Annotated in this window: 49 protein-coding genes (1 of these 49 only partly in view); 20 read left to right on the top strand and 29 right to left on the bottom strand. The window is 38.7% G+C overall.

Features of this window, described 5'->3' with window-relative positions; all coding sequences use genetic code 11:
- Both AC4PG5_RS13665 and AC4PG5_RS13660 read left to right on the top strand, forming a co-directional pair.
- Positions 1–2,492 carry the 3' portion of an nSTAND3 domain-containing NTPase gene (locus tag AC4PG5_RS13665; RefSeq protein ID WP_492029410.1) on the top strand. It extends 1,234 nt beyond the left edge of the window, so 2,492 of the gene's 3,726 nt are visible here — the last part of the coding sequence; its start codon lies off the left edge, out of view; its stop codon occupies positions 2,490–2,492.
- Between the two features lie 946 nt (positions 2,493–3,438).
- Complete coding sequence (locus tag AC4PG5_RS13660; protein WP_492029409.1) at positions 3,439–3,771, top strand: PAS domain-containing protein; 333 nt, start codon at positions 3,439–3,441, stop codon at positions 3,769–3,771.
- Between the two features lie 116 nt (positions 3,772–3,887).
- Here the strand turns inward: AC4PG5_RS13660 and AC4PG5_RS13655 are convergent, their stop codons facing one another.
- Positions 3,888–4,262: a hypothetical protein gene (locus tag AC4PG5_RS13655; protein WP_492029408.1), complete on the bottom strand. Its 375-nt coding sequence runs from the start codon at positions 4,260–4,262 to the stop codon at positions 3,888–3,890.
- A 71-nt stretch (positions 4,263–4,333) separates the two neighbouring features.
- Entirely contained in the window at positions 4,334–5,338 is a 1,005-nt protein-coding gene (locus AC4PG5_RS13650; RefSeq protein ID WP_492029407.1) for an aldo/keto reductase, read from the bottom strand.
- A 148-nt stretch (positions 5,339–5,486) separates the two neighbouring features.
- On the opposite strand from AC4PG5_RS13650, the gene AC4PG5_RS13645 reads away from it, so the two are divergent.
- Entirely contained in the window at positions 5,487–7,301 is a 1,815-nt protein-coding gene (locus AC4PG5_RS13645) for an AMP-dependent synthetase/ligase (RefSeq protein ID WP_492030771.1), read from the top strand.
- A 105-nt stretch (positions 7,302–7,406) separates the two neighbouring features.
- Here AC4PG5_RS13645 and AC4PG5_RS13640 read toward each other — a convergent pair whose 3' ends face one another.
- From AC4PG5_RS13640 to AC4PG5_RS13595, 10 genes are all read right to left on the bottom strand, one after another.
- Positions 7,407–9,608: a tetratricopeptide repeat protein gene (locus AC4PG5_RS13640; RefSeq protein WP_492029406.1), complete on the bottom strand. Its 2,202-nt coding sequence runs from the start codon at positions 9,606–9,608 to the stop codon at positions 7,407–7,409.
- Between the two features lie 157 nt (positions 9,609–9,765).
- Positions 9,766–11,025, bottom strand: coding sequence for a phosphoglycerate kinase (locus tag AC4PG5_RS13635; protein ID WP_492029405.1), 1,260 nt, complete (start codon positions 11,023–11,025; stop codon positions 9,766–9,768).
- 88 nt (positions 11,026–11,113) lie between these two features.
- Positions 11,114–11,788, bottom strand: coding sequence for an endonuclease III (gene nth, locus AC4PG5_RS13630; protein WP_492029404.1), 675 nt, complete (start codon positions 11,786–11,788; stop codon positions 11,114–11,116).
- Positions 11,785–12,984, bottom strand: coding sequence for an MFS transporter (locus tag AC4PG5_RS13625; protein ID WP_492029403.1), 1,200 nt, complete (start codon positions 12,982–12,984; stop codon positions 11,785–11,787). Before AC4PG5_RS13625 ends, nth begins: the two co-directional genes overlap by 4 nt.
- Before the next feature lie 80 nt (positions 12,985–13,064).
- Positions 13,065–14,084, bottom strand: a complete 1,020-nt coding sequence (gene pheS / locus AC4PG5_RS13620; RefSeq protein WP_492029402.1) for a phenylalanine--tRNA ligase subunit alpha — start codon at positions 14,082–14,084, stop codon at positions 13,065–13,067.
- Positions 14,085–14,195: 111 nt separating this feature from the next.
- Positions 14,196–14,777 carry a Maf-like protein gene (locus AC4PG5_RS13615; protein WP_492030770.1) on the bottom strand — a complete coding sequence of 194 codons (582 nt, stop codon included), beginning with the start codon at positions 14,775–14,777 and terminating at the stop codon, positions 14,196–14,198.
- Between the two features lie 47 nt (positions 14,778–14,824).
- Positions 14,825–15,346, bottom strand: a complete 522-nt coding sequence (locus AC4PG5_RS13610) for a KdsC family phosphatase (RefSeq protein ID WP_492029401.1) — start codon at positions 15,344–15,346, stop codon at positions 14,825–14,827.
- Positions 15,327–16,121 carry a Rossmann-like and DUF2520 domain-containing protein gene (locus tag AC4PG5_RS13605; RefSeq protein ID WP_492029400.1) on the bottom strand — a complete coding sequence of 265 codons (795 nt, stop codon included), beginning with the start codon at positions 16,119–16,121 and terminating at the stop codon, positions 15,327–15,329. The genes AC4PG5_RS13610 and AC4PG5_RS13605 overlap by 20 nt, the downstream gene beginning before the upstream one ends.
- Positions 16,118–16,453: a hypothetical protein gene (locus AC4PG5_RS13600; protein ID WP_492029399.1), complete on the bottom strand. Its 336-nt coding sequence runs from the start codon at positions 16,451–16,453 to the stop codon at positions 16,118–16,120. The genes AC4PG5_RS13605 and AC4PG5_RS13600 overlap by 4 nt, the downstream gene beginning before the upstream one ends.
- Before the next feature lie 2 nt (positions 16,454–16,455).
- Positions 16,456–16,992 (bottom strand): nitroreductase family protein, encoded by a 537-nt coding sequence (locus AC4PG5_RS13595; RefSeq protein ID WP_492029398.1) that lies wholly within the window; start codon positions 16,990–16,992, stop codon positions 16,456–16,458.
- A 226-nt stretch (positions 16,993–17,218) separates the two neighbouring features.
- Here AC4PG5_RS13595 and AC4PG5_RS13590 point away from each other — a divergent pair, with 226 nt between their 5' ends.
- The 8 genes from AC4PG5_RS13590 (at position 17,219) to AC4PG5_RS13555 (ending at position 26,474) form a co-directional block, all read left to right on the top strand.
- The gene (locus AC4PG5_RS13590; RefSeq protein ID WP_492029397.1) at positions 17,219–18,208 is read left to right on the top strand and encodes a GNAT family N-acetyltransferase; all 990 of its coding nucleotides are present in this window, start codon (positions 17,219–17,221) and stop codon (positions 18,206–18,208) included.
- Positions 18,209–18,401: 193 nt separating this feature from the next.
- Positions 18,402–18,806: a methylmalonyl-CoA epimerase gene (gene mce, locus AC4PG5_RS13585; RefSeq protein WP_492029396.1), complete on the top strand. Its 405-nt coding sequence runs from the start codon at positions 18,402–18,404 to the stop codon at positions 18,804–18,806.
- A gap of 112 nt (positions 18,807–18,918) precedes the next feature.
- On the top strand, positions 18,919–20,472 hold the full coding sequence (locus AC4PG5_RS13580) for an acyl-CoA carboxylase subunit beta (RefSeq protein ID WP_492029395.1): 1,554 nt from the start codon (positions 18,919–18,921) through the stop codon (positions 20,470–20,472).
- A 20-nt stretch (positions 20,473–20,492) separates the two neighbouring features.
- The gene (locus AC4PG5_RS13575) at positions 20,493–21,404 is read left to right on the top strand and encodes a lamin tail domain-containing protein (protein ID WP_492029394.1); all 912 of its coding nucleotides are present in this window, start codon (positions 20,493–20,495) and stop codon (positions 21,402–21,404) included.
- Between the two features lie 28 nt (positions 21,405–21,432).
- Complete coding sequence (locus AC4PG5_RS13570; RefSeq protein ID WP_492029393.1) at positions 21,433–21,870, top strand: biotin/lipoyl-containing protein; 438 nt, start codon at positions 21,433–21,435, stop codon at positions 21,868–21,870.
- A 2-nt stretch (positions 21,871–21,872) separates the two neighbouring features.
- Positions 21,873–23,033 (top strand): sodium ion-translocating decarboxylase subunit beta, encoded by a 1,161-nt coding sequence (locus tag AC4PG5_RS13565; protein ID WP_492029392.1) that lies wholly within the window; start codon positions 21,873–21,875, stop codon positions 23,031–23,033.
- 175 nt (positions 23,034–23,208) lie between these two features.
- The gene (locus tag AC4PG5_RS13560; RefSeq protein ID WP_492029391.1) at positions 23,209–24,522 is read left to right on the top strand and encodes a tetratricopeptide repeat protein; all 1,314 of its coding nucleotides are present in this window, start codon (positions 23,209–23,211) and stop codon (positions 24,520–24,522) included.
- 101 nt (positions 24,523–24,623) lie between these two features.
- Positions 24,624–26,474, top strand: a complete 1,851-nt coding sequence (locus AC4PG5_RS13555; protein WP_492029390.1) for a glycoside hydrolase family 13 protein — start codon at positions 24,624–24,626, stop codon at positions 26,472–26,474.
- A gap of 134 nt (positions 26,475–26,608) precedes the next feature.
- Here AC4PG5_RS13555 and AC4PG5_RS13550 read toward each other — a convergent pair whose 3' ends face one another.
- The 9 genes from AC4PG5_RS13550 to AC4PG5_RS13510 all read right to left on the bottom strand — a co-directional run bounded on the left by AC4PG5_RS13550 (position 26,609) and on the right by AC4PG5_RS13510 (position 39,159).
- Entirely contained in the window at positions 26,609–27,229 is a 621-nt protein-coding gene (locus AC4PG5_RS13550) for a hypothetical protein (protein ID WP_492029389.1), read from the bottom strand.
- A gap of 36 nt (positions 27,230–27,265) precedes the next feature.
- Positions 27,266–28,345 carry a hypothetical protein gene (locus AC4PG5_RS13545; protein ID WP_492029388.1) on the bottom strand — a complete coding sequence of 360 codons (1,080 nt, stop codon included), beginning with the start codon at positions 28,343–28,345 and terminating at the stop codon, positions 27,266–27,268.
- Positions 28,346–28,768: 423 nt separating this feature from the next.
- Entirely contained in the window at positions 28,769–29,929 is a 1,161-nt protein-coding gene (locus AC4PG5_RS13540; RefSeq protein WP_492029387.1) for a DUF1735 and LamG domain-containing protein, read from the bottom strand.
- Between the two features lie 28 nt (positions 29,930–29,957).
- Entirely contained in the window at positions 29,958–30,950 is a 993-nt protein-coding gene (locus tag AC4PG5_RS13535) for a glycoside hydrolase family 18 (RefSeq protein ID WP_492029386.1), read from the bottom strand.
- A gap of 23 nt (positions 30,951–30,973) precedes the next feature.
- On the bottom strand, positions 30,974–32,527 hold the full coding sequence (locus tag AC4PG5_RS13530) for a SusD/RagB family nutrient-binding outer membrane lipoprotein (protein WP_492029385.1): 1,554 nt from the start codon (positions 32,525–32,527) through the stop codon (positions 30,974–30,976).
- Between the two features lie 13 nt (positions 32,528–32,540).
- Positions 32,541–35,864, bottom strand: a complete 3,324-nt coding sequence (locus tag AC4PG5_RS13525; protein WP_492029384.1) for a SusC/RagA family TonB-linked outer membrane protein — start codon at positions 35,862–35,864, stop codon at positions 32,541–32,543.
- A 196-nt stretch (positions 35,865–36,060) separates the two neighbouring features.
- Positions 36,061–37,080, bottom strand: coding sequence for a FecR family protein (locus tag AC4PG5_RS13520; protein WP_492029383.1), 1,020 nt, complete (start codon positions 37,078–37,080; stop codon positions 36,061–36,063).
- The gene (locus AC4PG5_RS13515; protein ID WP_492029382.1) at positions 37,077–37,646 is read right to left on the bottom strand and encodes a sigma-70 family RNA polymerase sigma factor; all 570 of its coding nucleotides are present in this window, start codon (positions 37,644–37,646) and stop codon (positions 37,077–37,079) included. The genes AC4PG5_RS13520 and AC4PG5_RS13515 overlap by 4 nt, the downstream gene beginning before the upstream one ends.
- A 508-nt stretch (positions 37,647–38,154) precedes the next feature.
- On the bottom strand, positions 38,155–39,159 hold the full coding sequence (locus AC4PG5_RS13510; protein ID WP_492029381.1) for a class II fructose-bisphosphate aldolase: 1,005 nt from the start codon (positions 39,157–39,159) through the stop codon (positions 38,155–38,157).
- Between the two features lie 374 nt (positions 39,160–39,533).
- On the opposite strand from AC4PG5_RS13510, the gene AC4PG5_RS13505 reads away from it, so the two are divergent.
- Together AC4PG5_RS13505 and AC4PG5_RS13500 are read left to right on the top strand one after the other, a co-directional pair.
- Complete coding sequence (locus tag AC4PG5_RS13505; protein ID WP_492029380.1) at positions 39,534–39,788, top strand: type B 50S ribosomal protein L31; 255 nt, start codon at positions 39,534–39,536, stop codon at positions 39,786–39,788.
- Positions 39,789–39,962: 174 nt separating this feature from the next.
- Complete coding sequence (locus tag AC4PG5_RS13500; RefSeq protein WP_492029379.1) at positions 39,963–42,365, top strand: transglycosylase domain-containing protein; 2,403 nt, start codon at positions 39,963–39,965, stop codon at positions 42,363–42,365.
- A gap of 116 nt (positions 42,366–42,481) precedes the next feature.
- Here the strand turns inward: AC4PG5_RS13500 and AC4PG5_RS13495 are convergent, their stop codons facing one another.
- From AC4PG5_RS13495 to AC4PG5_RS13475, 5 genes are all read right to left on the bottom strand, one after another.
- Positions 42,482–43,666, bottom strand: coding sequence for a C1 family peptidase (locus tag AC4PG5_RS13495; protein WP_492029378.1), 1,185 nt, complete (start codon positions 43,664–43,666; stop codon positions 42,482–42,484).
- 192 nt (positions 43,667–43,858) lie between these two features.
- Complete coding sequence (locus AC4PG5_RS13490; RefSeq protein WP_492029377.1) at positions 43,859–45,568, bottom strand: phosphoethanolamine transferase family protein; 1,710 nt, start codon at positions 45,566–45,568, stop codon at positions 43,859–43,861.
- Complete coding sequence (locus AC4PG5_RS13485; protein WP_492030769.1) at positions 45,555–46,625, bottom strand: BamA/TamA family outer membrane protein; 1,071 nt, start codon at positions 46,623–46,625, stop codon at positions 45,555–45,557. Before AC4PG5_RS13485 ends, AC4PG5_RS13490 begins: the two co-directional genes overlap by 14 nt.
- Positions 46,626–46,815: 190 nt before the next feature.
- Positions 46,816–47,838, bottom strand: a complete 1,023-nt coding sequence (locus tag AC4PG5_RS13480; protein WP_492029376.1) for a threonine aldolase family protein — start codon at positions 47,836–47,838, stop codon at positions 46,816–46,818.
- A gap of 84 nt (positions 47,839–47,922) precedes the next feature.
- On the bottom strand, positions 47,923–48,717 hold the full coding sequence (locus tag AC4PG5_RS13475) for an META domain-containing protein (RefSeq protein WP_492029375.1): 795 nt from the start codon (positions 48,715–48,717) through the stop codon (positions 47,923–47,925).
- Positions 48,718–48,829: 112 nt separating this feature from the next.
- Between AC4PG5_RS13475 and AC4PG5_RS13470 the strand changes: the two genes are divergently transcribed.
- From AC4PG5_RS13470 to AC4PG5_RS13440, 7 genes are all read left to right on the top strand, one after another.
- On the top strand, positions 48,830–50,113 hold the full coding sequence (locus AC4PG5_RS13470; RefSeq protein WP_492029374.1) for a hypothetical protein: 1,284 nt from the start codon (positions 48,830–48,832) through the stop codon (positions 50,111–50,113).
- Positions 50,114–50,223: 110 nt separating this feature from the next.
- The gene (locus tag AC4PG5_RS13465; protein WP_492029373.1) at positions 50,224–51,417 is read left to right on the top strand and encodes a saccharopine dehydrogenase family protein; all 1,194 of its coding nucleotides are present in this window, start codon (positions 50,224–50,226) and stop codon (positions 51,415–51,417) included.
- A gap of 71 nt (positions 51,418–51,488) precedes the next feature.
- A complete protein-coding gene (gene bcp, locus AC4PG5_RS13460) occupies positions 51,489–51,944 on the top strand; it encodes a thioredoxin-dependent thiol peroxidase (protein WP_492029372.1) in 456 nt (151 codons plus the stop codon).
- Positions 51,945–51,967: 23 nt separating this feature from the next.
- Positions 51,968–53,002: a recombinase RecA gene (gene recA, locus AC4PG5_RS13455; RefSeq protein ID WP_492029371.1), complete on the top strand. Its 1,035-nt coding sequence runs from the start codon at positions 51,968–51,970 to the stop codon at positions 53,000–53,002.
- A 214-nt stretch (positions 53,003–53,216) separates the two neighbouring features.
- Positions 53,217–53,732, top strand: coding sequence for a GFO_1088 family ECF-type sigma factor (locus AC4PG5_RS13450; RefSeq protein ID WP_492029370.1), 516 nt, complete (start codon positions 53,217–53,219; stop codon positions 53,730–53,732).
- Positions 53,713–54,210, top strand: coding sequence for a PG0215 family putative anti-sigma factor (locus AC4PG5_RS13445; RefSeq protein WP_492029369.1), 498 nt, complete (start codon positions 53,713–53,715; stop codon positions 54,208–54,210). The genes AC4PG5_RS13450 and AC4PG5_RS13445 overlap by 20 nt, the downstream gene beginning before the upstream one ends.
- Positions 54,211–54,221: 11 nt before the next feature.
- Complete coding sequence (locus AC4PG5_RS13440; protein WP_492029368.1) at positions 54,222–54,908, top strand: DUF4252 domain-containing protein; 687 nt, start codon at positions 54,222–54,224, stop codon at positions 54,906–54,908.
- 109 nt (positions 54,909–55,017) lie between these two features.
- On the opposite strand, the gene AC4PG5_RS13435 is transcribed toward AC4PG5_RS13440, so the two are convergent.
- The 3 genes from AC4PG5_RS13435 to AC4PG5_RS13425 form a co-directional block, all read right to left on the bottom strand.
- The gene (locus tag AC4PG5_RS13435; RefSeq protein ID WP_492029367.1) at positions 55,018–56,013 is read right to left on the bottom strand and encodes a YeiH family protein; all 996 of its coding nucleotides are present in this window, start codon (positions 56,011–56,013) and stop codon (positions 55,018–55,020) included.
- A 75-nt stretch (positions 56,014–56,088) separates the two neighbouring features.
- Positions 56,089–56,985, bottom strand: coding sequence for a LysR substrate-binding domain-containing protein (locus AC4PG5_RS13430; protein WP_492029366.1), 897 nt, complete (start codon positions 56,983–56,985; stop codon positions 56,089–56,091).
- Positions 56,986–56,999: 14 nt separating this feature from the next.
- The gene (locus tag AC4PG5_RS13425; RefSeq protein ID WP_492029365.1) at positions 57,000–57,590 is read right to left on the bottom strand and encodes a DUF6621 family protein; all 591 of its coding nucleotides are present in this window, start codon (positions 57,588–57,590) and stop codon (positions 57,000–57,002) included.
- Positions 57,591–57,671: the final 81 nt, after the last annotated feature.

The raw sequence follows: 57,671 nt of genomic DNA, 5'->3' as shown, positions 1-57,671 counted from the left end.
CTGTCCCTTATAAGGAGAAAGAAGTGGTTGTTCCTATCCTCGAAAATTTCAATATTAATTATAATACATTTATTGACTGCATCGAGCAGTTAGATAAGCTGGAATTGATAGAGATTCAATATGAATATGTAAAAATATCGGAACAGAATCTATCTACGTATTTTTTCTATAAGTCCTTTATAAAAGATAATTTGCTCTCATTTGAGACGCTTTTTAAAAAATACTTCGACAATAATACTGGCCGTTTTACAGATTGTGTAATTCCAGCTAATAATACTTTTGGGTATCAGAATGTGATGAAAAAAATTCAGCCGGTGTTACAAATTTATTGGAAATCAATAAAATATAATGAGGAAAGAAGCTTAAAATTACTATCAATATTTTGGTTCTATCTCGAAAATGAGGCATTAGAATTTGTATACAATTTAGTTAAAAAACTACCTGAAAATAAAATATCTTCTTATGAAGTGAATTACGATACAAATGATTATGCATATAAGCAAAATAAAATAATAAAATTATTGGGTAATTTTTTTTGCTCTCAAAATTGCCTAAAAGATGCTATTGAGTTATCATTTGAATACGTTCGAAAGTTACCACAGCACCTTCCTGAATTAATTCGCAAAATCAGAGAACAGTTAACTTTTGATTGGAAAGATAAAAACGTTGGATTCGCTAGGCAGAATATTCTTTTTCAGATATTGATTGATGGTTTAAATCGGAAAGATTTACTATACTCAAAAGCTTTCTTTGAGTTGTCGAAAACATTTCTTTCGTTCAAATTTCAACAATCTGAATCAGGCAGGAATTATTCTTTATCGATTTATTACTATTCGTTACCAAACGATACTTGGACAAGAAAATTTCGAAAGAATATTTGGGAGAGTATTAATAACAATTTCTCGGATGATGCTTTCAATTTATTGGAAAGTTACACACAAAGAAGGCCAGATGTTATAAAAGAAATAATGGAATATGACATTTCTTTTGTTTGTTCTATCATTGAAAAGCACTTAACCCCTGATTCCTTTGAGCATTGTAGATATGTACAAGATCAGATTAGGTGGTGTAAGAGGAATATAGTAAAGCATTCCAGTTTTGATTCTCTATCTCTAAGATTTACGAATCCTTTGTACGAAATGTTTTTGAAAATCAATTGGGATAGATTAAGAGATAAAGAAATATATGAGTTTGATGACTATAGAGAGTATGAAAAATTAAAAGAAGCTGAAATAAGAAGTTCTTTTGTTTTCAAAGATGAATTAGAGTTGAGATTGTTTTATAAAGATTTTATATTTCTAAAAAGTATTGAAAAAGAAAGAAATCAGTGCAATTATAATAATATAGTTGATATCGTGGCTGACGAAAACTGTAATCGAAATTTTGAATTAGGTTGTCAGCTATTAATGGAAATTATGGAAAATAATGTAATTGGATATGTTCCAAGAACTGTTTTTCGGAATCAATTGGTAACAGAAACAAAGGCTAGTCATATATGGGATATTATACAATCCAATAAAAGCTTTGAAAATAAGCCAACATGGGAATTATCTTTTTATGACAATATTGCAGATTCGTTAATAACGGACAAATATATTCCAGCCATAAAAGATAGCATTTTAAATTTGAATTGCAATTTGTTTTTAAATTTTGATGGCATACAACGGTTTACGCGGATAGATTCAAAGCTATTGGAAGATTTGCTAAAAATTATTGTTGACAGAAACGAGAAGGATAATAAAGTGTATCTCTGGATAGATTTTTTCAATGAATATAATGAACAGTTAGGAAGTGATATTGCTTTAATAAAAAAAGCATATATACAACAAGCCACAATGCAAAATCATTTTGATTATCAAAAAAAAGGATTAAAAAAAATATTAACCAAAGACCCTTTTTTTTTGATTGAGTATGTAGATGCTTTATATTTGAAAAACTCAACAAGACATTATCTTGACAATGACCCTGAATTAAGTATTGTTTGGGAAGTTTATAATATTGAGCCTATTTTGAAAGAAGTATTCGATTTAACCAATAAAAATGAACCACATTTAGGGATAACAGAACATTTCTGTAATTCTTTCTTTTTGGACCTTCCTGAGAAAACAAAAAAACATGCCAAACAGTTTCTTTTAGATTATTGTAAAGAGAATTATAAAGATCATAATAAGATCAATATTGTTATAGACATAGTGAGGCATTCTATGAAAGAGCTTTATAATCAAGTTTTATTACAATTTATATTCTTAACCCAAGATGTAGAATTATTCTCTAAAATTTGGTGGCGAGGAAACGGAGGTGGTCTTGTCAGTGGCGATGTTATTAAAGGAGAGATAGAAGCCTCTGAATGGCGTAACATTTTATCAATCGTTGAACAGTCTCCCGTAGGGATTAAATTAATTCCCATAAAGCAATATATCAATTCACAAGTAGAAGAGGCATTAAAGTATGCTGATTGGGAGAGAAAAAGAAAGTTTATAGATCATTGGTAAGAAACTATATGAGATTAGAAAAAAACACCTCTGTAACCGCTGAAACAGTTACTGTGGTTACGGAATGAAAGTCAAGCTAACTCATCTTATCAATAAAAAAGAAAGAGTCAAACCAAATTAAAAGTAAATTTAATCAGAATCAACCGACATGGTGAATAAGACAAAAAACGGTCAACCAAAATAGTTAACTGACATACCTACTGCTGAGTTGCGATGCTTGTGTTGACAAGGTACGGTCGTTGTAACGCTGGAATACGGTGCTTATTATTCTGGAGTACGGTCGTTATTCCACTAAGGTACAGTGCTCATGCCGCTGAGATACGGTTCTCTTTTTTCATATTTACGATAAAGAATCTTAAAGCTAATTTTCTTCATTCTCTCCCTGAGAATTCGATTTTGTTGCTTATCCCACATCTATACACTCTATCACTCTAAACGCCTATGAATAGGAAATTCTAGAGATGATTGTTTTATGATCGGAACTTTTGTTTTTTGATTGATAATTTACAACTGCTGTTATCGTATGGATCATTAAAAATAGAACAATGTGATAAATTAATGGGGCGATGTAACAAATTAATAGCGCAATGTCGTAGTAAAATAATGCAATGTCCTAAGAAAATAACACAATGCGCTAGGAGCATGGCTTTATAAGCAATTTTTCAATGTTGCAGATACTTGATCTGCAACCATCTGCAACAGGTATCTGCAACAGTCTTAAAATAAAGAATATCAAACATTTAAAGTCAAAAAGGTGACAGATGGCAGATCAAACTAAAAAAATAACTTCTAGGTAGAGAGTTGAATTTTGAAATTACGACCACAGGCCCTCTTTTTTTATCCAACAATATATCTTCGTTATTAGTCGATTTTAATTAAGTTTGCACTGTCCGAGGAAAATCCTCCAAACGACATTTAACTTTATCTAATTATAAAGACACAGATTATGGACTATCAATGGGCTAAAGAGATGAATTGTGCCGTTACTGTATGCGACACCCAAGGAATCATTCTGTTTATGAATGACAAAGCCAAACAAACCTTCGCTAAGCATGGCGATCTGATCGGGAAAAATCTATTCGACTGTCACTCCCCTTCTTCACAAGTCAAGATCAACGAACTTCTTGCAACTGGTGGTAGCAATGCTTACACCATCGAGAAAGGAGGCATTCATAAAGTGATTTATCAAACCGCTTGGTTCAAAGAGGGGATCGTAGCCGGTTTAGTCGAAATATCGATGCCGGTACCTGCCACTATGCCACATTTTGTGCGGAAGTAGAATTTCCGAACGAGAGTCATCGACGTCAATAAGTAGACAAAGAGACTCTCGTCCGGAGATGGTCCGGAAATGAGAATGTTTTCCCAAACGGTTAATGGATAAAAAAGCGAACCTCTTTATTTATTGCGTGAGGCTTCCAACACCGGAAGATTCGTTTCTGTTGGGATATAAATCACGGTCTTATCATTCAAGTTATTTTGCTGACGTACCCATAAATACTGAATATAAGTTGGAGTTATACTACCGTTTTCAATACGAATAGCCTCAGCCGCCCCTTTAGCTCTTTCTATTTCGGCTTGAGCATTCAGTTTTTCGGCTTCCAAGTTTGCTTTAGCTTCCTCTATTTTAATTTTACGATTCTGTTCGGCTTTCGCAAATTCTGCACGTCCCGACATTTCTTGTTGCCAAACGTTATAGTAAGGTATCGCAATAAACGAACCAATAATGATGACCACTGCTGCAATGACAGCTGAAATAATATATTTATTCATAAGAATTAGGGTTTTACAAGGCTTACCCAAAGCACAATAATTTAGTTTTATGTTCTATTTCTAATTCTAATTCACAAGCGACAAGCTGCTTCAATCCGTTCTAGCTCCTCGGCTTCAAACCGAATATTCGACAATCCTTTGAGGTTATCTTGCATCTGTTCAACAGAACTCGAACCGATGATAACCGAAGAGACAGACTCGTCTTTGAGTAACCAGGCCAAAGCCATCTCGGAAAGGGTCTGCCCCCGTTCTTGCGCCAATCCGTTGAGTGTTCTGATCTTGCGAAGCACATCATCAGTGAGCTGTTCCCGTTTCAAGAATCCTCCACGGGCAATGCGCGAATCTTCCGGAATGCCATTCAGATAACGGTTGGTTAGCAGGCCTTGGGCCAAAGGAGAAAAAGCGATGAATCCCGCTCCGGCTGTCTGAGCCTGATCTAGGACACCATTCTCCCGTACTTCCTGATCGAATAGGTTGTATCGTCCCTGATAAATCAGACAAGGCACATCATGTTCATGAAGATAGCGATAAGCCACCTCAGCCGCTTCTTTAGGATACTTAGAGATCCCAACATAAAGAGCTTTACCTTGACGCACAATATCGACCATCGCTTGAAGGGTCTCTTCCAGCGGAGTAGAAGGATCGTAACGGTGAGAGTAGAAGATATCGACATAATCGAGGTTCATTCGCTTCAAACTCTGATTGAGACTACTGATGAGGTGTTTACGTGACCCCCAACTGCCATAAGGGCCGTTCCACATATCATGCCCGGCTTTAGTCGAAATGAGCAATTCGTCACGATACGGAGCCAATGATTTGTTCATGATCTGTCCGAACGTTTCCTCGGCTGAGCCGAACGACGGTCCGTAATTGTTGGCTAAGTCGAAGTGCGTGATGCCATGATCGAAAGCATAATGTGCCATGCGGAGACTATTAGAGAAGAGATCTACATCACCAAAGTTATGCCATAGTCCGAGAGAAACCTCCGGAAGCATGATGCCACTTTGACCACAACGCCGATAACGCATACCGTTCGTATAACGGATCTCTGACGGAGAATAGATTGAATTTATCATGATTTACAGTTTTAATCTTTTTTCTTAGAAACAAAAATAAGTTTTTTAGATAAAGAATGATCATTTAAAGGCCTTTTTTGTTATATTTATGAAACATCCTTATGACAAAAGTCTACTCAATGAGCAACAACCCTTAATCGCAGAAGCCATGGAAAACCTTCATTTCTCGACATTAATACACCGTCAAGCCAAAAAATATGGAAGTAAGGTGGCTCTCAAATACAAACATAACGGGCATTGGATGCCTATCAGTTGGAACGAGTTCTCGGCTCAAGTCAAACTCAATGCTCAAGCTTTAGCTTACTTTGGGGTGCAGGAACAAGAGAATATCGGTCTTTTCTCGCAAAACAGACCGGAATGTTTCTATGTTGATTTCGGTGCCTATGGCAATCGCGCCGTCACCGTTCCGTTTTATGCCACCAGCTCTGCCACACAGATTTGTCACATCATCAATGAGGCCCAAATCAAAATCATGTTTGTAGGCGATCAGGAGCAATACGATACGCTTTATCGGGTGATTGACCAATGTCCGACGCTAAGTAAGATCATTGTCCTAAACACCCAAGCAGTACTGCATTTTGCCGACGGCATCTCCATGCATTACCAGAACTTTATCAAATTAGGGCATGCGCCTTATTATTCCAACACGGCCATCAATCGGGCAGCATCGGCACAACTCGACGACATCGCCAACATTCTTTATACATCGGGAACAACGGGACTTTCCAAAGGCGTTATCCTGACCCATCGAAACTACATCGAGCAGCTGAATAATATGCAGAATGTGATTTCCGACTTATCCGACCAAGATATATCGATCAACTTCTTACCCTTGTCGCACGTCTTCGAAAGAACATGGTGCTACCTTTGCTTCATCAAAGGGATACAAGTCTGCATCAATCAATATCCTACTGAGATACAAGAAACGTTGAAAGAGATACGTCCCACCATTATGTGTGCGGTTCCCCGCTTTTGGGAAAAAATCTACTCCGGCGTACAAGATAAGATCCGTACGAGTCATTGGATGAAAAGACTGATCATGCGGCATGCTTTGAAGATTGGGCAGACTTATCAAATCGATTATCTAAGAGAGAACCGACAGCCTCCGCAACTGCTTCAATTGTTGTATACCTATTATGAGAAAAGAGTGTTCTCTGTCTTAAAAAAGACGATCGGACTCGATCGGGGACGCCTCTTTCCCACCGGAGGAGCGGCTATCCCTGATGAAGTGAATATCTTTGTACATGCCGTCGGCCTTAATCTATTGATCGGTTACGGGTTGACTGAATCGACGGCTGTGGTCTCTTGTACCTTGGAAAGGGGCTATCAGATCGGATCGGTCGGACAAGTCGTACCGGGCGTCGAACTGCAAATCGGACGGGATCATGAGATTTTGATTCGCGGTAAGAGTGTGACACAAGGTTATTATAAGAATCAAGAGGCAACCGACGCCGCGATCGACCATGAGGGATGGTTTCACACTGGTGATGCCGGCTATCTCAAAGATGGTCACCTCTTCCTCACCGAGCGACTGAAAGATCTGTTTAAGACTTCAAATGGGAAATATATTGCTCCACAAGCTCTCGAGACCAAGTTAAGCATAGATCCTTATATCGATCAAGTGGCCATCATCGGCGATCAGCGCAAGTTTGTATCGGCCCTGATCGTACCGGCATTTCCTGCTCTGGAAGACTATGCCTTGGAAGAAGACATCACCTACAGCTCGATGGAAGAATTGCTCAAGAACGACCGGATCATCCTATTCTATACCAAACGAATGAATAAACTGCTGAACGACTTTGCCGGGTTCGAAAAGATCAAAAAGTTCAAACTTCTCACCACCCCTTTCACCATAGAGACTGGGGAGTTGACCAATACATTGAAGCTGAAAAGAAGGGTTATAGAAGAAAAATATAAACAGGAAATCGAAGAAATGTATCAGGAGGAGCCGATATTCCGATAGTGGGAAATTAGGCCTCCACCAGAGTCGTATCTGGAAACCCTCCATTCTGTGAGTAATAAACGGAATGGAGGGTTGTATTTGATTTCGGATCGGCTCCGATCCGGTCTAAATAATATCCATCATCAACGGAAGATCATCTTCCGGAACGCCTTGACGGATCAGATAACTTTCGTCCTTATGGAACATCTCCAAGAAAGAGGATTTATTGCCACATAAGGCTAAAGATTGAGCATATTGTTCAATGGCTTTTTCAAAATGCCCCATCACCCAAAGCACATGCCCCGCATTCATATAGTCAACCGCTGTCGGTTTATGTTGCGCAATCTTTTCATAATATTTCAGAGCTTGTTCGTGCTTGCCCAAAACAAATGAACACCAAGCTACGCCTCGCCAGGCTTTGACAGACGATTCTTCTAAGAAATCGAGTTTGAAAAACATGTTCAGCGCCAGATCATACTGTTCCAACTCAACCAGACAACTTCCGATATTAAAAAGAACCGTTTTATTGTTCGGCAAGACTTGCTCGACTTTCCGGTAATAGTTCAAGGCCTGATCAAAACGATGAGTCAGACGGTAACAATTGGCTAAGTGTCGGTTCAACCAGAGCTGATCGGATTTAATCATGTCTGCACGCAAATAAGCTTCAATAGCCTCTTCATAGCGATTAAGCTTCTGATAGGCATATCCCACTTTCTGATAATAGTCGGAGCTAATGACCGATTGATGACCTTTCAGATGAACCACTTCAAGATATAAATCGAGAGCCTCCAACCAGCGCTCCTTCTTGAAATAGAAGTCGCCTATGCCCACCAAAAGTTCTTCATTGGCCAACAAGTCAGACAGCACGGGAACATGATACAGGTCGAGCTCCTCTCTGAAGAGATCTCTAAACTCATGACGACGCATATTGAGCTTAAAAAATCGATAGAAATCGTGCAGATATTGATTGCTTAAAGTTTCCGGTCGATCGGCATATTTCTTCAAGGTTTCCGCATTCGCCTGATCGCCCATCTCTTCCAACTGTTGGTCGGTAAGCTGACTCAGAAGCACTTCTCTCTGAGACGCCGGCAATTGATCGATCGTAAAGAACAGTGAGTACTTATCGCTATTGCTAAAAAATCCCGAATGGATAATAATAGTTAAGATGCTATTCTTCATCTCTGTCCCTTTCAAGATGTTGACCACTGCAGAGTGATTTTCTTCAAAAGGCAAAAACCAGTTCTGAATCTCCCTAAAGAAAGGATATCCCTTCAACGAAGAGAAGGTACTCATATAAACATCCGCTCCCTCCATCTGCAACTCTCCCATCTCACGCAACTTATCTTCCAGTCCCGAACGTTTGAGTTGTTCTTCCCATTCCGGGTTACGGTCATCCCCTTCTTCATCCGATTCATCAAATCCGAATCGAAAGTTACGCACATTAGGCGTGTTCTTGATCACTTCCGGAATGATTTCTTCACGCATCTTACGGTCAATTTTCTCAGTCTCCTGACAAAAGATGAGTTGCTTATAGATTCGAGCCACATCGGCAGAAAAAGGCACTATCTCTTTAAGTAAGCCAATCTCGCGACTCACCTCGGGATAGATAGATAAACGTTCACGATAGGTGTAGAGCACAAAGACGATGCCCACGACCGAACGTTGTGCCACTTCCGAATGGCTATGTTGGTAGGCTTGTAACAGCCAAAGAAATTTGCGACTATCGAAACATTGCAGAAGACTCATGGTGACGGCACTGACCAATAGACAGAGGTCGTGTGAACGAAGCGTATCAGATCCCAGTGTTGAGTTTGCCAACACCTGGTCGTCCGAACTCCATAAGCTGTTGGTCCAAACCATCAGGAACAGATTTTTCAAAGCTTCTTCATGACGCAAAAAGACCTCTTGTTGTTTCTCGTCGGACAAGAGGCGGCTGACAGATAGATCATCTCCGAACGACTCCAACACGAATAAGGGTTGCTTAAGATCGAGCTGTCGGCTACCGGCACGAAACTCACGTCTCAAGGTATGATAGTAGTGAGAAGAGACACTGTCTAGGGCCTGCAATCGGGCCTGATCGGTGATCTCTAAGGCCTCTCTTAGCAATTGATGATAGAGCACCCCACGTTGAGGATCGGCCACTCCTTGTTTCATATACTGAAGCATATAAGTATAAGAGACTTTCAGGTTATCCAAACGCGTCCGTAATCCCCAATCAGGATACTGGAAGGATAATGACTCCAACTGTTCGAGGACTTCCTTCAATCTCTTCTCTCTAATGAGAGCATAGACATATTTATATTGTTCTTTGACCGATTGTTCATTCATCTTTCTTATACTTTTACCACTCGTTTAAAATAGGGTTATTTAGAAACGAAAAATTCTACTTTCGTAAATACAAATATAGTACCAAAAAACGAAAAAGGCATCTCTTTATAAAAAAGAGATGCCTTCACGATATCTATTTATGATATTTTATCGTCAATTATTCTTTGATCGCTGCGATACCCGGTAGAACTTTACCTTCGATAGCTTCAAGTAATGCACCACCACCTGTCGATACATAAGAAACGCCACTAGCCAAACCGAACTTGTTTACACAAGCTACAGAGTCACCACCACCTACTAATGAGAAGGCACCGTTCTTTGTAGCCTCAACAATCGCTTCACCTACAATGCGTGAGCCTTGAGAGAAGTTCTCGAATTCAAATACACCGGTAGGACCATTCCACAAAATAGTCTTAGAATCTTTGATCACTTTCGAGAAGATTTCCATCGTTTTAGGACCGATGTCAAGACCTTGCCATCCATCAGGAATAGCTGTCTCGTCAGCATATTGAGTATTAGCGTCGTTAGAGAAAGCATCAGCTACTTTTGAATCTACAGCCAATACTAAGTTAACGCCTTTTTCTTTAGCTTTTTTCATCAATTCGATAGCCAAATCCAATTTGTCGTTCTCACAGATTGACATACCGATTGTTCCACCCATTGCTTTTGCAAAAGTGTAGCTCATACCACCGGTGATGATCAAGTTGTCTACCTTGTCCATCAAGTTTTCGATGATCTCGATTTTAGAAGAAACTTTAGAACCACCCATGATTGCAGTAAACGGACGACGAATATCGTTCAATACTTTATCGACAGCAGTAACTTCTTTTTCCATCAAGAAACCGAACATTTTATGATCAGCATCAAAATACTTAGCAATCAGCGCTGTAGAAGCATGAGCACGGTGAGCTGTACCAAACGCGTCATTCACGTAGCAGTCAGCATAAGCAGCCAATTTCTTAGTGAACTCTTTTTGGCTCTCTTTTACAGCCTTTTTAGCAGCAGCTTTTTCTTCGTCTGTTGCATCTTCAGCCAAACCTCTTGGTTTACCTTCCTCTTCAGCATAGAAACGAAGGTTTTCAAGTAGCAGAGCTTCACCTGGTTGCAAAGCAGCAGATTTCACAGCAGCTTCTTCACCCATACAGTCGTTAGCAAACTGAACTTCAACACCCAAAAGTTCTGAAACATGTCCAAGAATATGTTTCAAAGAGAACTTATCAGCAACACCTTTCGGACGACCTAAGTGAGATCCGATGATCAGACTACCGCCATCTCCCAAAATCTTCTTCAAAGTAGGAAGAGCTGCGCGAATACGAGTATCGTCTGTAATGTTAAAGTTTTCATCCAAAGGCACGTTGAAGTCAACGCGAACGAATGCCTTTTTACCGGCAAAATTGAATTTGTCAATTGTTTGCATAATACTTTATATTTTAAAAGTGATAATTTATCTTTTTGATAGACTGCAAAGTTACTATTTTATTTTTTTGTTCGGCACGAATTCTTAACTAAATCTTACGCTTTACAGTCCCTTTTTCTTTATTATAATCTTTTTGAACGTATTTACAGAATGTTTTCAAACCACACGATTCACATTTCGGAGTTCGAGCCATACAAACATAACGACCGTGCAAGATCAACCAATGATGAGCAATAGGTAAAAGTTCTTCCGGGATATGCTTAACCAACTCTTTCTCTACACTTAAAGGGGTGGTACAACGAGATGAAACGAGTCCCAACCGATGGCTCACCCGAAAGACATGAGTATCGACGGGCATAACGCCTTTATGGAACACCACAGATTGAATGACATTCGCCGTTTTTCGTCCCACACCCGGCAGGCGAATTAGTTCCTCCAAAGCATGAGGCACCTCACTCTTAAACTCGCTCACAAGAAGACGAGCCATTCCGACTAAATGCTTCGCCTTATTGTTGGGATAAGAGACACTCCGTATGTACTCAAACACCACTTCGGGAGTCGTAGCAGCTAACGCTTCCGGAGTCGGAAAATCGTAAAACAACTTCGGCGTGACTAGGTTGACCCGTTTATCGGTACACTGTGCCGATAAGATAACGGCCACCAAAAGCTCGTACGGATTTGTATAATCGAGTTCTGTCTCGGCTACCGGTCTATTCTCTTTAAACCAAGCAATCACTTTCTCATAACGTTCTTTGATCCTCATCTCAATCTGTTTTTGTTATAGTGCGGAATAACTTTCGCTCTAAAATAGACGAATGAAATAACTGTCAGACAGGCCCCCCAGAAGTAAGCTCTATCAAACGTACCGACATCGCCCATACAACCTCCCATCAACATGCCGATACCCAAACCGATATCCCATGAAGTCAGATAGGTCGATGTTGCCGTTCCACGTCGATTGTTTGGTGCAAGATTAACAAACAGCGTATTGAACGCCGGGAACATGATACCAAATCCCACACCGAGCACCAAAGCTATAAAAAAGAAAACAATCAGACAAACAGTGGGGTTCCACCGGACAATAAAAACACAAAAAGATAACAGAAAAAAAGAAAAAATAACAAGTAGCAAACCAATAGAGATGGCTTGAGTCAGACGGCCTCGATCGACTTGTTTACCGGAGAAAATACGCGACACGGCCATCCCAATGGCCATCAGCGTAAAAAAGAAGCCAATAGGAGCTTGTAAATTGAGATCACGAGCATACATCGCTACATAGTTCGTCGTCATCCCATAAGGAACAGACAACAGCAACAAACAAATACCGGCCGGTACGCCTTTCAATAAAATAAAACGATCAAACGACAAGGCTTCCCGCTTTAATGTTGGATGATAAGGAACTTTCACCAAAGAAGCTGCCAAAAGCCCCAAAAGGCAAACGCCCAATCCGAGGGCAAAAATGGAAAGAAACGGTACCCCTCCATCATGTAAAAAGAGCCCGGTCATAGGTCCTACCGACATGGCCGTATTGTTAGTCAGCCCGTAATAGCCCAATCCTTCTCCACGACGCGAGGCCGGGATGATATCGATCACTAAGGTGTTTCCACCAACCGTAACCATGCCAAAGGCAACGCCTTGAATGACCCGAAACAAAATGAAAAATGAAAGGACTCCGGCTAGAATATATCCCATGAACATGGATGCAAAGAGAAAATAGGCAAACAGATAGAATGGCCTTCGCGAAAACGTATCGAGTAAATAACCAGAGAACGGCCTTATGCACAAGGCAGCAATCGAATAAGACGAGAGGACCAACCCAATGGTCGAACCACCTGCTTTAAAAAATTCAGAGAGATAAAAAGGGAAAACAGGAATCAAAAGCCAAAAGCCAAAATACAACAAGAAATTGGCTATCAGTATGAAACAATAGTTTCGACTCAATAATCGATCTTTCTCCATAATCATCTGTATAAAAAAAGTTTGCCAACCCATCAATGTTTTGATGGATTGGCAGGACCAATATCTAAAAAACGAAGCTCCTAATAGGCTGCTTCAAATTCTTTCAAGAAACGCGTATCATTTTCCGAAAACAGACGTAAATCCTTCACTTGATATTTCAAGTTCGTAATACGTTCAACGCCCATACCCAATGCATATCCACTGTAAACCTTGCTATCAATTCCATTCGATTCGAGAACATTCGGATCGACCATACCACAACCGAGGATTTCCACCCAACCAGTGTGCTTACAGAACGGACAACCCTTACCTCCACAGATGTTACAACTGATGTCCATTTCGGCACTTGGCTCTGTAAATGGGAAATAAGAAGGACGCAAACGGATTTTAGTTTCGCTACCAAACATCTCTTTAGCAAAAAGCAACAAGACCTGCTTCAAATCGGTAAACGAAACATCTTTATCGATATAAAGAGCCTCTACCTGATGGAAGAAGCAGTGTGCACGATAGCTGATCGCTTCGTTACGATACACACGTCCCGGACAGATAATGCGAATAGGAGGTTGAGAAACTTCCATCACACGACTCTGTACCGAAGAGGTATGAGTACGAAGTAAGACGTCGGGACGAGATTCGATAAAGAACGTATCCTGCATATCACGAGCCGGATGATCTTCTGCAAAGTTCAAAGCCGAAAAGACATGCCAATCGTCCTCAATCTCCGGTCCTTCGGCAATACTAAAGCCCAAACGACCAAAGATATCAATGATTTCATTTTTTACAATAGACAAAGGGTGACGTGTACCCAACTCCATCGGATAAGCCGTACGAGTTAAATCCAATCCTTCAGCGCCATGATCTTGAGCTTCAAACTGCTCTTTCAACGCGTTGATGCGTTCTTGTGCTTTTGTCTTTAGCTCGTTGAGTTTCATGCCCACCTCTTTCTTTTGTTCGGCAGGTACATTACGAAAATCGGCCATCAACTCATTAATGGCTCCCTTCTTACTTAGGTATTTGATGCGAAGTGATTCAAGCTCTTCAGCATTAGAAGCCACTATAGCCTCCACCTCTTTCAGAAGTTGTTCTATCTTAGCGATCATATTTTTGATATATTATTATTTACAGACTATAAAACCGTGCAAAGATATAACTTTATCGTGAGACTTTGAAATAAATTTTCTTCAAGATCTATTTTTTAATCCATTCCCCGCTTACCAAGATTTCAGTTCTTGATAAAGCCGTTGAATGGGAAGTCCCATGATGTTATAAAAGCTTCCGGAGATAAACTTAACCCCAATATAACCAATCCATTCCTGGACCCCATACGCTCCGGCTTTATCCATCGGATTGAAGCGATCAACATAATAAGCGACCTCCTCTTCCGTCAAATCATCGAAAACCACTTCGGAAGTCGACGTAAAGGTCTTTTGAGTTTGCTGTGTCGTGAGGCAAACGCCGGTAATGACTTGGTGCGACTTTCCAGACAAAGATCGAATCATCCGAATAGCTTCCTCGCGATCTTGAGGTTTACCAAGCACCCGGGCCTCGCTCCACACAATGGTGTCAGCCGTGATCACTAACTCATCGGTCGCCATTGTTGTCCGATAAGCATCAGCTTTAGCTTTACAGATGTAAGCCGGGATCTCTTCAGCCGATAAATGTTCTGGGAACGATTCATCGATATCTGGAAGCGTGCGAACCGCATAGTCAATTCCCAGCCCCGAGATCAGTTCTTTCCGTCGGGGAGAGTTCGACGCTAATATTATGGAATATTTTTGTAAATTTTCAAGTATCATATTGTATCAGTATATTCTCTTCTTTGATCCACATCTCAAACCTACTACCACCCGAAAGCATCATCCGACAACCATTTGCCTTGTGCTTTCAAGACTTGCTCGATCACATCACGACCACAACCGTAGCCGCCATTAACATGCGAGATATATCGAGCAAGTGATTTAACTTCCGGCGCAGCATCCTTGGGGCAGCAAGGTAAACCACAAACTTTCATCACCTCCATATCCGGAATATCGTCTCCCATATAGAGAATCTCGTCATCTTTCAAACCGTGTTTATCACGAAAATCACAATAATCATGAATCTTCACAGAAGATCCCATATAAAGATTCGCAATTCCCAATCCGGCAAAACGAAGACGAACTGCTTCAGTGCGTCCTCCGGTAATGATGGCAATATGCAAACCACGCTTTACAGCCAACTGTAAAGCATACCCATCTTTAATATTAACGGTGCGCATCGGTTCACCCGAGGGGTGTAGTGGAATCATATCGGCACTTAACACGCCGTCGACATCAAAAGCCAACGCTTTAATGTGCGATAAATCATAATTGATGGTGCTCATGAATACTTTTGCTTAGAAGTTTATAAATATCGTGTAAAGCCGGATCACTCTCAAGCATAGACAAGTGGTTATTAATCACATTTTCGTCATACCGCATGGCTGGTCCGGTTTGTGCATCAATAGGTTTAATCTCATGCACCTTTCTCGCTGTCTCATCAATTAAAGGCAACATCACCTCGAATGGTAAGTCGTTCTTCTGAAGCAAATCCGCAGCAAGGACATACATATGATTCGTAAAGTTGCAGATAAACACAGCCGCAAGATGTAAACTTTTACGCTGTTCAGAAGTTGCTACATGAACGTTAGGAGACAGCGTAGAGGCTATCGCCTTTAAGAAAGTCAAATTCTCCTCCGAGTTTGCCTCTAGAAAAATTGGAATATCCTTAAAATCCGCTTCGCGTTGCTTACTGAAGGTCTGCATCGGATAAAACACACCATAGCGTGTAGCCAAGCCTTCAAAGATGTTCATCGGAAGGCTACCGGCCGTATGCACAAACAAAGCGTCAGGCTTATTGGCCACAATACGTGGTAAAAGTTCGGCAAGCACAGCGTCCTTTAAAGCCACAACATACAATTTTGCCGTTGTGACCACTTCATCAAAATTCGTCGTATAATCGGCCTCCACTTTATTGGCCAATAACTTTGCAGACTCTTCAGTTTGGCTATAGATCTGCACAATACGAAATCCCTTACGATAAATAGCTTTCGCCAAGTTAGTCGCTAGATTTCCAGCTCCAATAAGGACTATCGGAGTATCTTCTATACTTCTTTTCATCGTTTTGATATCAATAATAAAATACCTCCGGTCAATAATAAGGCCAATGGCAACAAATAACTTGAAAGATTGCCTAAAAGAGCAATCACCAAATCAATATTCATCACTAGCCAAAGCCCGAGCAAAACAATACCGATAGATTTATCACGTTTAAATAATAAAAAGATGACCGAAGTATAAAGTAATAAGTAGTTTTTGTCTGTGATCCATCCGAGTCCGTACAAACTCAATCGGACAAATTTATCGATCATATAAAGTCCCCCGATCAGCATCAAGGCAATCGCAGTGGCTTTATATGTATCCTGATTATTATTTGCTCTGGCAGCACTCATGACTATTGCCCTCCAAATTTGTTAATATGAATCTTTTCCCATTGCAGATGAGCCTCATCGAAGGGTTTACGCTCCATCGCTTTGTGACCGATAGCAATGACCGATAGCACTTGCAACTGCAAAGGAATGTCGAGTACCTCACGTACATATTCATCGGAAGACATTCCGGAAGCCGTATAACGCTCGCGTATTTGCACCCAGCAGCTTCCCAATCCCAAATCTTCAGCTTGCAATTGCACCATGATAGAAGCAATCGAAGCATCCTCAATCCAAACATCACTGGTGAGAGGATCGGCAGTCACCACCAAAGCTAATGCCGCATCGGCAATAAATGCAGAAGAACTTTCCTTGCACAAAGCAAGCTTCTTCAACGTCTCTTTATCATCGACCGCAATAAATTGCCAACAATTCGTGCGTTTCGACGTTGGCGACATCAAAGCAGCCTTCAACAGTGTTACAACCTCTTCTTGAGAGAGTTCTTGGTCGGTAAACTTTCGGGTACTGCGACGTTTCTTTATCAGCTCATTAAAATGTTCCATATCATTTCCTGATTTATAGTTTTTTCGATACTGCATGCAAAGATAAAAAAAACACGTGGAATATAAACATAACAAAAGCTTTAACCCTATTTTGACGAATAAACAAGCTAAAAGAAAATCAAGATGCAATCTAATAGTCACAAAGACAGCTATTTTTCTATTTCAGACAACAAATAAGACCTTCATTTGTTAGACACAAAGAAATAAAGTGATACATTTGTGTAATATGCCATTAAAACTGACCACATATTATCGAGGCGCCGAGATTCCGGACCTACCGGGTAAAGACACCTTTCATTCCAAAGAGTTGTTTCAAATCTATGAAGCGACTTTAGGATATACCCCTCTTCTTCTAGTGGCTAGTTATAACGGCCGCCCCATAGCCAAACTATTGGCCGTCATCCGGAAGCCTCAAAACCATTTTGCGATTACCTTATTTAAAGAATGCCTCGTCTATGGAAACGGCGATTATTTCAATCTCCCGGAGGATTTGGATAAAGAAAGCATTTTTGGCAACTTACTCGAACACCTCACACAAGAAGCTTTGCGCAATTGTTCCTTAATCGAATTTAGAAACATTGAAGGGGCACTCTTTGGGTATAAATATTTTAGAAGCAACCATTACTTTGCCATCAATTGGTTACGAGTCAGAAATTCCCTGCATGACATCCACACTCCTGAAGAACGGTTTAATGCTTCACGCATGCGACAAATCAAAAAAGGATTAAAAAATGGCGCCATTGTTAGCGAAGCAACCACCATCGAAGAAATACACAGCTTCTCAAGAATGCTTCATCGGGTCTATTCCACACGAATTAGGAGATACTTCCCAGATAAAGAGTTTTTTAGGCATATGGATTCGATCCTCATCAAAGGTAAACAAGGCAAAATATTTATTGTAAAATATAAGGACAAAATAATTGGTGGGGCAGTATGTATCTATTCAGGAAGTAGCGCCTATTTGTGGTTTTCGGGTGGCATGCGAAAAACTTATGCTCCGCAATATCCCGGAGTTCTAGCAATTTGGAAGGCTTTTGATGAGGCCTACTCACATGGATTCCGTCATTTAGAATTCATGGATGTGGGTTTGCCCTTTAGAAAACATGGTTATCGTGACTTTGTGTTACGATTTGGGGGTAAACAAAGCAGTACCAGACGGTGGTTTCGTTTCAAATGGACATGGATTAACCGAATCATGATAAAATTGTATATGTAATCCTTAAAAAAGGGGCAATCGACTCCTCAAAATCCGATACGATATTTTATTCAGACGAATGTCTTTTCTTTTCTGCCTCATCTAATGATAATTATTTGCTAATTTATTTCTTTATTATTTAAGAATTGATTTTCTTTGTGCGGGTTTTATACCAATTAAAAACAAATTAGAAATCACATTAAATAATCGCATTATGAAAATTTCTCACATTGAGCATTTAGGAATTGCTGTTAAAAGCATTGAAGAAGCTCTTCCGTACTATGAAAACGTATTAGGTTTGAAGTGTTACAACATTGAGACTGTAGAAGATCAAAAAGTAAGAACTGCTTTTTTGAAGGTAGGCGATACTAAAATTGAGCTTCTTGAGCCGACTTGTCCGGAAAGCACCATCGCTAAATTCATCGAGAACAAAGGTGTTGGTGTTCATCATGTAGCATTTGCTGTGGAAGACGGTGTAGCTAACGCCTTGGCTGAAGCTGAAGGAAAAGAGATCCGTTTAATCGATAAAGCTCCGCGTCAAGGTGCTGAAGGATTAAACATCGCATTTTTACATCCAAAATCAACATTGGGTGTCTTAACAGAACTTTGCGAACACTAAAAAAGAATCGTTGTTTGACCTTTTACATCTTACATCAAATTTACCTTATAATTAATGTAAGCGCAAACTCTCAAACAATAATTATAAATAATCATTTAAATAAATAAATCTCATGAGTAACCAGCTTGAAAAAGTTAAAGAGCTTATTGAACTCCGTTCCCAAGCTCGTTTAGGTGGTGGCGAAAAGGCTATTGAAAAACAACACGCAAAGGGTAAATATACAGCCCGCGAACGCATAGCTCAATTGCTTGACGAAGGTAGTTTCGAAGAATTGGATACATTTGTTGAACACAGATGCACCAATTTCGGCCAGGATAAAAAACATTACCTTGGCGATGGTGTAGTAACCGGTTACGGTACGATCGAAGGAAGACTTGTTTATGTTTTTGCACAAGACTTTACCGTATTCGGAGGATCACTATCTGAAACAATGGCTCAGAAGATCTGCAAAGTAATGGATATGGGTATGAAAATGGGTGCACCGGTTATCGGTATCAACGACTCGGGTGGCGCACGTATTCAAGAAGGTATCAACGCTTTGTCTGGTTATGCTGAAATCTTCCAACGTAACATCATGGCTTCAGGTGTTATTCCCCAGATCTCAGGAATCTTCGGTCCTTGTGCCGGTGGTGCTGTATATTCACCTGCATTGACCGACTTTACTTTGATGACAGAAGGTACTTCATATATGTTCTTAACTGGCCCTAAAGTTGTAAAAACTGTAACCGGTGAAGATGTTTCTCAAGAAGATCTTGGTGGTGCAAGTGTACACGCTTCTAAATCGGGTGTAACTCACTTCACTGCTAAAACAGAAGAAGAAGGTTTGACTATTATCCGCAAACTATTAAGCTTTATTCCTCAAAACAACCTTGAAGAAGCTCCTCTAGTTGTCTGTAACGACCCTATTGACCGTATGGATGATCTATTGAATGAAATCGTTCCTGATAGCCCAAATAAACCTTACGATATGTATGAGGTGATCGGTGCAATCGTCGACAATGGTGAATTCTTGGAAGTTCAGAGAGACTATGCAAAGAACATTATCATTGGTTTCGCTCGTATGAACGGTCAATCGGTAGGTGTAATTGCCAACCAGCCTAAATACTTAGCCGGTGTATTGGATAGCAATGCTTCACGTAAAGGTGCTCGTTTCGTTCGTTTCTGCGACGCATTCAACATTCCTTTGGTGACTTTGGTTGACGTACCAGGCTTCCTTCCTGGAACAGGACAAGAATACAATGGTGTTATCCTTCACGGTGCTAAACTTCTTTATGCATATGGTGAAGCTACTGTACCTAAAGTAACTGTTACTTTACGCAAATCATACGGTGGTTCACATATCGTAATGAGCTGTAAGCAACTTCGTGGCGACATGAACTACGCATGGCCAACTGCAGAAATCGCTGTAATGGGTGGTGCCGGTGCTGTAGAAGTATTGTACGCCAAAGAAGCAAAAGCACAAGAAAACCCTGCACAATACTTGGCTGACAAGGAAGCAGAATACACTAAATTGTTTGCTAATCCTTACAATGCAGCTAAATATGGTTATATCGATGACGTTATCGAACCAAGAAATACACGTTTCCGTGTTATTCGCGCATTGCAACAATTGCAAACTAAAAAGTTAACTAATCCGGCTAAAAAGCACGGTAATATTCCATTGTAACAAATTAAAAACAGATTGTTATGAATAAAAAAAGATTCGGAATATTTATCGCGTTACTAGCAATCGTTTGCTTCGGCGTAAAAGCGCAAAGCACTACCAGCTTGAGAATTAATGAAGTTTTGGTAGTTAACGAGCAAAACTTTCAGGACGATTATGGTATGCATAGTGCATGGATTGAAATTTTCAATACTTCTTATGCTACAGTCGACTTAAAAGGATGCTATCTGACAAACGATAAAAACAATCCGACTAAATACTCGATTCCCAAAAGCGATGTTTTGACTCAGATCAAACCTCGTCAACATGCTCTATTTTGGGCTGATGGAATACCTTCAAGAGGTACATTCCACATTAACTTTACCCTCGATCCAACTAAAGACAACTATATTGCTTTATACGATTCGAATGGTAAAACTCTAATTGATGAAATCACCATCCCTGCCGGACAAGTTGCCGATCATTCTTATGCTCGTGAACAAGACGGTAGTGCGACATGGGTTATTAAAGGTTATGGAGACCATAGCTACGTGACTCCAAGTACTAATAACATGACTATCGACAAAAATATAAAAGTCGAGAATTTCCGGACACAAGATAGTATTGGTATCGGAATGTCTATTATAGCAATGTCTGTAGTATTTCTAGGACTACTACTCTTGTTCCTTTCATTCAAACTTGTTGGTTACATTGCAACAACGTTGAGTAAACGTAACGCTATGAAAGCAGCTGGCATCACAGACATGAAGGAGGCTGAGAAGCAAAATATCGGTAGCAACTCTGCCGACGAAATTGCTGCGATTGCCATGGCTATGCACGAATTTCAAAACGATGCTCACGACATAGAAGATATGATCTTAACCATCAACAGAGTAAAACGTACCTACTCTCCTTGGAGTTCGAAAATTTACACTTTACGTAGAAACCCTAGATAGTTAATTTTTCATCAAACAGAACAATACAATGAAAGAATATAAATATAAAATTAATGGCAACCTTTATAATGTTGTCATCAATGATGTAGAAGACAACATTGCCAATATCGAAGTAAACGGCACACCTTATAAAGTAGAGATGGAAGCACCAGTGAAAGCTCCTGCTCCAAAACCGGTTACTCGTCCGGCTGCTGCACCAAAAACTGAAATTGGCGCTCCTGTGGTTAGTCAACCTTCTGCTGCAGCCCCAAGAAAAGACGGCGTTAAATCTCCACTTCCTGGGGTAATCCTTGACATCAAGGTTAAAGAAGGTGATGTTGTGAAAAAAGGACAAACAGTGATTATCCTTGAAGCCATGAAAATGGAGAACAACATCAACGCAAACAAAGATGGTAAAATTATTGAAATTAAAGTAAACAAAGGAGATTCTGTATTGGAAGGTACAGACCTCGTAATCATTGAATAATTATGGGAGATTTCTTATCATTCTTAGGGAATAACCTTGTAGACTTTTGGGGATATACCGGGTTTGCCAATGCGACTCCGGGACACTTTGTCATGCTCATCGTCGGATTAATCTTTATCTACCTTGCCGTAGCCAAAGAGTTTGAGCCGATGCTACTTATCCCAATTGGTTTTGGTATTCTCGTCGGCAATATTCCATTTAACTTGGAAGCCGGATTACAAGTAGGTATATATGAACAAGGTTCAGTGCTTAACATTTTATATCAAGGAGTGACCTCTGGTTGGTATCCGCCGTTGATCTTCCTCGGTATCGGAGCTATGACAGACTTTTCTGCACTAATTTCGAATCCGAAACTCATGTTGATCGGTGCTGCAGCACAGTTTGGTATTTTCGGAGCATATATGTTGGCTTTAGTTTTAGGCTTCGAACCTAATCAAGCCGGAGCAATTGGTATCATTGGTGGTGCCGACGGTCCGACCGCTATTTTCCTTTCATCGAAACTTGCTCCTAACTTGATGGGTGCCATTGCAGTCTCGGCCTATTCATACATGGCCTTGGTTCCTGTGATTCAACCACCAATCATGCGTGCATTAACCACTAAACACGAGCGCGTTATTCGCATGAAACCTCCAAGAGCGGTATCACACACAGAGAAAGTTGTTTTCCCAATTATTGGTCTATTGCTAACTACATTCTTAGTTCCTTCAGGTTTGCCATTGTTAGGTATGCTTTTCTTTGGTAACCTATTGAAAGAAAGCGGTGTTACTCGTCGTTTGGCAAATACAGCAAGCGGTCCGTTGATCGATGTGATTACAATCTTGTTAGGTCTTACCGTAGGAGCTTCAACACAAGCTTCTCAATTCTTAACTTGGGATTCTGTAATGATCTTCGGTCTTGGTGCTCTTTCATTTATCATTGCCACCACTTCAGGTGTATTGTTTGTAAAAATATTCAATCTCTTCTTGAAGAAAGACAACCAGATCAACCCATTGATCGGAAACGCCGGTGTATCGGCAGTACCCGACTCAGCACGTATCTCACAGATTGTCGGCTTGGAATATGATCCAACCAACTATCTGTTGATGCACGCTATGGGTCCTAACGTTGCAGGAGTTATCGGTTCGGCAGTTGCAGCAGGTATCTTGCTTGGATTCTTGATGTAATTCGAACTCATAATACATAGAAAAAAGGAAGCGTCTTCTGAAAAGAAGGCGCTTCTTTTCTTTAATACAATCTGTTAAGAATATTAAATTAGGAAGAAATAAAGAATCGAGCTATGAAAAAGTTTTTTACTTTTCCGTATCTTGGCATTTATAAACCTTTTTAAACTAAATGCTTATGAAACGTTTAATATTCTTTTGTACATTCTTCGTTTCTCTGATAACAACCAAGGCACAGAACGTCGAAGCTATCCAACAAGCCATGTCCCAATTTGATTATGAGACTGTAATAACTCTAATCGAAAAAGAAAAGCCAACCACCAAGCTTCTTTTATTAAAAGGGAAAGCACAAAAAGAATTAGGAAATATCGATGAGGCTTTCAAAACTTACCAGAACATATTACAAAACGATTCTGTTAACCAGCAAGCCCTCATTGAAAGTGCCGACTGCTGTAAGAGGCTATACAAATACGATGATGCGTTAAGTTACTATAGAAGAAGTATCGACCATTATCCCAACAATAAATATGTTCGTCTGCAATATATCACCCTTTTAAACAACATGCAGCAATACACCGAAGCTTTCACCGAAAGTAGTCTGTTGGCCGAAAAAGATAGTTCGCTTGCCGTATTACATCTACAAGCTCAAAGTCTAGAAAATATGAAAGATCAAATTGATGCTGCAATAGGCTGTTACCACGTTATCCAAGACAAATATCCGACCGACTATCTAGCCGCCGCAAAACTAGGTAGTCTATATAATACCACAAAGCTATATGAGTATGCCATTGAAGCCACAGAGAAATATCGAGAAAAAGACACGACTAACATTACAGTCAACCGTCAGAATGCCTTTGCATACTGCCTATCGGAAAACTACCCAATGGCTACCCAACGTTATAGTGGATTGATTCAACGCAAAGACAGCAGCTTCCAAACCCTATATTATCTGGGAGTCAGTTATTACGCCATAGATCGATACTACGAAGCACACGACATTCTCGAGAAAGCCAAAGAAAAAGATCCCAACAACATCAGCCTACTCTATTTCCTAGCCCGGTCGTGTGCTAAGACATCATGGAAAGCAGACGGAATTAAATACATGAAAGAAGCGATTGATCTCACGATTCCCAAAGACAGTGCTTTGATTCATCTTTATAAAGGGATGGCCGATTGTTATAAAATGGCAAACCAACCCCAAAACCAAATCAATACACTGCGTGACCTCTATCGTTATGACCGCGATAACCATAAACTTCTTTATGATATTGCTGCCATATATTACCAAACTCTAGTTGATATTGACAATGCCGAGAAATGGCTCAAAACATTCTTAAAGACTCGACAAGCACCCATTGAGAACACCATAACTCCAAATGAGAAAGGCGAAGTAGAGTTTACACTCGACAATTATTATGCTACTGCAGAAAAGTGGCTCAACTCACTCAAAAAAGAACGTTTTTTCAATGAAGGTATAAAAAAGTCAAAATGAAAACGTTTGCATAAATAATAAACCTCTGTCACATAAAAAACGCCCTTTCATTTTTCTAAATCAATTACCTTAGCTCCCGTAATAATTTATAAACTAATATCATGAAAAAAATCTTATTTATCTTAAGTGCGTTATTGCTCTCAATAACAACCTATGCCACTGCAAGTATAGATAAAATTGACCCACCTTTCTGGTATACCGGCATGAAAAGCCCAGAGCTTCAGCTAATGGTATATGGCAAAGGTATCGCCAATGCATCGGTCACCGTCAACTACCCGGGCGTTTCGCTAAGCAGTACCGTAAAATTGGAAAGTCCGAACTATTTACTCATCTATCTCAAACTAGATAAAGATGTCAAACCAGGAAAGGTCAAACTGACTTTTGCCGAAGGGAAAAAGAAATTTACTCGCGATTATGAACTAAAAGCAAGAAAAAGAAAAGCAGCCGACCGTACAGGATTCGATGCCTCTGATGCCCTTTATCTTCTAATGCCCGATCGTTTTGCCAATGGCAATCCGGATAACGATAAAGTAGAAGGAATGTTAGACAGCAAAGTGGACCGCAACGATCCCAGTGCTCGCCATGGAGGTGACCTTGCCGGTATTGCCAACCATTTGGATTATTTCTCTGATTTAGGAGTTACAGCTTTATGGTTTACTCCCGTTTTAGAAAACAATATGGAAGGAGGATCGTATCACGGATACGCCACAACCGATTACTATAAGATCGACCCACGCTTTGGTAGCAATGAAGAATATCGCGACCTAATCGAGAAAGCTCATCAAAAAGGCATCAAAATGGTGATGGATATGATCTTCAACCATTGCGGTTTTGGTCACCAATGGATCAAAGATATGCCTTCAAAAGATTGGTTCAATCACTCTGACTACGAAGACCATTTCGTACAGACTTCTTTCAAACTGACCCCACATGTTGATCCTTACGCTTCGGCTTACGATACCGATCAGATGAACAACGGCTGGTTTGTAAAAGCGATGCCCGACTTAAACCAACGCAACCCACATGTATACAGATATCTGGTACAAAACAGCTATTGGTGGATTGAATATGCCGACATCGACGGTATCCGCATGGACACTTACCCGTATGCCGACTATGATGCCATGAGCAACTGGATGAAGGAGCTTAATGAAGAATATCCGAACTACAACACGGTAGGCGAAACCTGGACCTCCGAACCGGCTTACACCGCTTTCTGGCAAAAAGATTCCAAACTAGCTGCTCCACGCAATAGTTACCTAAAGACAGTCATGGACTTCAGCTTCTTTGATAAAATAAATACAGCCAAAAACGAACAAACCGAAACCTGGTTCAGAGGGCTAGATCGCGTGTACAACAGTTTCGTATACGACTTCCTCTACCCTAACCCGGCTTCAGTCTTGGCTTTCCTCGAAAACCACGATACCGATCGTTTCTTAGGCAACGGCGACAATCTGCCCATGCTTAAACAAGCTTCTGTATTACTGTTGACCACTCGTCGTATTCCACAACTTTACTACGGAACAGAAGTGATGATGAATGGTACAAAATCGGGAAGTGATGGTTATGTACGTAAAGATTTTCCTGGCGGATGGATTGGAGATAAAGCCAATGCATTTACAGCAGAAGGACGCACAGCGCAACAAAACGACTGTTATAACTTCTACAAAAGACTTTTGAATTGGAGAAAAGGGAACGAAATCATTGCTAAAGGAAGTATGACTCAATTCATGGTGCAGCATGGCGTTTATGCTTATACCCGCCAATACAACGGTAAGACAGTGTTCGTCATCCTTAACGGAACAGATCAAGACACCACATTACCATTAAAATATTACCAAGAGATCCTCAAAGATCAAGTTCAAGGTCGTGATGTGCTTACCGGAAAAACCGTCCGATTCGATCAAGACCTAAAAATGTCTCCTCGCGAATCTTTGATCATCGAACTTTAAACAAACGAAAGTTAGGTAGGTATGAAATAGATAAATGTCGTTCATTAAAGTTGGATTTTTAATTAGAGGTAAAAAGTCGTTTCGAGCTATTCGGAACGGCTTTTTATATTTCTCCTTCCACAACTTAGAACGCACTATGAGTTATTCAATAAGATCTTAGAATTCTTCATCACCTCTTTTCTTCTCTTATCTTGTTCATCTTTTAACAAAACGACGATTGCTACAACTAACGTTAAAATAGAAGGAAAGAAAAGATAGTTAACCTCCACAGAAACAAAAGGGATTAATGCATTAATAGTACCTAAGACCAGAAAGATATAGACATAATGGATTCTCGCTAAAAGCAGATGTTTTATTTTCCCTTTTCCATTATATGAAAAGAGCAGCCACATAACATTTGCTCCATAAACAAACAAAAACAACAAAGCACCGGTTACGAACTTCAGAGCCAATGTTTCGAGAAATCCATTCGAATTATTTTTAGCAGACAAGAAGAAAGATTCTACGCCTCCGGCAGGTTGTTCCAACTGATCAAGCAGCTGATCATAAACAGCCTCTATCGCCTCAGGGCTTAAGGCTTTATCAGAGCCAATCTCCTTCCACTCTTTAATCAATCTGATTTTCTTTTCTACATCATCATCCAATCTCTGGTTGACGGAGTAGAACGACAATGCTAAACCGAAAAGAGCTAAGACTACTAACAACTTTGAAGAGAGCCGATTATCAAATAATTTCAATAGAACATCTAATTCCATACTCAAACCTCTTTATAAATCAACAGTTCAGATAAATCAACAGTTCAGATTATAATTCAACAGTTCGTTTTCAATCTCCAGACGTCGATCCAGATCGAATACTTCTCCGCGATCTTGCTCATCCAGATCAATACATCCAAAATATCGATCGTTCTTAACCTTAAGCAATTCAGAAACTAAAGAATTCACAAATCCCCGATGCTTTATGCGAGGGACACCGGTCTTTAATAACATGTTGTGAAGAAACGTATAATTTGCCCGTTGCTTCAACAAACAATCTTTAAGTTTATGAAAGAAGTCCTCAGCAACGCCATCTTGATACTCAATAAAATAAACACGAATCTGATCATTAAAGGCTTTTACCTCATAATCATAATAAGAAATTCTAAAGTCACTTATATTATTGGGTATCTTAAACTCACGAGTATCTCTAGGCAGTTGCTTCAGTTCCCCTTTCTTATACAGCAATACAGCGGTAGCTCCCTCTTTCTCGACATCAGGATGAATAGACCCAGAGTTTCTATATTTCACTTTACATTTTGTCGAGTTTGTAATGGTTTTAGCCATCCATTGCAATAACCCACTCAATGGAATAGTCACTTTATTCGGCTTAACCTTCACAGGCATTTCCAGTAATAGCTTCAGCAACTCATAAGTCTTCTTTTGTTCAAGATCAATCGTTAGCATTTGATCCTCTAGAGAATCAACCTCAAAAGCAAAACCAATCTTTAAACGATTCGTCACCCCATAATCTTTAACCGTCCAAAACCGACGAAGATGATCTTTACGATATAAAGAACAATCGTAATCCTTCAACGGTAAGGCAAACTTATGCTTCTCGAACATCGGAAATTTAATCGATCGACAAGCCTTAAAGTAAGTTGATTTGGAATTTTTCTTAGTATTCAATATCCCAACATTACGATAAAAAGGAATATAAGAAGATTTCTCCTTTTTAGAATGAGACCAAATAGAAAAAGTAGGTCTCGTTGACTCAAATGGAGCAAGAACAATCTCATTCTTTTCATGAAGAGGTTTAAGAAAATCGACTAAATGCTCATCTCGATCCACCAAGGGACGAAAATCGGAACATAAAAATTCAATTTCAAAAATCATACGTTTGAGGTTTATATTGAATAAAAAGGAAGAGAGGAAGGGCCCTTCAGAAAATCATCCGGGTCAAAAAGCACCGTTCACTTCATTATAACAATAAGAGATACTCACGACCTGTCATAACATTAATTGAAGCCCAAAATGAAGGTCAAGATGCCATTTAAACTTCCTCTCAATTATCGGATACAGAATTAAAAACAAATCATCAAAAGAAAAGTTCAAGCTCTGGTCTAAGAACCCCTATTGACCAATTCTCTTAAATAGAATAATAGTGCCAACCTCCAAAGATAATTTTCTCTTGAAAAGGAAAACTGCAAAAATTAAACCTCAATAGTCTAAATCCTGCAGTTTTCTAATATAATCAAGTTCGTTCAGTATTAATCGACTAACAAACTTTAATCTCAAACGATAAAGGAGTATTATATTTTATTCTTTCATTACATCCTCAGTATCAGAGCGATATTCTACCCATTCACCTTCTGTGATGACTTGGTTTTTGTTGAGTATAAATCCCTCTTTAGCATTGCCCGAACAATCGTTGAAAACTGCTCCCGTTCCTTCATTCATTTTCCAATATCCAAGAAGTCCCGTAGACAATGGATCGACAGATTCCATATTATTCTCTATTTGTCCTTGAGATCGTTCTATATTCCAAATGCGATACTCTCGCACTCCAAGCCATGAACTACCAGCGTTAGATCCACTCACCCATGGTTTAAATAAGAAAGGCCCAGATGCGATTGAACGCTCAATACATAATTTTCCATCAATATAAATCTTCGAACTACCGGTGACGCCATTATAAGTTAAAGCTATGTGTTGCCATTTCCTAAATTTCACTTTAACTCCAGAATTGAAATAGTTATTTCTCATTTTCACCCCGGGTTGATCATTAGTATTCCAATTGAACAACGTAAACCAAACCTCATTAGTATCCCCTTCTCCATAACCATTGGCAAACAGGCCATGCCCCTTAGCCGTTGGACACAACCAAAACTCAATTGTAAAATTGGGCATCACTACCGACTCATCACTCTCAAGTTCCTTTAGTTTAAGTTTAATGCTTTCACTAGATTTCAGGACAAAAGCTTTCGTCACAATGATCTGATCGAGCATCACAACAAAACAAGCTTCATCACCTATAGGTAAAAAACCTCCGTTTGTAGAGACAATACGCAATGGAATTGCATATTTTAGTCCCGTGTTATCAAGTTCTTTTGAAAAAGGTTTGATATGAATAGGCAAAAAATCTGATTCAATCTTATTAGCAGAGATAATAGGATGCGCATCGAATTCATAAAACTCAGCCGGCAGAACTTTATATTCAGTTCCTTTCTTACGGTTAAAATTTTCAAGGACAGACTCATCTACTTCTAATGTAAGCGTTATATCTTTATTCACTTTGTCGGCCAATCGAACTTTTAGATTAGTCGTTCCTCCATTTTCAGTAACCAAGACTTTTTTTCCTGTCAATGTTACCGCTTCTTCAAAAAAAGCTCCATTCTTAATAGCCTTATAATCACCATCACACGATGAGAGAACGACAAGAACAGCCAACAACCATATTGATAATATATTTCTTTCCATTTTCAATTCATTTTATTAAACGATCCATTTACTTTGAAGGATTTAGGGTTTGAATACCCTCTCGATACAATTGCCAAGGTATAGTTGTACACATAAACGCATTCTCCATTTTATATGTACCAAACCCACCAATACGCACCCCTGTTTTAGGTTTCCAATTATACATCCCTTGCAAAGACCATTCATATTTATTGCCATCTCTATCCGTATAGTCTTTGATTCCACCACTTTCAAAAGTTTCTGTAACAACGTATTTTATAGTCACCTCCTCAGGCGTAAGAATACCATCAAAATTCTGAATAGTTCGACTTAATCGAGAATCTAAATTGGCATCGTTATGGCATTTATAAGCTTGTACAACAAAATAATCAAACATCGGCCCGGTTTCTTTAGGCATAGCTTGAGGTTCACCATCAACAATTAGTAATCGACCAGTTCCCGACTTAGGGCCAAGATATTTACTCAACTCATCGACAAAATAAAACACGCGATCCTTATATTGTACAATATTACCCTTTGATCCATAATGAGGTTCATAGTCAATATCAAGTCCATCTAAACGATTTTTCTCAAGAGAATCCACCAACGAACGAGCATATGCTCTAACAGCAGATTCACCGTTATCTTCATACGACCAATTCCATTTTTCTTCATCAATTCCTTTCAAAAGAATAACATCGACCATTCGAGTTCCTTTAAGTCTTCTAACCTCATCACGATCTCTAATATGAGCCTCTGATGAAGGAGTTGAACCTCCCCACATTGAAACAATGTCAAGGCTATCTGGTAACCCCATTAGATAGTTCACCCCAATCGGTCCATTACAAAACCATTTAGAATACCATCCAAAAGATATGGAATGATCACTTTTCTTATAAGCCCTCAGATTGGCATAATATTCTTCAGTTTTTGTGTTCTCAAAAAAATCTTTTGTTTCTACTTCGGTCCACTCTTCGCACGACGTTGCAAGCAATACGAAGAACGATGCGATTAGTAAATTGAGTTTATATATTTTCTTCATTGTATCAATCGATTATAAGATTATTAGTTTTTCTTAGCCCACCATAAATCAGTTCCCATATTATCGGGACCTCCCAACAAATTACTTACGGCATATTCTACATTATCTTTGTTTGTTTTGTATTCAATAGAAGGATAAGATACACGACGCGCGCGACGTACATCATTCACTGTTCCATTACTTAAATTATTTAATGCCGGAAAAATTTCAGGATACCCCGTACGTCTAAAATCAGCCCATCCCTCGTATCCCAAAGGATAATTGGCAATCCACTTTTGAGTAATAATACGTTCTAGTTTCTTCTCAAAAACATCAGCTTCTCTCCATTTTATAGTGATCTTAGAACGAACGCTATAATTACCGATACTTTTAGGATTATTATAATCGGCAGGTACTCTCGTCTCATCATTGAGGTAATCTTGTAATTTTGAAGAAAGGCCGTACTCATCGAAAGACATAGCTACTGCAGCTTCATATAACTTTTGTACATCTCCTCCCATATTCCAGCCACGCAATGCGCCTTCTGTTTTAAGAAAAGCCGTTTCTGCAGCTCTAAACAAACAAACATCTTGTTTAGATTCAAAGTTTGGCATTGAATAAAAGACCGATGCATTCTTATTGATACCATTATTCCCCGCCCTAACACCAATATATCCATTTTGAATATTAGGATCAGTAAACGTTGAACTAGTAAAATAAGATTCACGACGAGGATCCTCATAACCATTCATGTACGAAGCTATTGTTGCATTAACACGTGAATCTCCCCAATTAACAGCAATACCATAATACGGATTTACCATACTTTCAAGTTTACGATAAGCATTATCAGCATTAGTCGAGATCAATCCGTAAGGACTAGCGACAGCCTCTTCAGCATATTTTTGAGCATCAATAGGATCAACATTAGCCATTCGCATCGCCAAGCGAAGTTTTAACGAGTTGGCATATTTCAACCATTTAGAATAATCACCATTATAAATAATATCTTTCCCTTCCATCGGTTTGAAAGTAGGATTAGCTTTAACAAATTCACCTAATCCTTGAATAGCAAAATTAAGATCCTCAAACATATGTTTATAAACCTCTTCCACAGAATCAAATTCCGGTTGAGAGACCCCATTCTTAACTTTACTATACGGGATAGGACCAAAAGTATCGACCAATCGATGCATAGCACTTACCCTAAGCAGCAATGCAAAAGCATAAAAATGACCTTCCTTTTTAGTCGCTTTCTCAACTTTAAAGAAATTAGCATAGAAACGAGAAAAGATATCAGAATATGTCTTTTCTATCCAGCCATCATTGGGGTTATACGATCCAAAAGTCATGTGAGTCCAAGCATTCGTCATACTCAAATACCCTCCATAATCTAGTCCGATCATTTGTTCGGTATGCTGATGATTATTAATTTGCACAAAAAGAGAAGGATCGATCAGATTATAAAATAATAATGAAACATCAAGTTCAGTTGGAGCATACGGTTCAGTATTATATTCCTCAAATTTGTCAGTACAAGATGTAGATAAGCTCAAGCCCATCAAAAACACAATCAATAATAAATATATTTTCCTCATAGCTTACTCATGTTTAGAATTCTAGTTTAAAATTAAATCCGATTGATCTCGTTGATGGTTGCATAAAATAGTCAACTCCCTGATAGAAAGTAGAACTAGTTGCAGCAGATAATTCAGGATCAAAAGGGGCTTTGCAATAAATCATCGCTAAATTTCGTGCGATAATCCCAGCCTTTAGATTAAATCGATTATTAAACCACTTGCGAGGAAACGTATAAGACAAATTCACTTCTTGCAAACGAATATTTGTTGCATCATACATATAATATTGAGCAACTCCTCCTTCTCCACCGCCAACAGTCTGATAATATTTTTTAGCGTCAACAGGCGCATTAAAGCGATTAACAATAACTCCACCGGCATCACGGGCATCAGCAGAAGCCTTAGACACTCCATAGTAATCGAGAATACCTTGAGTAACCGAAGTGACAAGTCCACCGACACGTGCAGAAAGGACAATGTTCAAGTTCAACCCCTTATAAGAAAAGCTATTACTCATACCAACATTATATTTAGGCAATAATGATCCGATATGTTTAGGCTCTTTATAAGTTTCAACCGTCAGATTTCCGTTTCCATCGACCACGATTTCATTATTACCATCTTGCATCAACCCATGACGAACATAAATTTCCCCCATTGATTGACCAGGACGAAGAATAACCTCAGCACCGCGACCCGGTTTTCCCAAATGAGCCACGGGCATTTCATCCATTGTGATAGGCTCACCGGTCTCAGGGTTAAGAGCCCCATTCGCTAATTTTAGAACTTTATTGCGATTCATCGTATAAGTCAAACTCGTATCCCATCTAAAGTTGCCCCAATCGCGTCCGTAACTCAAAGCCATTTCTAGTCCTTTATTTTCCACATTACCAGCCTGAACCAGAGCAGACGTATAACCGGAAGCCGGAGAAAGAGCCACATAGAACGATTGATTTAATGTATTCGAATGATAATACGTCGCATCAAATCTAAAGTCATCGAATAAGACTAAGTTACATCCGATTTCCCAAGACTTCGATTCTTCAGGTTTCAAATGGTGAGCCGGAAGTTTAGCCGAAGTATTAAACTGTTTAGTATTAACGTCATACTCATAATATGGATTAGACAAATATTGGCTAAATGCGGTAGCCACCTCAGCATAAGATCCTCTTAATTTCGCATAACGAATCCAGTTGGGAAGCTTACATAACTCAGAAATAATAACAGATCCTCCGGCAGACTTGTAGAAGAACGAAAGTTGATCACTATAAGCCAAATTAGAATCCCAGTCATTTCTACCGGTCAACGTCAAATAATAAGTTTTCTTATAGTTCAATTCAACATTAGCAAATACACTTTGAGTTTGATGTCTACTCTTATTATGGCCAGCTCCCACTCGATATTCTTCTTTCACATTTTGTAGAGTGAATAAGTTAGGTATATTTCCTAAGTTAAGTCCGGCATTCAACCCTCTAATTTGCAAATCATCGAATGATGTTCCAATATTAGCATTCACATTCCAATCCGTAGCAAAATCTTTATCAATATTCAACAACAGATCGGCATAAGTATTCGCATCCTCTCTCATCATTTCCGAATAATAACCATTAGGCCCCGAAAGTAGCGTCAAAGTCGAAGCATTACGTTTGTGTGTGTTTACATAGTATGTATTATCTACCTTAATACGTCCGGATAGATCCACACCTTTAGCCACTCGGTAAGTCAGCCCGGCAGATAACATATATCTTTTCTTTGAAGACTTAGCTTCCATTTTATTCATCGTCCAATACGGATTTTGCATCGCCATACCTTGATCGCCATAAGGCCAATATTGAGTATAAATGCTCCTAGAGGTATCAAACCTCTGATACATTCTTACTGCATCAAAGTTCTCACCGCGAGGAAAGAGGTAGACTGCTTGTAACGGATTGAAATACTGTCCTTGGCCAATTAGATTCGTATTATTCTGAATAATATAATTGGCATTTAAATCTAGCTCTATTTTATCTTTGCAAAAACTAGAGGTATTGCGAACCGAAAAGTTATATCTGTTATATTTGCTATTAGGCAAAATACCATTGGAGTTAGTTGTCGAAGCTGACACATAAGTCTGATTTGTCTTTGTACCCGTAGTCAATGTCAATGAGTTTATGACATCCATTCCAGTCTTAAAAAATTCTTTAGGATTGTAAAGAGATGGGGTTCCTAGTTTATCTCCCCAGCTTTCGAAATCTCCGCTGAGATTACCATATCTATTTTGAGTCTCATATAAACTAGCGACATTAGAACACATTACGCTACTAGAAACCGCAATTTTCACCTTACCTTCAATTCCCTTTTTAGTTGTGATTAACACAACTCCATTGGCACCATCATAGCCATATAAGGCTGCAGCCGAAGGTCCGGTCAACATAGATACACTTTCAATATCCTCAGGATTGATATCTGCTGCCGATTCAGTTCCACCAAGACTTCCGACCAAAAATCCACTCGAATTACTAAAGCTTGTGTTTTTCATCGGAATACCATCAATGACATAAAGTGCATTATTACTCTTCGTCAATGATTTAGATCCACGCATCACAACTTTAGTTGTCCCTCCCATACCTGTGGCAGAGTTTTGAATGGTGACTCCCGCAACTTTACCAACCAATGAATTCATAAAATTAGCGCTTTTCACAGAATTTAAATCATCGGCATTAATCTTTTGTACGTTATAAGCTAAAGCCTTTTCACTACGCTTAATGCCCAGAGCCGTGACAACCACTTCATCAAGAACTTCTGAGTCCTCATTCAAAACAATATCCTCAAGATTGGTTTTGACAATCTCGACTTCACGAGTTTTATAACCGATATAAGAAATAACTAAAAAGGAATTTAAAGAAGCATTTAGTTGGAACTTTCCATCCAAATCAGTCACAACTCCATGATTACTTCCTTTCAGTTTAACATTCACACCGATCAAAGGCTGACCCTCATTATCTCGAATCAAACCTTCTATTTTTTGCATTTTCTGCTTCACTTCCCGAAAGACAAAAATGCGTCTATCTTCTATCTTATAAGAAAGACCTGTGCCATCTAAAATACGATTTAAAGCTTCACGAATAGGAGAATTCTTAAGATCAACACTAATCTTCTTTTTAATATTCAAATCACTAAGTTTGTAATTAACAGGCATCTTAGACACTTTCTCAATTTCTGTCAAAGCCTTGGTTAGAGGTTCAGACTTTAAGGTTAGCGTGATGTGTGCATTTTGTGCCTGAAGTATTCCTAGAGAGAGAGTTATAAAAAGAATAAACAGCTGTGTTTTTTTATTAATTAGACGAGATACTCGCCATTTAGATTTTAAAGTCATGGTTATACATTTTTAATAAAAACTAATTCAAAACAATTCAAAAATGATGATAATAAAACGACGATGTGAGACATATAGACTTGCCAATAAGTCTACATCTCTTTTTCTAAAATAAAAACCTCCTTTCTTTACAAAGTTAAACGAACACAGATATAGAGTCCTCCTTTGTAAATCCTACGTAAGAAAGGTCTGGATTTTATCTTTCTTTAACACTAACTAGAACTGAATTATTTTTTATTTCGTACGAGAAGCCTTTAATCAAATTAGATAAAATACCCATAACATCATTTAATGTGTCCTCTTTTTGAATGATCACTTTATATTTTTCTGGTGAAACACTCTTATTTAAAAGGACAAAATCCATTTTAAATTGTCGTTCCAAGGCCGTTAATATCTCCGGTAATGTTTTAGATTCCAACACCATAGATCCTTCAAGCCATAACAGGGGATAATATAGATCTACCTTATTTTGTACAAAAGTATGGTTTTCCTTATCATACTTTAGCTGTTCATTAGGATGCAAAGTAAAGATTTTGGTTACATCATTTCGCTGGCAGATCTTTACACAGCCAGCCACAAGCGTAGTGAGAATTTCTTTATTATCCGGATAGGCATTCACATTAAATTTAGTCCCAACAACTTGAATTTTAAGATTACCAACATCGACCACAAAAGGTTTGTCTTCGTTCTTTTTCACAGAGAAATAAGCCTCACCTAATAGATATACCCCCCTTTTTGAACCAATAAATTTATTCGGATAACTCAAATAAGAGCCTGAGTTCAATTTCACAATCGTACCATCAGCCAAAGTAATCGACTGTTGACACCCCTTCTCTACATAACATTCAATAAACTCCACATCTTCATGTTGAGCAGAAAGATAGGACCAAGTCAGTAAAGATGACGCAAGTGGCAATAAAAAAATCGCAGCATATTTTAAGAATAACTTAAAACCATTCTTATGACCGTTCGGTAAGACCAATTTTGTAGCTCCCGTTGCTGCATCGGTCTTCAATAATTCATCCAATGTATCGTGAGTTTTTTGATCAGCCACAGCCTCTGTTTCATTCCAAATCTGATATAATGCTTCTTGTTTCCCTTTTCTTTCAGAGTTATTAAACAACCATCTAAAGAAAACAGCATTATATTTTGGAATCCCGTGAGCCTTCTTCCAGGTTTGAAAAATCAAATCTATACGTTTTTGTTTTTTCATCATCGTAGATACACTAAATTTATAAATAATCCAAACCAACTCCAGAGAATCAATGTTTTCAAGACTCCTCTCAACCTTTTGAGCACAAAATAAATTTGAGTCTCTACTGTTCGAGGCGACAAATGTAACTTAGAAGCGATTTCATGATTTGATAACTGATTCATTCGACTCATGATAAAGATCTTTTTGCGTTTAGTCGGTAATTTGCCCAATTCCACATAAATCTTTCTAAGCATTTCCTCTTTAAATATAAATGCCTCTATATCATCTGTAGAAACGATCTCAGGAAAATCATCAATGCAAGCCGATTTATGGTTTAGATCTAACCAATATTTATATAATAAGTTTCTTGCCGCTTTAAATAAATATGCATTCACATTTTTAATCTCCAATCCCGCTCGAAGTTCCCATATTTTGGCGAAAAGTTCTTGAACCATATCTTCAACCTGCATTTCATCATCAATAAAGCCCAAAAGAAATGCTTTCATTTTCGGATAATAATACACGAAAAGTTCTTTAAACAATTCTTCATTTAGTCCTTTTATTTCAGAAAATATCGGTTTCTTCATTGTAGAATAAAAACAGTCAAGTCATTTAAGGTAACATTTAGATCACACAAAAACGTTGTGTGGGAAAATCAACAGACGCCATTCCATAGTAAAGATTAAAACTTAGTCCGGCCGCAAAGATAATATAAAATCATAATACGCCAACTGAATGACAACAAGCTTCTGTTTTATCGTTTTGTTAGAAGTAGAGATTGACAGATACAGAAAGATCGAAATCCTTATCCGAACAAATTCGAATTCAATGTCAGCCATCGAATATCAATGCTTCTAAAAAAACACCACCAATCGAGATTTTATTTTCCCGGTTTGGCACTTTAGTTCCGACCGCACGAGAATGAAAGTTTGACCGTATAGCAATGGAGTTCCCACCGTATGACAATAAAGCTCCGACCTTATTAAAAAAAAAGACGAACAATATCCTGCACATCCATATCGCCATTCTACGAAACAAAAAAAGCCGTCCACTAAATAGTGAACGGCTTTATACTTATAGAGATAGTCTAACGACTTATTCTGCTAATTTGTTATCAGAACCAAGAACGTTGATAATCTTGTGCTTGTACTGTTTTTCCATGTTGTCACGAGCAGGACCTAAGTATTTACGTGGGTCAAACTCAGCTGGTTTAGTAGCGAAAACTTCACGGATAGCAGCAGTCATAGCCAAACGGCTATCTGAGTCGATATTGATTTTACAAACAGAAGATTTAGCTGCTTTACGCAATTCTTCTTCAGGAATACCAATAGCAGCTTTCAAAGCACCACCATATTTGTTGATTGTAGCCACTTCTTCTTCAGGAACTGAAGATGATCCGTGAAGAACGATAGGGAATCCTGGAAGTTCTTTCATTACACCATCCAATACATCAAATGCCAATGGAGGAGGAACCATACGTCCTGTTGCAGGATCGATATGACATTGTTCCGGAGTAAATTTGTAAGCTCCGTGAGAAGTACCGATAGAGATAGCCAAGCTATCGCAACCTGTCTTAGTCACAAAGTCAACGACTTCGTCTGGTTCAGTATAAGTGTGGTGATCTGAAGAAACTTCGTCTTCAACACCTGCCAATACGCCAAGTTCACCTTCTACAGTTACGTCGAATTGGTGAGCGTATTCTACCACTTTCTTAGTCAAAGCAACGTTTTCATCGTATGGAAGATGAGAACCGTCGATCATTACTGAAGAGAATCCCATATCGATACATGATTTACATGTTTCGAAAGAATCACCGTGGTCAAGGTGAAGAACGATTTCAGGTTTTGCACAACCTAATTCTTTTGCATATTCTACAGCACCTTCAGCCATATAACGAAGCAAAGTTTGGTTAGCATATTGACGGGCACCTTTAGATACCTGAAGGATTACCGGAGATTTAGTTTCAACAGCAGCCTTTACGATAGCCTGCAACTGTTCCATATTGTTAAAGTTGAAAGCCGGAATAGCATATCCACCTTTAATAGCTTTTGCAAACATCTCTCTTGTGTTTACAAGGCCTAAATCTTTGTAATTAATCATTTTGTTTAAAGTTTATTGTTAGTGAATAAATTCATTGCAAAAATACGAATTATACTTCTAATAAAAGAAACGATGAAAAGAAAAATATAATAAAAAGGATTTTTCATTTAGAAAAGCTCTTCATTTAGAAAACCATTGAGACGATTAAAAGGTTCAAAAAGACATAAAGCAGAGAAAAGGTTCTACGCAAACTTTTACCAGAGAACAAGAAGAAAGTGTTAATCTTCTTATTTTTTATCTTTTATTTAGATGAATTTCTCTAGAAAGTTTTTTGTTTCCAAAGAAAACACCTATCTTTGCGCACTGAAAAGTGACCATTACACTATTCTTTACCAAGATAGTAATAAAATAATAATTTTAAAGTAAATACTGAAATGAAAAAAGGTATTCATCCAGAATCATACCGCCCGGTAGTATTCAAAGATATGTCAAACGGTGATATGTTTTTGTCTCGTTCAACAGCTAACACAAAAGAAACTATTGAATTTGAAGGTGAAACTTACCCTGTTATCAAAATTGAAATTTCAAACACTTCTCACCCGTTCTATACAGGTAAATCTACATTGGTAGATACAGCTGGACGTGTTGATAAGTTCATGAGCCGCTACGGTAACCGTAACAAGAAATAAGCATTATTTCATTATAATGAAAAAAGAGGAAGCTTGCTTTAAGTTTCCTCTTTTTTAGTACAGACCTATTTTAAAGGATCAACATAAATGCTTCAGTGTAAGTATTTAAAAACGAACGCAAAGGCTTTTGCCGATTAAGTTCATTGATATTGTGCAATTTTATAACAAAAATCTATGATAAGATTTGATGCCCAAAAATGGGTCTCACGCACAAAAAGCGCTCTCCATTACCTCATCGAAAAATCTAAAGCCTTCTGGGCTTGGTACAAGAATCTTTACCACGGTGCCCGTTGGTATAAAAAAACTTATCTTTCCATTATCTCTTTCATCGTTATCTTCGTGATGTATCTCATCATGGTCGATATTAATTTCTTATGGCTCTTTGGTAAATCACCTGGATTATCGAGCATTCATAATCCAAACCAACCTATAGCGTCGGAAATTTATAGCGCCGATGGACATCTGATCGGAAAATATTTCCGCGAAAACCGAAGTCCGGTAAAATATGAAGAGATCTCTCCAAAACTCATCAAAACTCTGGTATGCACAGAGGATGAACGATTCTACGATCACTTTGGCATCGACATTCAAGGGGTCTTTGCCGCCATAAAAGATATGGCAAAAGGTGATGCTCGTGGAGCCAGTACCATTACGCAACAGTTAGTGAAAAACATGTTTAAGGTACGATCGCAGTATTCCACGGGATTATTAGGAAAAGTCCCCGGGTTTAAACTCTTGATCATGAAGTCTAAGGAGTGGATTACTGCCGTAAAAATTGAATGTTTCTACAGTAAGGAGGAAATCTTGACCATGTATCTGAACACGGTCGACTTTGGTAGCAATGCGTATGGCATAAAAACGGCAGCAAAGACCTATTTTCATACGACGCCCAACGAGATCACTTACGAACAAGCGGCAACACTGGTCGGCTTATTAAAAGCGACAACGACCTACAATCCGCGGTTAAATCCTAAAAATAGTCTGAAACGTCGAAATGTGGTTTTAGATAATTTGATGACCCATCACGTCATCACACGAGCAGAGCACGACTCACTCCGACAGATTCCAATCCACTTAAATTACAACATCGAAACGAACTACGACGGACAAGCTCTATACTTCCGTGAGGCGGTTGCCGAACGATTGAAAGAGTGGTGCAAAGAGAATGATATTGACCTATATGCCGACGGGTTAAGGATCTACACAACTCTAGACACACGCATGCAAAAATATGCCGAAGCTGCCGTAGATAAACACATGAGGGTGGTTCAACGCAATTTCGACAATCACTGGGGAAAAGAAAATCCTTGGAGGGACAAGACCAATAAAGAGATTCCCAACTTCATCGAGAATCTAGCCAAACGCACCTTAGCGTATAAGCTATTGGAAGAAAAATACCCCAATCAGAAAGACTCTATCGATTATTACTTAAATAAACCGCATCGACTAAAAGTCTTTGATTATAAAACAGGAAGTCGGGATACTACCATTAGCACCATGGACTCCATTCGATATATGGAACGATTCATGCACACGGGATTTATGGCGATGGAACCACAAACCGGATTTGTTAAAGCTTGGGTGGGTGATATCAATTTCGGCTCATGGAAATATGATAAAGTATTGGCTAAACGTCAACCGGGATCTACCTTCAAACTATTTGTCTATGCTGCAGGAATGGAGGCTGGGATGTCTCCTTGCGATGAACGCATTGACCAAAGCGTGGTTTGGGATGTTCTTGAAGATGGTAAGCCGGCTAAGTGGATTCCACACAATGCCAATGGTGGAGCAACGGGCGACACCATGTCATTGAAATGTGCGTTTGCTCAGTCGGTCAACACCATTGCCGTACAAGTCGCTAAAGAAGTCGGCCTCCCTGCAATTACACGAATTGCAAAGGCTATGGGAATAAAAACGACTCTCGAAGAGACTCCGGCTATGAGCTTAGGGGCGTCGGATGTTGATTTGTTGGAACTCATCGATTCCTATAGTACAGTCATTAACGATGGCGTGCAAAACGATCCGGTTCTAGTGACTCGCATAGAGGACAAAGATGGAAAAGTCTTATACGAATATCAAGCACCTAAGCCTCAGCAAGCCATTCCTTATGAGACTGCTTTCTTGATGACAGAGCTCTTGAAAGGTGGGTTAACCGAGCCTCGTGGGACCTCTCAAGCATTGTGGGCATACGACTTATTCAAATATGACACGGAGTTTGGCGGTAAGACGGGAACATCATCCAACCATTCGGATGCCTGGTTTGTGGGAGTAACTCCTAAATTGGTAGCCGGCGCTTGGGTTGGTGGCGAACATCGAAGCATACACTTCCGAACCGGTCAGCTGGGACAAGGTAGTCGTACGGCCTTACCGATATACGCCTATTTCATGGAAGGGATTTTGAAAGATCAATCTTTAAAGAGTTATCGTGCCAAATTCCCTAGACAACCTAAAGAAGCTATAAAGAAACCTTATAACTGTTCTAGAAGCTATCGACCGGTTCCTAGAGATACCGACTCTATCGCTATTGCTATTGCAGATAGCTTACTCGAACCCATACCTTTATCGACCGAAGAATAATTACCTTAACGATATAAAAGGTCTACAAGAAAACTCTCTATAAACAATGAATAATAAAAAAATGCTCTTGTCGCTTTATGTGACAAGAGCATTTTTAATAAGGTGAAGTCTATAAATTATTTAAGACCAAGTTTCTTTGCGATCTCTTTTGGAAGAGCATCTTTATGAACAACAATGTTCATTGTTTTGTAAGCTACAAACGCTTTAGAAGCATACCAGAATCCTTTGTATTTGCTTGATGTGCCCCAAGAGTTCTTAACCATAAAATATTCTTTTCCGGTTTGATCTTTAGCAATACCATAGATCAACATACCATGATCGTCTGTGGTTTCCCAATTATCAAAAGCTTGCTGACGCATCTCTTGAGTAACAGCCATATCAGGAAGAGGTTTTGAAGTAAGTTCTTTACGTTTGTCGGTAGCAGTCAAGCCGGTCCAACGAGCCATATCCGATCCGGTCAGTTCAGCTCCTTTAGCAGCATCAGGCAACACTGCTACTCCGTCACGAGTAAAACCTTGTTCACTAACATCGCTACCCCAAGCAATTGTATAACCTTTCTTAACGGCATTATCCATCACTTCCATAAAGTCGTTCAACGGTAAGTTGTAAGATTCAGCATTACGCCAGTTATCTTGTATCTCAAGAATGAACTTCGAATAGAAAGGATGATGAGTGTATGAAGTCAATGATACATAATCGTCCGGATTCAACCCCAATGATTTCACAAAGCTTTGTGGAGTGTACTCTTTGCCTTGATATGAAAAAGTCTCAGGACATTGACCTAAATAAGTATCATAAATTCCCTTCACGCCATTCTTCCATACAGAAGTTAGCTTGCTGAATTTTCCTTTTGCAATAGCGTCCACATAAGCACCGGCTACAGCATCAAGCTCATTGTGTACAGGTAATGTATCACCATACATGATACCCGGCATAACAGTTTGAGGCACTAAACCGTAGTTTCTCATACAATAAATTACATCATAGAAGCTACCACCCGGAGAGAAAGAACTATCCCCATGATAACGTACATAGTTGACCGCTCTATCCTCCATGGTTTTGTGAACCACGAACATTTCAGAAAAATCATATTCCCCCTTACCCATACGAAGTAATTCTGATTCTAAAAAGCCCAAACCAGAGAAACTCCAACAAGTACTCGAACGGTTCTGATTTTTTACTGAAGTTACAGGATTTTCTTTTACCGTGGTAAACACGAAACCTTCTTCAGATTTCTTTTCTTGCGCCAACACATTTAGCGTCATCAAGCCTAAAGCTCCAATTAATAATGCCTTTTTCATTTCTATGTTTATAATATTATTGTTTGATTTGCAAATATAAATAAAAACCCATCCATACCTAACAAAACGAGCGAAAAAACGGCCGCAATCTCTAGTTTTTTCGATAAATATACTATCATATTGTTTATTTATTCGCCAAAACACTTATTATAACTTCCTTATAATGAAACCGATAAGATCACATCCAATCAGTTAAGGAAGATACCGAACTCCCATTTTATTCAGTCGATCGAAATCCGGCTTTTCCAAACCCGACTCTTCAAGTCGGCAAGCTCTATTATGATCGTTTAGATATAATCTTGGACGTTCCACAAATTGATCACTAACCACCGAGCATGAGTCATTTCTACAAGAAGTCTGAACCCCTCCAAGTTCTAATAAGGTATGAAAAAACGAACAACTTGAAGAGATCTGCTTAGCAGAATGAGATCTAGCAATCTTTTCTATTGAAGGATAACGAACTCTATATTCTTGTGACAGCCATAACAAAAAAGGAACATGAATCTGAAAATACGAAGGCACAGGAGAGGCATGAAGGAACAACTGACGATCGTCATCAAAAATATCTTCTCCGTGATCGGACGTATAGAGTATTGCGGAAGAGGCTTTCTGACGGGCAACTAAGGTCATCAAGCGATCTAAAAAATCATCGGTATAACGAGTTGAGTTATCATAGGCATTAATCAGATTACTTCGATATTGCACTTTAGCATCAACAGGAAAATCCGGTTTAAAATAGGCCGATTCAGTCGGATACCGCTCTTTATAATTGAAATGCGAACCATAGGTGTGCAAAACAATAAATAGCTTCTTCCGGTCAGAACGAAGTTCACGAGAGACAAGTTCCAATAAAGCATCATCCGAAAGATCCACCCCCTTATGATCGACAGATTCTTTTATAAAAACAGAATGGTCGGCTTCCTGACCAAAAAAATCGATGAAGGAGTGGTTATAGCGTTGATTGGAGAAGAATAACGTATGAAATCCCGCTTCTTTAAATGCGGTAATAATACTTTTCCGATTGTAAATAGAATCAAAATCGACAGCAGAGACCGATGACATCAACATGGGCACACTCTTGTGTGTCGTATTCGATTCGGTTAAGACGTGAGAAAAAGAAATCACCCCTTTTCTTTCGACAAGCTTTGGATTGGTAGCGCGATGATAGCCATAGAGTTGCCAATTCGCAGCACGAGACGTTTCCCCAATGACCATCACATAAATTTCTTTCTCCTCAATGGGATGAGACGATTGAGCAGAAAAAATGAATTGCTGCGAAGTCTGCCGGTAATGTTCGGTTTTCAAATGACGCTGAAAAGCTAGCGACGCATTGTAGCACACATTAACCGGATAAAGATCAATCTTCGGATCATAGTGCTGATCAACAACAGATGTACCGGCCAACAAAAGGAGAGAACCCACCAACGCAATCAGACCCTTTTTTCTTTTACGATTCAAAAAAGAGGGCGACAGTTCACTGCGCCGCACAATGGCAACAATAGCCAAAACTAGAGGGGGCACATACAATAAGACAACGATAATGATTGCCGGGAGTAGTTTGTCTAAAAGTTCCATCGCTTCGGTTGAGTTAGTCGTCAACAAGTTCAGAAACATATCGACAGCGATAATCGACCGCCCAAACAAATAGAGCAAAACCAATTGAAAAGCCCCTAAAAAGACAAACGGGAAAAGTATCCACAACATTTTACCGCTATTTCTCGAAAAGGTCATAACCACATAATAGCACGACAAAGGCAACAAGATATTGATCAACTTTGCTGCAAGAGATAAAGGCTCTGTAAAACACAGGCAAATATTAGGTATGATAAGTACCCCTAAAAAATAATAGAACAAGAACCGCTCGTTGAAAAGCCGGCTCTTGATGTCATTAAAAAGCTTCATTGATGTTAAAAATAAAACCGGTTTGATCTTTACCAAACCCTAAATCCAAACGTATATTCACTCTTTTCTTAAATTCCCACCGATAACCAACACCATAATTAGGAAGTATGCGAGATGCTTTAAAACCTGAGAAATCGGGGAACACCGTTCCAGCCCCCACCCATAAAGCAACGCCATTACGTTTCCAAAGATGCTGTCTGAGTTCCAATTGGGCATCCATCGAACATTTATCACGGTAACGTCCTTCGTAATACCCCCTCATTGAATAGTTTCCACCAAGAGTAGCCAAAAGTCCCCATGGAGGAGTACCGTAATTCACCAACGTATGAAACTGAGTCGCTAGCACTCCGCCTTGCCATACCTGATGATAGTAATTAGCGGTTAGCTCCGTTGTTCCAAAAGTATATTTATTTCCTAAAAAGGCCGGTGCCACTCTTTGGTCAAGACGCACATATCCTCCACGATAAGCATTGGTTAAAAAATCTCGTGAATCATAGAGTAATGAGAAGCCCACACTAAAGTTTGTCGTTCGAGCATCCTCCCCTTTCCACAGTTCGGGCTTTTCAAAATGGCGTCCATAGACATAGTCAAAAACAACCATAGGCCCAATATATCCCGATTTTCCCAATCGAAACAAAAAGTCTGTTTTTACTTGAGCTTGGAAACGATCATATTTGCTCTCATTATCGGCATTCGCACCATTCTTATATCCTTCCCCCCAATATAAACTAGGAAAGGAATAAAAATATAAATTATAGTTCAGCCGATAACGATCTTTAGGAAATAAATGATTTCCCCGTACACCCAGCAAATAGAATCCAACGGTCGATACATCACCATAGAGAGAAACATTAGACGGTTGCAGTAAACTATCCGACAAATGATTTCGATAGAGTCCTGCAGCCACAAGTCCAACTCCAAACTTCGTGTCACTAGCATAATGAGGACCACCTATGATACTGAAATCGAACTTTTTGTTTTTCTTTTCCTTATTCGCATCATTAAAGTAATCCAATACTTTCTTAAGGAAAGAACGCTTTATCTGGAGAGAATCCATACTTGACGACCTCTGCAGGAGCGTATCTTTGCCTAGAAACAAATGAGATGAATGGTCTTGCGCATGCCCTGCTAAACCAAAGAGCAGTCCCAATACTACCAGACAATTGATCTTCGTCTTCACCTTCATAATTAAATCATTAAAAAACCAGTCAACCAATGGCAGACTAATTATCCTTTCTTAATCAGCTCTAACGTTTAAAAGCCTTAAGTGTTTCGAGAAATAGAGTGATATCTTCTTCAGTGGTATCGAAAGAGGTCACCAAACGGATTTCATTTCGCTCCTCATTCCAGAAATAGAAGAAATAGCTTTGAAGTAAATGGTCAATCTGCGGACGCGGCATCACCAAGAACAACTGATTACTCTCCACTTTTTGAGTAAACTCAACACCCGGATAATCTTTTAAAGCATGATAAAGTTTCTGAGCCAGACGGTTCGCATGAGTGGCATTTGAAAGCCATAATTCATTCGATAGATATGCTGAGAACTGACAAGATAGATAACGCATCTTAGAAGCGAGCTGTGCTGATTGTTTACGAATAAAACGCGCTTCCGACTGCAGCTCCTTGTTGAAAATCACGATACATTCTCCAATCATCAGTCCATTCTTTGTTCCCCCAAAACTTAACACATCAATCCCACAATCAACAGTCAGTTCACTTAATGAGAGATTCAAAGCCGCGCAAGCGTTAGCCAATCGTGCTCCATCCATATGCACATATAAACCATGTTCATGCGCGTACTCGGTCAGGGACTTCAATTCCTCAACCGTATAGATTGTTCCTAGTTCAGTGCACTGTGAGATGTAAATCACCTTCGGTTGTGAATGGTGCTGATCCCCCACCCCATGCAGATAAGGATGAATTAAGCTAGGAGTTAGTTTCCCATCAATAGTCGCAATGGGACGGATATGGCAACCGGTCATTTTAGCCGGTGCCCCACATTCATCAACATAAATATGAGCGGTCTCAGCACAAAACACCGAATGAAATGAACGTGTCATCAACTGTAGAGCAACCGCATTACTCCCCGTACCATTAAATACAAATAAGGGTTCACAATCTAAAGAAAATACTTCCTTCATTTTTTTGACCGCATCTCGGGTCCATTGATCATCTCCATAGCCAATCGCATGATCTTTATTTGCGCGGCAAAGTGCATCCATTATAGATGGATGCACACCAGAGTTATTATCAGAGGCAAAACTTCTCATTTTTTTATTTTTTTTAGTTTCACAAAACGCGTCACATGAAATAGTAATAGTCAGTCGTCTAATCCGATAACCCCTTTAATACCATCAATCTTCTTTTTCTAAAGTGACCAAGAGGTTATTCTCTTCATCATACAGATTTAAAAGCCCCTTAGGCTGTATCTTAAATGAACTAACCGATTCAACAGCTTTCAAAAGTTTCTGTTCCAAATCCATATCCGGACAAGCCCTCATCGTTGATATCATCTTCGAAAAATGGATACGATCAATCTTCTCAGGATCTACCGAGAAAGATCCGTTTACAATGTTACACCCTAAATTACCGTGTATTCTACTTTCAGCAGTATCGAAACTCAAGAAAGGAGATTCTTGGTCAGTAACAGAAATCGGACTATTTTCCAATGTTTTAATCATCCATTTACCTGATAGTGATGAAAGTATCGATTCTACCGATTGTTTCTTTTTCAGCACCACGATCGGCCGTTTATTGCCATTGCATAAAAGAAGAGTTTCTCGATTTTCAACACGATAAAACTGAACAAACTTCAGTGTGTTTAAGATGTTCTCTTCTATAATCATGTTCATACAAGCCATACGAGTTGTAGCAACAGAACTAAAACTTATTTTTTTAGCATTAGGGTCAAAAGAGAGTTGCCCCATCATCCTATTACAACCACTATTCCCAAACATTCTTTTCTTGGCGGTATCAATACCGATAAAAGGCTTATTGGTGTCGGACGATAAGTTTGCACCATTAATTTCAACGATAGTCCACTCCCCATCAATAGAGATTGAAGAGGTCGTCTTTTCAGCAGAACGACAGGAACTTAGAGTAAGTAACACAGCTAATATGGTTACTGAAACGAAAAATTTCTTAATCATATCATTAAAGTTTAAATAAAAAACAAAACAAAAATACAGAAATTGAACAAAAGGCATACATTTGTAGCATGAATATAACGTAAATAAAGATTTTATAATTAAAAATAGGTCTATGAAATCAAAAAGTCTCCTTTTAGCCTTCTTGCTTATTCAAGCATCTTACGCTTTTGCACAAGATGACTATATAGTAACAACCGAGCAACAAAATCAGACAGCACTAACGGAAGAAGAAATCTTTGTCAAAACAGATTTCCCGTTGCATCTCTTATCGAGTTGGACACCTGGAATGAAATTCATGTTTATTCCTACGGCTAAGGATAAATTCATTCCTATCTTCTCAAACTATGAGACAGGAAATGAAGTGAGTAATCTCGAATTAAAACATAAAATAGTCGAATTCATAGGAACAGAAGAGCTAGAGAATCAATCATCTAGTGGGATATCTTACAAGACACGTTTCATCTTTGTTTGTGATGGACAGAAATATTACCACGAGGTTCAAAACCGACGATTAGATGAAGTATCTAAAGACAACCCTAGAAGATGTATTAACGGATTGGTCTATCTTAAAGATGTAGATACAGCCAAAACCCTTTTGGTCGGAAAAGCCGTTTATCTCCAAAGCGAATTTGTGCGCATAGATGATGCCAATAGCTATGCCGGATACAGAGAGGTCAAAGTTCCATTGAATCAAAAAATGGCCATCAAAAAAATTGGAGTAGGGTCACAAGCCTACCCTGTCAAAATCATATTAGAAGATGAAAATCAGAAATCTTATTATCTCGAAGTGGCTTTCTCCAGGACTAACTCTGGGATGGATATCACCGATTTTCAAGGGGCAAAAAAATATTACTTGTTCAGCCATGCATTTAGCTTCACAGACAAAAAAGCAGATACACAATTATTGATGAGGGACAAGTATCTCAACCAGCCTCTCTACCCTATAAAAAATATACGTGTAAAGACGACATTAGAAACCGACAAGGGGCTTATTTACACAGAAACATTTATTGCTCGCTATACTCCATTGATTGTACAAGATGTCGTTTTCTTAAACGACAAGAGCCTAGTAAACTTGAAACTTAAAGATAAAAATAACAAATCGTATGAATTAGAAGTGGACTTAAAATATGATTTTATCATCAAAAACGAAAATTACATAGAAGATCTATTCAAAGCCGGAAATATTTATAAGCAATATCCCTACATTACAGCTGAGCGATGGAAACTCATTGCTCAAGGCGAAATAAAAGAAGGAATGGCAATGGATGAATGTCGGTTGGCATTAGGCAATCCGATAGAAATAAAACAAAAGCTAGAAAGTAAATTCGAGACTTGGTATTATAATGGGAAAATACTGGAATTTGAGAGTGGTCGTCTGATTAGGTTTAATTGACATAAAAGATTAGAGAGCAACTTACTTTTCTAAAAATAAAAACGTATATTTGCTCAATGATTTATTAATCGTAAACTATTTTTATACTTAAAATTACAGAAAATAAAGAAATGGGTAAAGTTCTTATTATCGGTGCGGGCGGTGTAGGTACTGTCGTAGCACATAAAGTGGCACAAAATGCCGATATTTTTACTGATATCATGATTGCTAGCCGAACAAAGGAAAAATGTGATAAAATTGTAGAAGCTATTGGTAACCCTAATATTAAAACAGCAAAAGTTGATGCTGATAATGTAGACGAATTGGTTGCTTTATTTAATGACTTTAAACCCGAAATGGTGATTAATGTTGCTCTGCCTTATCAAGATCTAACGATTATGGAAGCTTGTTTGCAAGCTGGCGTAAACTACCTTGATACAGCAAATTATGAGCCTAAGGATGTCGCTCATTTCGAATATAGCTGGCAATGGGCTTATCACGAACGCTTCAAAGAAGCTGGACTGACAGCAATACTTGGTTGTGGATTCGACCCAGGGGTAAGTGGAATATATACTTCCTATGCCGCAAAACATTATTTCGATGAAATGCATTATTTAGATATCGTTGATTGTAATGCGGGTAATCATCATAAAGCATTTGCAACTAACTTTAATCCGGAAATCAATATTCGCGAGATTACTCAAAACGGTCGTTATTATGAAAACGGTCAATGGGTAACCACCAATCCTTTGGAAATTCATAAGCCTTTGAATTACCCCAATATTGGCGCACGCGACTCATACTTGCTGTACCATGAAGAATTGGAGTCATTAGTCAAAAACTTCCCAAGCATTAAACGTGCACGTTTTTGGATGACTTTCGGTCAAGAGTACTTAACACACTTGCGAGTGATTCAGAATATCGGTATGGCTCGTATTGATGAGGTGGATTATAACGGAATAAAGATTGTTCCTTTGCAATTCTTAAAAGCAGTATTGCCTAACCCACAAGAATTAGGTGAGAATTATGAAGGCGAAACCTCTATTGGTTGCCGTATCAAAGGTTTGAAGGATGGTAAAGAACGTACTTACTACGTATATAACAATTGTAGCCACCAAGCTGCTTATCAAGAAACCGGCATGCAGGCGGTTAGTTATACGACCGGAGTTCCGGCTATGATTGGTGCAATGATGTTCTTTAAAGGTGAATGGAAACGCCCTGGAGTAAATAACGTCGAAGAGTTTAACCCAGATCCTTTCATGGAACAACTCAACAAACAAGGATTGCCTTGGCATGAAATTATTGACGGTGATTTAGAATTATAACTTTCGTTGAGGCTAAATCAACGTTCAATATGACCGATCGAATAAATAGAACCTATATATAAATTGATGTTATGATAAACGTTGGAGATAAAGCCCCCGATTTTCTGGGAGTAAACGAAAAAGGAGAAGAAATGCACTTGAGCCATTATGCCGGTAAAAAAGTTATCATATACTTTTATCCAAAGGATAACACGCCCGGATGTACAGCTCAAGCTTGTAGCTTGCGTGATCGCTATACAGAATTAGACCAAAATGGTTATACAGTAATTGGTGTAAGTATCGATAGTGAAAAATCACATCAGAAATTTATAGAAAAGCACCAATTACCATTCTCTTTAATTGCCGACACAGATAAAAAGTTAGTCGAACAGTTTGGGGTATGGGGTGAAAAAAAACTATATGGCCGTTCATATATGGGCACATTCAGAACCACATTTATTATTAATGAGGAAGGTATTGTAGAGCGTATTCTATCTCCTAAGGAAATTAAGACGAAAGAACATGCCGAACAAATTCTAGATCAATAAGAACAGATTTAATAGAGAGAAGAATGGCAAAAAAAGATGAACTAAATTTTGAAACAGATAAAACAATGGTATCAAATGAAAAGTTGAAAGCGTTGCAAGCTACCATGGAGAAGATTGAGAAGAACTTTGGAAAAGGTTCGATCATGAAAATGGGCGACGAAGTTGTTGAACAAATAGAAGTGATACCTACCGGTTCCGTTGCACTAAATGTAGCTTTAGGAGTAGGTGGATATCCCAGAGGTCGAATTATAGAAATCTACGGCCCAGAATCATCTGGTAAAACGACGCTTGCTATCCATGCCATCGCTGAAGCTCAGAAAGCCGGTGGTATTGCAGCTTTTATCGATGCAGAACATGCTTTCGACCGTTTTTATGCAGCTAAACTTGGAGTGGATATTGATAACTTGTGGGTTTCACAACCAGACAACGGTGAACAAGCTTTAGAAATTGCTGAGCAGTTGATCCGTTCATCGGCTATTGATATTATTGTTATCGACTCTGTGGCGGCTCTAACTCCCAAGTCAGAAATAGAGGGAGATATGGGTGAAAATAAAGTCGGCCTGCAAGCTCGTTTAATGTCACAAGCATTACGTAAGCTAACAGCAGCAGTAAGCAAAACTCGTACGACTTGTATTTTTATCAACCAATTACGTGAAAAGATTGGTGTGATGTTTGGAAATCCAGAAACTACAACAGGCGGTAATGCATTGAAATTCTATGCTTCTGTTCGTTTAGACATTCGCGGAGGTCAAGCCATTAAAGATGGAGAAGAAGTTGTTGGTAAACAGACGAAAGTCAAAGTTGTAAAAAACAAAGTGGCTCCTCCATTCCGCAGAGCAGAATTTGATATTATGTTTGGCGAGGGCATTTCACGTTCTGGTGAGATTATCGATTTGGGAGCCGATTTAGGAATCATCAAGAAAAGTGGTTCATGGTACAGCTATAACGATACAAAATTGGGACAAGGGCGTGATGCAGCTAAACAATGCGTATCTGATAATCCAGAATTAGCGGAAGAACTTGAAGGACTTATCTTTGCTCAACTCAAGCAAAAATAATATCCCTTAATTTCAAAATACAACGGTGGATATCAGAGATCTAATCCTTTGATATCCACCGTTTTTCAATTCACTCGCTTCAAGAAACGAACCTTTCAATCGCTCTCCACTCAGAATAATAATCAGTTTTTCTTTTATTTTTTCTTTTTAGATGTAACACAATCGCATCCTTTAACGTCTAAAGGATATAAAAAACAAAGATTAATAAAAGCCGATGGACGCTGAACGTTTTAAAAAAGAGTTTCTTCCATTTCATCGTAAACTTTACCACATAGCTTACCAGCTTTTGGAAAATGAATCAGATGCAGAAGATCTGATACAGGAAGCTTATATGAAACTTTGGAATAAACGTAAGGAGCTAACAGCAATCATTAACCCTGAAGCATTTAGTGTTACATTAGTCAAAAATATGTGTTATGATTTATTACGATCAGGAAAATACAACATCACTAAACAGGCTTTAGAACTAACAATCGTATCTGATGAATATCAAACAGATTCACTAGAACTAAAAGATGATGCACGACAAGTCAAATGTATTATTTCACAGTTACCCAAGCAGCAACAACAAATTGTAATGCTACGTGATATGAAAGATTATTCGTTTGAAGAAATTGAAAAAATCACCGGACTTAATGCCATAAATATCCGGGTACTTCTCTCCAGAGCCAGAAAAAAGATTCGTGAACAATTCATAAAAATGAACGACTATGAATATCGAAGAAATTAAACGATTACTTGCAAACTTTTACGAAGGGGAAACCAACGAAAAAGAAGAAGAAGAACTAAAAAAATTCTTCGAGCAAGGTACTATACCTGCTGAACTTGAAATAGAAAAGCGGCTGTTTTTAAGTCTAAAAACTCCTCAAAAGATGACCTTTCCGGAGAATCTGGAACAGAAATTAATAGACTTAATTGAAACTAAAGAACAAAAAGACAAAGCCAAAACAAAGCGTTTCACTTTTTGGGTCAGTAGCATAGCAGCAAGTTTGCTTATACTCTTAAGTGTGAATTATTTCCTGGATCAAGTTGAAGAAGTTCATCCGCCTAAAGACACTATCAGAAACCCACAAGAAGTCTGTCAAATCCTTCGTTCAACCCTCATTGATGTGTCTACAGAACTTAACAATGGAGTGGACGAGATGGTCAGCAATGGGAAAGAAATCAAAAGAGTAAATAAAGAAATCAAACAAGAAATCAATAAATAAAAGCTTAAATTATGAGAACTAATTATTTTATACTCACCCTTATTGCTTTAATGCTTGCTTTAGGAGCTAAAGCACAGAATAAGCTATTTGATAAATATAGTGACATGCGTAATGTTTCATCTGTTTATATTTCTAAGGCAATGCTTAGCGTGCAAACAGAAATTCTAACAGACGACGTAAACATCGGGAAAGTGGCTAATGAACTTGAAGGCATATATATCATATCCACACTAGACAAAGCTATAAAAACTGAACTTCGAAAAGATATCCAGAAGCTAATCTCGAATGGGAAATATGAGTTGTTGATGAAACAAAAAGGAACAGCTTCCAATTCAGCATTCTATATCCAACGGAAAGGAGAAAAAATTAAAGAGCTCATTATGGTCATGGACGGAGCAGCATCGTTAAGATTCATTGCCTTAGTTGGCAATCTATCAATCAAAGATATTCAAAACATCACCAAGGATGAAAGTTGCAACTATAATTATAATTTTCCTCCCATTGATTTTGAAGCATACGCGGTGAATATTGACGACATGAACATTGATTTATCCGGACTGAAAGCCATTGACATGAAAGACTTCGAAGGATTAATGGATAGCAAGAGTTTAAAAGAATTGAAAGAATTACAGAATATAAAATCGTTGAAAGAACTGAAAAAGTTTAATGAGAAAAAGAGACCTAAGAAAGAATCATAATCGTTTTTTAAACAAAATTCCCCCTAAATTATACCTAAACCATTAAATATAAAGGCCTCAAATTGAGGATAAATTCCTACAGCCCATTTTGTGGGCTGTAGATGTTTGTTTACATAAACCAATAAATATAAATTAAGGTACTTATACTAATTACAGCCCACAACAGGACTCCTTGTATCAATGGCTTAAGGCCAACACTTCTAAGCACATCAAGAGACAAAGATGCACCAATAAAGAACATTGTAATAGTCAAAGTCTTACGCGCAAGACCATTTATAACTTGTCCTAATTCAGGGAAACTCCCTAAAAAATAGGTATTTACAATCATGGCTAAAATGAAGAATAGGATAAACCAAGGAATGCTAATTTTCTGTCCACGATTCTTAAAAACAAAGGAAGTTAAGAAAGCAACAGGAATAATCCATAACGCACGAGTTAGTTTTATCGTAGTCGCAATTCTCAAAGCCTCTTCTCCATAGGCCGCTCCTGCACCAACCACCGAACTTGTGTCGTGAATAGCAATGGCCGCCCATGTCCCAAACTGATGCTGAGTCATATCCAAAGCATGGCCGATCATAGGAAAAACAAATAGAGCAATTGCATTCAACACAAAAATAGTTCCTAAAGCAACTGACATCTCACTATCTTTAGCCTTCAGAACCGGACCAACGGCAGCAATTGCACTTCCCCCACAAATCGCAGTACCAGAACTAATCAGGTAAGATGTGTTTCTACCAATTCCTAATAGTCTACGTCCGATGAACCAACCAACAATCAATGTTCCAAAGACTGAAATGATAGTAAATTCCATCCCCTCTTTTCCCGAAGCAAGAGCAGAATGAAGGTTCATTCCGAATCCTAAGCCAACGACGGAATATTGCAATAAGTACTTTGACGTTTTTTTATTGAACTTCGGATGCGCTTGTCCACAAGTCAAAGCAAACAAGAGTCCCAGAAAAAGGGCAATAGGAGGCGTCACCCAAGAAGAACACCCTTGAAGACCGGGTATATAATCCAAAAACAAAGCGACTGTTATAACCGATAATAAAATCACATAAAGAGATTTATTATTCTTTTTTAATGTCTGTCTAATTGTTGAAATCATAAGAATACCTTTATTCATTAATGCCACAAAGGTAAATGAATTTGGTAACTCTCACCAATTGTTTGTTTTTATGACTTATAACTTTCGGTTATACGATGACACGAAGCGCATAAAGACCTCAGGTAGACCACCCTCTTGACCTTGTAAACGAACAAAATTAAATTCACGTGACATGGACAATCCCTTAATTTCAACGACACGCAAACTACCAGCCGCCAACTCCCGATCAACTGATCGTATGGAAACAACACCAAGACAATCAGTTTCTTCAAGAAAACGCTTGATACTTTCAGTACTCCCCAGATACATCAAGACTTGTAATGCAGAAAGCTTTATATTATAGAATGATAGCGAGCGCTCAAAGACATCCAATGTTCCAGATCCTCTTTCTCTGAGGACTAAAGGAATAGTCAATAAGTCTTCCGGAAGAATCTCATCTCCTAATCCTAAGTTATTATTGGTGCGTACTACCGCCACTAATTCATCTTGAAGAAAAGTAGTATACTTAAGTCCCGGAGAACGAAACACCCCTTCGACTAACCCCAGATCGATGCGCTGTTCTAACAAGAAGGTCTCTATTTCGCGGGAATTTCCATTCAACAAAGTCAAACCAACTTGTGGGAATTTACCTATAAATCGAGCCAAGAAGGAAGGCAACACATATTGCGTGATCGTGGTACTAGCTCCTAATCTTAGTTCACTAATATACTCATGATGCAATAAATGCATCTCATAATCTAGTTTCTTATAATCATCAAGTAACTTTTCAGTATGCTCTAACAATAATCTACCGGCATCGGTCAAAGAAACCTTATTTCCGTGTCGATCAAACAATCGAGCCTGATATAAAGTTTCCAACTCTTGTATATGTTTAGTTATAGCTGGTTGGCTAACAAACAACTCTTGCGAAGCTTTAGTAAAACTTAAATTCTTCGCAACGCACTGAAAAACTTTTAAACGAAAATCAGACACAATGTTCTTTTATACTAAAGTTCGTCACTACGAATGCCGAGTGATTGCATAATTGAAAAAGCAAGCATATCCCACTTATAAGTCACATTCAGTTCAGGTTCATTCATTCTAAACTGAAAAACGTCCTTCTTTTCAACCTTATCTAAGATTTCAGAAACTTGATCCCCGTACTCTTCGTTAAAAGAGATAACAATTATCTTTTTCACATCACTAGAATCCGCCACTATAGTCAATAGGTCTAAGTATAAATTCTCTCTTGAAACCATTCCTTCAGAAGGCACACTTACAAAAGAAAACTCGCCATAAGAGCTTTTAAAAGCAACCCCGTTCAAATCCTTCTTTAAATTTGATGGTCGACAATAAGCGAGTTGTTCTGATTGGCTATCATATACAAAAAGAAACTGAATATCATTATTTCCCTCAGTTATACCTGCATCAAGCATGAGGTAGGTCGTGAACAACGATAAATCAATCTCTTGCAACGAACGATTTAAGGTTTTCTCAAAATAGTTTTTAAGATCACTGATCACAAAGTTCAAGAATGCAGCATCAATCAACACCACATTTTCTGACAACTTTATATTATTGTTTAGTTTCAATTCCATTAAGTTATGCTTTTAAATCTTACAGCGGTAAAGATACTACAATAGTTTCATACCTTAATGAGATTTGATCTGCAAAATCGA

The organism is Bacteroides sp. QWL-09 (assembly GCF_058683585.1).
Note: the sequence above shows the minus strand (reverse complement) of the source record. Positions and strands in the feature narration are given on the sequence as shown.

Coding starts and splice junctions, on each gene's coding strand:
- AC4PG5_RS13660 (WP_492029409.1), top strand. CDS start 3,439: ATGGACTATCAATGGGCTAAAGAGATGAATTGTGCCGTTACTGTATGC.
- AC4PG5_RS13655 (WP_492029408.1), bottom strand. CDS start 4,262: ATGAATAAATATATTATTTCAGCTGTCATTGCAGCAGTGGTCATCATT.
- AC4PG5_RS13650 (WP_492029407.1), bottom strand. CDS start 5,338: ATGATAAATTCAATCTATTCTCCGTCAGAGATCCGTTATACGAACGGT.
- AC4PG5_RS13645 (WP_492030771.1), top strand. CDS start 5,487: ATGGAAAACCTTCATTTCTCGACATTAATACACCGTCAAGCCAAAAAA.
- AC4PG5_RS13640 (WP_492029406.1), bottom strand. CDS start 9,608: ATGAATGAACAATCGGTCAAAGAACAATATAAATATGTCTATGCTCTC.
- AC4PG5_RS13635 (WP_492029405.1), bottom strand. CDS start 11,025: ATGCAAACAATTGACAAATTCAATTTTGCCGGTAAAAAGGCATTCGTT.
- nth (WP_492029404.1), bottom strand. CDS start 11,788: ATGAGGATCAAAGAACGTTATGAGAAAGTGATTGCTTGGTTTAAAGAG.
- AC4PG5_RS13625 (WP_492029403.1), bottom strand. CDS start 12,984: ATGGAGAAAGATCGATTATTGAGTCGAAACTATTGTTTCATACTGATA.
- pheS (WP_492029402.1), bottom strand. CDS start 14,084: ATGATCGCTAAGATAGAACAACTTCTGAAAGAGGTGGAGGCTATAGTG.
- AC4PG5_RS13610 (WP_492029401.1), bottom strand. CDS start 15,346: ATGAGCACCATCAATTATGATTTATCGCACATTAAAGCGTTGGCTTTT.
- AC4PG5_RS13605 (WP_492029400.1), bottom strand. CDS start 16,121: ATGAAAAGAAGTATAGAAGATACTCCGATAGTCCTTATTGGAGCTGGA.
- AC4PG5_RS13600 (WP_492029399.1), bottom strand. CDS start 16,453: ATGAGTGCTGCCAGAGCAAATAATAATCAGGATACATATAAAGCCACT.
- AC4PG5_RS13595 (WP_492029398.1), bottom strand. CDS start 16,992: ATGGAACATTTTAATGAGCTGATAAAGAAACGTCGCAGTACCCGAAAG.
- AC4PG5_RS13590 (WP_492029397.1), top strand. CDS start 17,219: ATGCCATTAAAACTGACCACATATTATCGAGGCGCCGAGATTCCGGAC.
- mce (WP_492029396.1), top strand. CDS start 18,402: ATGAAAATTTCTCACATTGAGCATTTAGGAATTGCTGTTAAAAGCATT.
- AC4PG5_RS13580 (WP_492029395.1), top strand. CDS start 18,919: ATGAGTAACCAGCTTGAAAAAGTTAAAGAGCTTATTGAACTCCGTTCC.
- AC4PG5_RS13575 (WP_492029394.1), top strand. CDS start 20,493: ATGAATAAAAAAAGATTCGGAATATTTATCGCGTTACTAGCAATCGTT.
- AC4PG5_RS13570 (WP_492029393.1), top strand. CDS start 21,433: ATGAAAGAATATAAATATAAAATTAATGGCAACCTTTATAATGTTGTC.
- AC4PG5_RS13565 (WP_492029392.1), top strand. CDS start 21,873: ATGGGAGATTTCTTATCATTCTTAGGGAATAACCTTGTAGACTTTTGG.
- AC4PG5_RS13560 (WP_492029391.1), top strand. CDS start 23,209: ATGAAACGTTTAATATTCTTTTGTACATTCTTCGTTTCTCTGATAACA.
- AC4PG5_RS13555 (WP_492029390.1), top strand. CDS start 24,624: ATGAAAAAAATCTTATTTATCTTAAGTGCGTTATTGCTCTCAATAACA.
- AC4PG5_RS13550 (WP_492029389.1), bottom strand. CDS start 27,229: ATGGAATTAGATGTTCTATTGAAATTATTTGATAATCGGCTCTCTTCA.
- AC4PG5_RS13545 (WP_492029388.1), bottom strand. CDS start 28,345: ATGATTTTTGAAATTGAATTTTTATGTTCCGATTTTCGTCCCTTGGTG.
- AC4PG5_RS13540 (WP_492029387.1), bottom strand. CDS start 29,929: ATGGAAAGAAATATATTATCAATATGGTTGTTGGCTGTTCTTGTCGTT.
- AC4PG5_RS13535 (WP_492029386.1), bottom strand. CDS start 30,950: ATGAAGAAAATATATAAACTCAATTTACTAATCGCATCGTTCTTCGTA.
- AC4PG5_RS13530 (WP_492029385.1), bottom strand. CDS start 32,527: ATGAGGAAAATATATTTATTATTGATTGTGTTTTTGATGGGCTTGAGC.
- AC4PG5_RS13525 (WP_492029384.1), bottom strand. CDS start 35,864: ATGACTTTAAAATCTAAATGGCGAGTATCTCGTCTAATTAATAAAAAA.
- AC4PG5_RS13520 (WP_492029383.1), bottom strand. CDS start 37,080: ATGATGAAAAAACAAAAACGTATAGATTTGATTTTTCAAACCTGGAAG.
- AC4PG5_RS13515 (WP_492029382.1), bottom strand. CDS start 37,646: ATGAAGAAACCGATATTTTCTGAAATAAAAGGACTAAATGAAGAATTG.
- AC4PG5_RS13510 (WP_492029381.1), bottom strand. CDS start 39,159: ATGATTAATTACAAAGATTTAGGCCTTGTAAACACAAGAGAGATGTTT.
- AC4PG5_RS13505 (WP_492029380.1), top strand. CDS start 39,534: ATGAAAAAAGGTATTCATCCAGAATCATACCGCCCGGTAGTATTCAAA.
- AC4PG5_RS13500 (WP_492029379.1), top strand. CDS start 39,963: ATGATAAGATTTGATGCCCAAAAATGGGTCTCACGCACAAAAAGCGCT.
- AC4PG5_RS13495 (WP_492029378.1), bottom strand. CDS start 43,666: ATGAAAAAGGCATTATTAATTGGAGCTTTAGGCTTGATGACGCTAAAT.
- AC4PG5_RS13490 (WP_492029377.1), bottom strand. CDS start 45,568: ATGAAGCTTTTTAATGACATCAAGAGCCGGCTTTTCAACGAGCGGTTC.
- AC4PG5_RS13485 (WP_492030769.1), bottom strand. CDS start 46,625: ATGGATTCTCTCCAGATAAAGCGTTCTTTCCTTAAGAAAGTATTGGAT.
- AC4PG5_RS13480 (WP_492029376.1), bottom strand. CDS start 47,838: ATGAGAAGTTTTGCCTCTGATAATAACTCTGGTGTGCATCCATCTATA.
- AC4PG5_RS13475 (WP_492029375.1), bottom strand. CDS start 48,717: ATGATTAAGAAATTTTTCGTTTCAGTAACCATATTAGCTGTGTTACTT.
- AC4PG5_RS13470 (WP_492029374.1), top strand. CDS start 48,830: ATGAAATCAAAAAGTCTCCTTTTAGCCTTCTTGCTTATTCAAGCATCT.
- AC4PG5_RS13465 (WP_492029373.1), top strand. CDS start 50,224: ATGGGTAAAGTTCTTATTATCGGTGCGGGCGGTGTAGGTACTGTCGTA.
- bcp (WP_492029372.1), top strand. CDS start 51,489: ATGATAAACGTTGGAGATAAAGCCCCCGATTTTCTGGGAGTAAACGAA.
- recA (WP_492029371.1), top strand. CDS start 51,968: ATGGCAAAAAAAGATGAACTAAATTTTGAAACAGATAAAACAATGGTA.
- AC4PG5_RS13450 (WP_492029370.1), top strand. CDS start 53,217: ATGGACGCTGAACGTTTTAAAAAAGAGTTTCTTCCATTTCATCGTAAA.
- AC4PG5_RS13445 (WP_492029369.1), top strand. CDS start 53,713: ATGAATATCGAAGAAATTAAACGATTACTTGCAAACTTTTACGAAGGG.
- AC4PG5_RS13440 (WP_492029368.1), top strand. CDS start 54,222: ATGAGAACTAATTATTTTATACTCACCCTTATTGCTTTAATGCTTGCT.
- AC4PG5_RS13435 (WP_492029367.1), bottom strand. CDS start 56,013: ATGATTTCAACAATTAGACAGACATTAAAAAAGAATAATAAATCTCTT.
- AC4PG5_RS13425 (WP_492029365.1), bottom strand. CDS start 57,590: ATGGAATTGAAACTAAACAATAATATAAAGTTGTCAGAAAATGTGGTG.